We start from the raw sequence: 57,671 nt of genomic DNA on the forward strand, positions 1-57,671 counted from the left end.
AAACTGAACAAGCTGAGTAGTATCTTCTTCAAATTTCGTAAGATCAAACTTAAGCATGATTCCTACTGTTCCGCTTCTTTCTTCCTCATAATCTCCGCCGTCCTGCAGTACTTCGTTAAATTGCAGTTTAAGATATCCCGTATCCTTATCAAAGAGGAAGGTACCTATCACCGTATAGCCATCTGAGGCGATTAAATTACCGGATGCAGTTGCAATGGGCTTAAATACATCTGGAATCTTAACCTGGGCATAATCACCGCTTAGCAATTCCTTTTCATCTGGAATTTTCCAGTAAAACATTAATCCCACTTCAGTACTCTCCGTAATTTCCAACGGTTTATCCAGAGGCAGCAAATCCTCAGGATTGGCAGTCTTGGTCATTACCACCTGGGTAAATATATTTCCCAGATCCGGATTATGTTCTGCCTTTACGTTACCTAACCCAAATCCCTGAAGGGGTATATTGGATATAAGACTTAAAATCAAGATTACAACTAAAAAATTTCTTGATTTTCTGAAACATATTCTTCATTCATTTCCTCCCTTATTTCTTTGCTTTTTATAGTTTTGGAATTAAATTCTTTCTCATCACCTACTTTTTCTCTAAAGATTATTACCTTATGTATTGATGCTTAATTTCTTATCTCTTTTGGAATATGGTAAAAGTGTTATAACCTCCATCTTATGTAAAATAAATTATAACTTTTCATTCTGAACAAATTCTAATCGGGTAGGAGGTAGATAATTATTTTATCTACCGACCTCCCACACACCGTACGTACGTTCCGTATACGGCGGTTCTCTTTAGTTTTCATAAACTATCAGATAATAGTCAAGCATGGATGTATATCTAGGCTTGGCTATTATTTTATTAGAAAATATCTGGTTCAGCACTTGCGCCATGCGCCAGTACCCTTTTCTACTACAGGCAAGTTCTTTGGCTCTCCAATGCTCACATCCTATGGCTCTAAGCATTCTGTACTTTGTCTTGATTTTCTTCCACTGTTTCCAATAGACCGCTCGTATTCTGCGTCTAGCCCATTCATCTATGCCTTTTAGAAGATTCTTCATATCTGCGAGTTTAAAGTACTCTATCCATCCTCTCACAAACTGTTGGTATTTATCTTCTCTCGCTGTGTTGCTCATGCCATTGTTTCGGTCTGTCAGATTTCGTATTGCGTCTTTCATCTTTGTTACGGATTTCGGATGTACTCTAATCTGCATTTACCTCTATATCTATAGAATGTATATCCAAGATATTTAACTTTACTGATGTGCGCGACTTGCGTTTTCTTCCTATTCACTTTCAGAAATAGCCTTTTCTCAATGAATGGTATGATGTTTTCCAAGGTTCTTTCTGCACTCTTTTTGCTTTTACAGAAAATCATGCAATCATCTGCGTATCGGACAAACCTATGTCCTCTGCTTTCAAGTTCCTTGTCCAACTCATTTAGCATGATATTACTTAGCAATGGACTTAATGGTCCACCTTGTGGCATGCCGACCTCTGTTTTCTAAACACCCCTTTTGTTATCACTCCAGCATTGAGGTATTTATGTATCAAAGAGATAACTCTGCCATCTTTGATGGTTCTTCCCAATACCTCAATCAGCTTACTCTGGCATACGGTATCAAAGAACTTTCCAAATCCATATCAACCACATATACGTAGCCTTCGTTTACATTCTTTTGGCATTGTTTCAGTGCATCATGTGCACCTTTTTTCGGCTGAAAACCAAAACTGTTTTCTGAGAACTGCTCCTCGTAGATAGGCGTTAGTTCTTGTATGATTGCTTGTTGGATAACTCGGTCAACCACGGTTGGAACTCCAAGCTTTCTGAACTCACCTTTTGTTTCTTTTGGTATTTCTACCCTTCGAACTGGGTTTGGCTTAAATCTGCCTCCCTTTATCTCTTGAATTAAGGTGTCTTGGTTTTCCTTTAAGTAGGGCAGAAGTTCATCCACCTGCATTCCATCCGTTTCCACCTGCTCCTTTATTTGATTTCACTCGCTTATATGCCTTGTTGAGGTTATCTTTTCGCAAAATCAATTCCAAGAGATTATTCATCCAATAGTTTGTGATGATACCGCTCTTTTCAGTAATCTTCCCGTAGTCGAACACTTCTGCATCCTCTTTCTGTTCCGCAGATACCATTTGCAGATAGTCTTCCATATGAAGTTGTCTGTTCTTAAATCTACTATCAGTTACTTTCATTGCTTGTACCTCCTAAAGTTCAGTCCTTCCCATATCATTTGCAACTGAAATGGTACTATGACCTCGGCTGACTTTCTCGTCATTCGTTGTTACTACAAGTTTCATACTCTGTTTCACTTGCTGACGAGATCTCCCTGGGTACCACACGTTTCTTTCTCTCCATCCATCTGCCACATTTACTACAGTTAATTCCGAGTAGTTATTGGACTTTAACTTGTATTGCAGTCTTATCCTTAACTGTAGCCTGATGTGATTTCTGTTCGTCAGACCAGAGATTTGCCTCCACTTCCTTCAGATTCGCAGTCACCCACGACACCCTTGGTCTTGGCTGTGTCTTTCCCACTACTAGGCAGACTAGGGACTTTCACCCATTAGAAACGTGCGCCGCCAGGCGCACAACAAATAGTAATAGTAATCTATACTATTACTATTTTTCTTAGATTATAGCTGCTAAGAAAAATATAAATCCTCAGTCAATCACGTGTTTCATGAAATCGAGTAGGAGAAATTTCTCTTAACAGAGAAATTTCGACCTCTCACACCACCGTGCGTACCGTTCGGTACACGGCGGTTCAATCAACTTAACAAGTAACACACCTTTCGATGTAATAGTCCAACATTGAGATTAGTCCAAACTGGGCTAATCTCTCATTATTTATTGCTTGGCTTATATCTGAACTTCGACATACTCTTGCAAATCCCTTTGCATAAGAGGTTCGTCTTGCCGCCCATTTAGGTATTCCCAGTTTTATTAGATTCTTTGCTCTATTCTTTGGTGTTTTCCAGTGTTTCCATATGCACATGCGAAGCCTATATCTAATAGTTCCATCAAAATTCTTGCATAGTTTCTTCATACTACCGATTTTGAAGTAATTTATCCAACCTCGAATCAACTGATTTAGCTTCTCTATTTTGTGCTTATTGTTAACTCCCCAACTTCGGCAAGTAAATTTCTTCATTTTTGCCTTGAACTTTGCAACTGAACTAGCGTGTGGTTTAGCTTTATACTGTTTGGCAAATGTGTCATAGTAAAATCCAAATCCCAGATACTTTATTCCTTTTGGTTTATCCACCTTGCTCTTGCTAACATTTACCTTCAATCCAAGCTTCTCTTCTATGAACTTTGAAATGCTTTTCATTACTCTGCTAGCTGCCAGTTCGCTTCCGACCATAATAATACAGTCGTCTGCATATCTGACAAAATCCAATCCTCTTGATTCCATTTCCTTATCCAGTTCATTTAACATGATGTTTGCTAAAAGTGGTGAAATATTTCCACCTTGAGGTGTTCCTACAATAGAATCCTCGTATTCATCATCTATAATCACTCCGCTAACTAAGAACTTTCGAACTATCGAGATAACATCTCCATCTTTGATTGTTCTTCCTATTATTGTCATCAGCTTGTCATGATTTACTGTGTCAAAGAACTTTTCCAGGTCAATGTCCACTATCCAACTGTGCCCATCGTTCATCATTTCCAGCGCTGTAAGCACCGCCTGCTGGGCACAACGACTCGGTCTGAATCCGTAGCTGTGGTCATGAAACTGTTCCTCGAATATCGGAGTGAGTACCTGTGCTACTGCTTGTTGAACAAATCTGTCCGTTACTGTTGGTACTCCCAGTTTCCTGACTCCTCCTTCTGGTTTTGGTATCTCTACACGCCTTACTGGTTGCGGTTATACTTTCGTGTCCGCAATTGTTCTTTAATTGTTTCGCCATTCTTCAAAAGGTATTCACCAAGTTCTGTGTACTCCATTCCGTCCACACCCTCTGCTCCTTTGTTTCGTATGACTTGCAGATACGCCTTATTGAGATTATCTTTGGCTAATATCTGCTCCATTAGACTATTTGTGTCCATGCGTTGTTTCCTTTCTGTCCCGTTCGTTTCCACCATCTTTGACGTCATCGACAGATGTTGTGTTTACTACAAGTCGGAACCTACTTCAACTGATTGATTGTTCGTCCCTTTGCTCCGTTTCCATTACAGAAACTTCCTCGCTACTACGGACTATGCTGACTTCTCACAGTTCGTTGTTACTCGGCAAATGATACCGCTGTGAGACCTCCCCGATTAAGGTGCGAGCTCTTTCCTCTCATCTATCCGCCACATTTACTCCTACTTCCAGCAACTTTTGGACTTCATCTTCTTTTGCAAACTTATCCGTATTTCAGAGCCTTATATGTGATTTCTGTCCGTCGGACCAAGAGTTTGCCTACAACTTCCTTCAGATTCCACCTCACGGTGGACACCCTTGTTGTTCAGCTATGTGCTTCCACGTTGCCTAGGCGCACTTGGGACTTTCACCCATTAGAGCCCGCCCATGGCGGGCAAACAAAAAGAGCAAAATATGTATTTCTACATACTCTGCTCTTGTAAAGGTTGATTGGACTTCTTTCAACTATTATATTGTGCTATTTTATCCTCTTTTTATATAATGCTGATATATCTCTATTACTTGCCGCGACGGCATTATCCCCAGTTCCTCCCGGACGGTGTTACTATAATGCTCGTATGCCTCAATTAATCCTTTGGTATTACCTATGCCGCCATAGTAATTTATTAACAAAACAACAAACCTTTCGTTATAAGCATCCATCTGTACCAATTTCAGTAAACATTTTTCAATAATTCCATTCTGTGATCTGGCTATATTATTATTTGTATAGCTCTGAAGACAATCCAAATAAGTATTTCTTAAATTCTGCTGCTCATAAATGCACCAATTATACTCATCCTGCTCAAACAGATCACCTTCATATATGGTTAAAAGCCGTTTTATATCCTCGGTGGTGGGAGCCGTTTTTTCAAGCAGGTACTTTAATTCTTCCAGATCACTTTTAAAGGGCAGCGTCAATACATAATGATCATTTATGTATTGTATTCCTTCCTCAAACCCCATCTCTTTCAAGGTCTTTCTTAATTGATAGACTGTAGTATGCAAGAGCGCGGCTCCTTTATCAGGTGCAACCTCCGGCCAGAGTTCCTCCAGAAGACGATGTTTATAGACCGGCTGCTCATTATTCAGCCAGAGAAAGCAGAACATTTCCTTCACCTTTTTTGTACGCCAGCGTACTGTGGTATCTCCCTCGCCAGTCTGTATTTGAAATGTCCCCAAAGAGCGTATGTATATGTCAGTAGTTTTGTCGTTTATATGAACTTTCTTTATTTCTTTTATCTTCATACTGGCTTCTATTTTCTGAACAGCTTTTTTCAACCGTTCCAGGGTAACGGGCTTTAATAAATAGTCTAGGGCATCCACTTCAAAAGCATCCACCGCATATTGAGCATAAGCTGTTACAAATATAACTGCCGGCTGCAGTTTTTTCTGGAGCAGTTCATGGGCAAACTGAAGTCCATGTAACCCTCCCATCTCAAGATCCAGAAAAACAGCATCTGCCTCTATTACTGATAACTCTTCCAATGCCATAAAGGGATTCGTAAATTTTCCAACTACTTCGATTCCATCTATCTGCATTAATAATCTTTGTAAAACATCCAAAGCCAGTTCTTCATCATCTACCAATAATACTCTCATAGAATCTCCTGTACTAATCCAGCAATTTGTATTTTAATCCTTGTTAAAAACCTTATTTCAGATAAATGGTGATACAGGTGCCCGACTCCTCTGCACTTTTTATGGCTATATCAGCATCTTTCATCAGTTTTATCTTTCGTAAGACGTTTGATAAACCTATTCGGTTATTCTTATCTGCCAGCAGCTCTTCCAACTTTTCCTTACTTATTCCCGGCCCATTATCTCTGATTTCAATTACATTCAGACCGCCCGGTTCACGTCTTATATTGATTTCAACCGTAACTTTTCCGCTGCTATTCCTGATGCCATGGTGAACGGAATTTTCCACTAACGGCTGGAGGGTCAAGGCCGGCAGCATAATATTAACAGTTTCATCTACAGCATAAACAATTTCAAGACGTTCATTATACCTCATCTTTTCTATAGAGAGATAGGCTTTTACCAGTTCAAGTTCTCTTTCCAGGGATATCATGGAATTGTAGCTGTTAAAGTCCAACTTGGCACGAAAATAAGTAGACAGATGCTGCAAAGCCTCACAGGTCTTATCTGCATCCCGAAAGCTTAATCCTATTATGGTATTCAGGGTATTATATAAGAAATGGGGCATTATCTGGGCATGAAGGTTCTGCATTTCCTGATTGATTGCTTCTCTGGCAGACTTCTTAACCAGAAGCAGGGTTTGGATACGTGCCTCTAATTCTTCCCAGGAATAAGGTCTTTTAAGAAAGTCATTTACTCCTGAGGCAACTGCTTTTTGCATTTCTTTGGAAGGACTTTCCTCGGTCAGTAATATAATAGGAAGTTCTGTCATAGTGTGGCGATGCCTTATCCGTTTGCAGACATCAAGAGCTGCTACATCGGTTATACTTTGATCCAATATTAAAAGGTCTGCCTTTTCGTTTAAAGCATATTCCATAGCTTTTGTATGAGAATCAATTAATACCAAGGTATATTTAGAGACCTGGTTTAACCGCTTCAGCTCTCTAAGACTCTCCTGGTCCCTTACCGCCGCAAGAATTATCTCTTCCTTAAGGCCTTTGAAGCTTCCCCTTATATTCTGTTCACATGTACTCTTATGGTCTGGCGGGAGAGCCTGTTCTTTTCCATCTATGGACTCCATAGAAGACTTACTGTCTTTTACTATATGGTCAGCTTCACCAAGAGGAAGACTGAAGGTAAAACAGGCTCCTTTACCAGGTTCTGATATCACCCATATCTTACCTCCCTGCATTTCCACAAGATTTTTGGCAATACTCAGCCCAAGTCCAAGTCCGTTTAGGTTCTCATTGCCTTCTTTCTTTCCTTGGTAAAAGGGAATAAAAATAATGTCTTTTTGGTCTTTCTCAATTCCTGTTCCAGTATCTTTAACTGATAAAAAAGCGGCATTACCATGTACCACAGCTGTAACAGTAATTTCTCCTTCTTCTGTAAACTTAACGGCATTCTGCAGAAGATGATAGAATATCTGCCTCAGTTTCGTTTTGTCTGCTCTTAGGTTCGGTAAATCAATCGGTATTGTATGTATAAGCTTCAGATTCTTCTCATGCACCAGATATTCATAATCTTCAACAATACCGATAAGAACTTTATAGTCTATATCTTCTGTGTTAATTACAATTTCCTGGTTCTCCCCTGAAGCCTCCAAAAGCTCCTCCAGGATGGTGAAAATATGCTTCCCCTCTCTATTTATTTCCACAACTTTCTGTTGTTGATGCAGATTTAATACCCCTTTCTCACCCTCCAAAAGCATTTCAGTATTACTCACAATCTTATTTACAGGCTTTTGCAATTCCTTAGAGGTCTTAACCAGGAACTTATCCTTCATTTTATCATATACAAGAAGCTGGTTAGATAACTGCTCTACTTTTCCAAATGCCAATTTGGTACGGTAATTCATAAATAAGATCTGTGTTAATACAAGAATAAGCATCATAAAAGTCGGTATTTTACCAACTTCTAATTCAAACAGAAACTCAAGCACCATAGTAATCAGGTAACAGATAAACGCTGTTATTATAATAAACATATACTCAGCGGCCTCCACTCCACGGCGAAAAGCTTTCCCCATGACATAGAGTATATATCCGAAAGACATGATAATAATTGCAGCTATAATGATTTTATGCTGATATATCGATAAATTCATATTGAAAACCGAGTCCTCCGGCACCCAGTTGAGAAAAGAGCCTATCACAAGTATTAAGATACTGAGAAAAATAATAATCCCTCTCTTTGCATACTTATGAAAGAAATAATTAATTAACAATAATAAGAAAAAGAAAGATAAATACATAATCTGTATTTGAAAACTGTAAAAGACCATAGATACCCTTGGCATGGATATAATATCCGTTATGACCTTCTCGCCAATGGTTGATATATAAATACCCTGCATCAGAAGAAACATACCAAAATAGAATGAATTCTTAGAGCCTTTTCTCCAGCAGTAGAGAATAATAAGGCACAGCCCCAGAACAATACAGCTGGAAATCACAAAGAAATCAACAGCTCTGCCTAAATCACGAGCTCTAAGCAATTCATGGGCAGTTCCAAACTTCACAGTGTGCAGTATTCCTCCCATAGCCCCGGGATAATCCACAACCTGTATTACGATTTCCATCTGACGTGCCTCAGAATTTGTTATTCCTGTTATACTTTGACGGGAGGGTACCAGATATTCAAGCTCCTTTAGGGTCAGTCCACTGTCATATACCTTGGTTCCATTTAGATATACAGCCGCACAATATTGAATACTGTTACTTATTATTCCAAAACTTCCGTCCTCAGGAAGTTCTGCAACCAAACGAAAGGTACCTAAATGAAAGGGATTACTTGCATACTCCTCATAATCCCTCCAATCATCCGGTACCTTAACAAATCTTTTCAGATGGTTATATCGTTTAAATGTATCTTCCTCTTTGTTTGGTGTTATCAGTTCCCCCGGGTAGAATTCCCAGGTACCTCCGGCTGTTAACAGCCCTTTCTTGGAAGTATCCCAGTCTGCCAGTGATAACACTCCATTTTCAGCAGCTCTTAAATTATAAGAAGGAAATCTGTTAATGAGAACAAGTCCCAAAACATTTGCTATGATAATTAAACTGCATATAAGAACTGCGGTTCTTCTTCTCATCTCATCCCAATCCTCTCATCTTTTAGCATTACTGCCTATACATTGCTCCAGCGTCCCGAGGCTCCGCAGGGCAGCACCAATTTATTGGAGGTTACAGGTAATCCAATTTCTCCGGCTTCTATCTTTCCTCCGAATTTACTCTGAAGCTCGATTCCCAGCATATACGCAAGCACCGCAGGCTGAAGTCCTGTTGTATATGAATTTATCAGGAAAAACAGCGGATTCTTATTTAGCACCCCTGTACATAACTGAACAAAAGGGTGAATGCTTTCTTCAATCTTCCAGATTTCTCCCTTGGGTCCTCTTCCGTAAGATGGTGGGTCCATGATCACGGCATCATAAAAATTCCCTCTTCTGATTTCACGCTCTACATACTTACCGCAGTCATCAACAATATAACGTATAGGTGCATCAGAAAGTCCCGATAAGGCTGCATTCTCCTTCGCCCAGGTAACCATTCCCTTAGACGCATCAACATGAGTTACACTGGCACCTGCTTTGGCAGCTGCAATCGTAGCTCCTCCCGTATAGGCAAAAAGGTTAAGAACTTTAATCTCCTTCTCCGGATGTTTTGCTTTTTCTTTTCTTATAAGGTCCCCAAACCAGTCCCAATTGGTGGCCTGTTCCGGAAACAAGCCGGTATGCTTAAAATTAAAGGGCTGCAGATGGAATACCATATCTTTATAATTAATCTTCCACTCCTTGGGCAGATCAAAGAACTCCCACTCTCCGCCGCCTTTGCTGCTTCGGTGGTAATGGGCATTAGGTTTCCTCCAGCCTGCCGCCTTTTTCTCTGTATTCCACAAAACCTGAGGATCCGGGCGTACAAGGACATAATCCCCCCAGCGCTCCAGTTTCTCTCCGTCTGATGTATCTATAACTTCATAATCTTTCCAACTATCTGCTATCCACATATATTCTATCCTTCACATCATGTAGGGTTATTACCCTGTTTATTTAAAAAGCCGCTTCTACGGCACTAAGTAAAAATGTACTATAATTCTCTTCTAAATGCAAGTATTTGCGAGAAAAACGGCATAAAAATGATTCCAATTCTTCAAGGTTTAATTGATTTTCTGTCAATATCTCAATTAACTTAAGTATTTGGAATCATTCTGTCTTTATTCAATATTATTACTGCCAAAGAAATAGTTCTTCTTTAGGAGTTACCTTTTCTGATGGAGGATTCTCTAATCACCATCTCCGTGTTCACCGTTAATATTTCCTTCGGCAGATCCATGTTATCGATTCTCCAGATCAATTGCTGTACCAGTCTTCTCCCCATCCTCTGATTTCCGATATGAACAGATGTAAGGGACGGCGATAAGAGCTCAACCTCTTCCTTATCATCAAAACCGGTTACCGCTACTTCCTGAGGCACTTTTACTCCTTTTCTCTTGAGACAAAGCATGACATCTTTGGCAATATCATCATTGGCACATACAATAGCCTCCGGCAGTTCTTTTAATTTGCCAAGTTCCACGCTGACTTCTTCCTGTTTGTAATACTTATGTTCAACGTGGCGGTTGATCACAAACTGCTCCTCGGGTTTGATTCCATAGTCTGAAAGAGCTGCAAGATATCCTTCGTAACGATCCTTAATGGTTCTGCAATAAGTAATGTCTCCAATAAATGCAATCCGCCTGTTACCCTGGCTTAGCAAATGCTCCGTTATGCTTCTGGTGGAATGATAACCTTCAAACAATACAACATCGCCCATGGAGGTTATTTCATGAACATCGCTGGGTCCGTCTAAGAATACCACCGGCACATCTCTTTTTAATATCAGTTCCAGAAACCCTTTGTTAAATACATTCAAGATAATGATACCACTCATCTCTGTATCCATATCAAGCGGAGCTACATAATTTGCCTCATCTTCTTCACTTATAAAATTCAACTGCAGTTTGCAGTTATTCTTATTCAACTCATCTGAGATTCCCATTATGATCCGGTTCCAGAAGGTTGATAATTCTCTTCTTGCAAATACCACTACTGTCCTGACCTTTTCAAGTCTGTCCTTTATCTTAAACTCGTTCAGAACAGTGGGCGAAAGCTTTGAATACCCCATTTCATAAGCTTTCTTAATTACCACATACCTGGTTTCATATGCTACCGTGTCACTGTTATTCAGTGCTTTCGCAACAGTGTTACGGGACAGGTTAAGTTCCTTTGCCACATCCTGTATTGTTATCTTTCTCAACTTGTTACCTCCTGGTAAACATACTTATTCATTCGTTTAATACCAACTCCCATTACATGCCCCATCCGCTTTCAGATGCTGTATTGACGGAATTACCTGTCAGATACAATTACAGATACCAGGTAAAAATCCAGCCCGCTTGTCTCATCAGCCTCTGTAACCGTAATATCCACTGTATGTTTCTTCTTTTCTCCGCCTGTCAGCAGATTTTGAAGATACAGGCAATCACCCCAGTCCTCTTCAAAATTAGCATCTAATATAACCGGATTTTCTTTATTGCCATCAACGATAGCCACCGCAACAGGGGCTGTGCGTTTTATGGTTTTTCTATACTGAGCGGCAATATTTCTGCCTTCTACCTCAAAATGAATGGTGTCATTTACTTTTTCAGCAGTAAAACCGTTGCGGAAAAATTCTGTAATATTCTCCTGCACTGTAGTATCTTTTACAAATCCATTGGATACCGGCTCTGCGTTTTTGTTATTGATACGAAGGGAGTCCATATAACGGTTGGCAGTCAGAGGTTTCTCCGGTAAGAAAAATTCCTTCTCTGTACCCTCTTCCATAACCTTCTTATAGATTTCCTCCAGCATATTAATTACAACATCTGCTACCAGCCTGTGGCCTTTATCATTGGGATGGAGATCATCCGGTGTAATATCGGCAGCTGACAGTCTGCCTTCTTCTACTTCCTTATACACACTGTTCTTTATACTCACCATGGGAAGCTTATAATAAGCACCAACCTCATTATGAACCTCCTGGGCATTGGTGCCATCATTATAACATACATTATTAAGAATCAGCAGTCCGGGTTCGTTCTCATAGGTTAATATTCTTCTGACCAGTCCCTCATAGGTTTCCTGGAAAAAAAGATTGTTCGTATCATTTACACTGAATTCCGTGATGACAAAATCAGGTTTATGACACAGCAGATCTTCCTCCACCCTTGCAACACCAAATTGTGAAGTGGTTCCTCCGATTCCTCCATTTACATACTGAATATTGCTGTTCCTGAATTTATTTACCCACCACTCATATACCAGATAGGCATAACAGGTCTTTGGAGTACTGGAAAGAGACCCCTGTGTGATAGAGCCTCCTATCATTCCTATTGTTATATTCTCTCCTGCCTGTGCTTTCCTCATTACTTTACCGATACGGTATAAATTACCGAAATCAACGATTCCTCTATCTGCAATTACTTTTAACTCCATAATAACCCCTTTCTTGAATATCAAAGCTTTGATTTGATACACCTGAATTAGCAGCTGAAAACGCTTTTTTGTCTTTCATTCTAACCTCTTCCTGATATCTAATCCTGGTTGGATATTCCTGATCTATTGCTGAAAACTCTCTATTATTAAAATAATATGCATTTTTCACACTATAACCTGATTCAATTCATAAAGAGCTCCTTGCTTCCTATTCTTGCACTGCTTTTCAAACCCAAGCACAAATGCACTATAAAGCAATCATATGTTTTCCATTAGTTTTACATTAATCTTACATAAATAATGTACAACACCAAAGGATACCTGTCAACGTCCTTTTCATCCAAACATTGGTTTTTTTAATGTTTCTAATGTTTCCATTAGGTTTTTAACCATATTTTAACTTGACTAAAAGGGCAGAAAACGCTAAACTGATGATGCAAACAATAAATGGAAACCAACTGAACGGAGGGTTTATAATGGGTATTTTAACAAGATTCAGAGATATTATGTCCAGTAATATAAATGCACTTCTGGACAAAGCAGAAGATCCTGAGAAGATGATAGACCAGTGTTTAAGAAATTTAAACAGCGATTTAAATAAGGTAAAGGCTGAAACAGCAGCTATAATGGCAGAGGAACAAAGAGCAAAAAGAACTTTGGATGAATGCAAGGAAGAAATCGCAAAAATGCAGTCCTATGCCGTAAAGGCTCTGGAAGCAGACAATGAAGATGATGCAAGGAAGTTTTTAGAGCAGAAGGCTTCTCTTACCTCTAAATTAAATGGTTTACAGGAATCCTTTAATCTGGCAAATACCAATGCAGTTCATATGAGAGAAATGCATGATAAGCTGGTTTCTGATATCAATGAGCTGGAATCCAGAAAAGAAATGATCAAAGGAAAACTTGCCGTTGCAAAGACTCAGGAGCGTATAAATAAGATGACCTCCTCTGTATCTTCCGCTAACGATTCAATCGCAAGCTTTTCCAAATATGAAGAGATGGCCGACAAAGCATTAGATAAGGCAAATGCCATGGCTGAACTTAACCGCAGCGGCCCGGATGCCTCTATAAAGGATCTTACTAAGAAGTATAGTGAAGATGCAGCTGTTGAAGATGAATTAGCAGCACTAAAAGCAAGTCTTAACAAATAAAAAGAAATTACAACCGATAGTATATGAAAATGGAAGCTTATTACATCTCAGATTCCATTTTGCATCTGCTTGCAGATGTGGCACTGACGCAAATCAGATAAACACATGCATACCGCAGGAATAAACCCTTGCAGTACTGCCTAATAAGAAGTTTGAAATGTTCTTTATTTCACACTTACCGCATAATTGCGAAAAACAAATGAGAATAGCGGCTTTAAGCCGCTGTTTTCGCGTAAGGGAACTAATTATAGGATTTAGCCTGCTGCCTACCTTCTATGTATAACCTATTTCAGAAATTATTTCCATGGTATCTTCCCATGAAATTAGGACAGAAGGATTGGCAGCAAAGATTATTTGTAATATAATTAGTTAGGATGATTCAATTGGGAGGTATCATATGGTTGTGCAATATAAGTGCCCGAGCTGCGGTGCTGATATGGCCTTTGACAGCACTACAGGAAAGCTGCATTGCGACAGCTGCGGCACCAACATGAACATTGAGGAAATGTCTGGCAGTAAGAACGCCAAGGATTATAAACATACACATCAGGAGTCTGCTTCTAACAAAGAGGCTTTTGACCACGGAGCAGAGGTACATGAATATCATTGCAATAATTGCGGAGCTGTACTGATAACCGATCAGGATACCACAGCCACCACCTGCAGTTTCTGCGGTGCAGGAGTAGTTCTCTCAGACCGCCTCTCAGGAAGTTTCGCTCCCTCTCTGGTTATTCCTTTTACCATAAACAAAGAAGAGGCTCAGGCAGCTTTTAAAAAATGGTGCAAAAAGGGGTTATTAACTCCAAGCGGCTTTATGACAGCTGACAGAATCAAGAGTATTACCGGTATCTATGTCCCTTTCTGGCTTTATGATCTGAATGGGGTCGGTACTGCTGATGCTACCTGTACCAAAGTCAGAACTTATACCAGAGGAGATTATATCTATACGGAAACAGATTATTATCATGTATACCGTAAAGTGAACCTTAATTATCTCAAGGTTCCAACCGATGCCTCTGAGAAAATGAATGATAAGATGATGGATAAACTGGAACCTTATCATTATAAAGATTTAAAGACCTTTAACATGCCATATCTGGCAGGGTACCTGGCAGAGAAATATAATTATGATGCCGGTGAGATGTTCCCCCGGGTGGAATCCAGGGTTCAGGATTATGTGGACAGTTACCTAAGGCAGACCATAAGCGGTTATTCTTCCACCACGTATAATAACAAGGATATCCGTGTACACACCCAAAATGCCGAGTACGCCCTATTCCCCGTCTGGATGGTATGTTATGATTATAAAAAGTCAGAGCATACTTTTGCAATGAATGGACAGACAGGTAAGATTGTAGGCAAGCCCCCTTTAAGCGCTGCCAAAATTGCAGGCTGGTTCGCCGGTATCAGTGCGGCTTCCTTTGCTATTATTAAGATAATAGCACTACTGTCAGGAGGTCCCCTGCTATGATAGAAAACCATATTTTTAGATCACCTTATGTAAAAGGACTGCTGCTTATCTTTATAGCTGTACTGTCTGTGGCCTTGATAAGCCCTATGACCGTTATGGCTTCTAAAGCAGATAAGACCACAGAAGAATCGGCAGCCCCGGAGGAAGAAGTCGCTGCAGATGCTGAGGCAGCATCGGATGCACAAACTGAGACCGGAACAGAAAGCCAGAAGCAATATTTGTTTGATAATTATGGTCTCTTTACGGAGGAAGAAGCAGCTTCCTTAAAAGCTGCCTGTATAGAATACAGCGAAGAAGCCAAAGCAGACATAATAATGATAACCACAGCCACACTTGACGGAAAAACTGCCCAAAAATACATGGAGGATTTCTATGATGAGATGGGGTTTGGTTATGATAAAGAATATGGCGATACAGTAATGCTCCTTGTCAATATGGAGGAAAATAATCGCTGGGTAGAAATACAGGGTTACGGTCAGGCCGAATACTATGTTAACAACGACCGCATAGAATACATGCTCGACGATATCTCTGAAATATTAAAAAATGGTGAATATAAAGATGCCTTTATAGAATTTGCCAAGCAATCAGCATATTACATGAATGAAAGCAAAGGCGTTAAAGAGACTCCGGCTTCGGGTAATACTGGTTCCAACGGCAGCACCGGTTCCAACGGCAGCACTGGTTCCAACGGCAGCACTGGTTCCAACGGCAGCATCGATTCCAATGGCGGCACCGGTTCCGGAAATTACGGCGAATCCAGTTATAACGGACCAAGTAATTATTACGGAGAAAAAGAGGAGAATCCACTCTATAACACAGTTGTACAATTAGTTATTGCTCTTGTTATCGGCGGAATTTCCGTTGGGGTCATGGCGGCAAATTCTGGCGGCAGAATGACAGCTCAGGGCAGAACCTATCTGGATGAAGGCCGCTCCGGTCTGACAGATCACCGTGACGAATATCTTCGTACAACAACTACGAGAGTGAAAAAACCAACAAACAATGACAATAGCGGCGGCCGGAGCAGCGGTGGCGGTGGTGTATCCAGCGGCGGACATTCACACAGCGGCGGAGGCAGAAGCTTCTAATAACATAATAATACTTCATAACAAGAAAGGATGACAACTAATGGGTTTCTTTAAAGATCAATTATCCAATGTAGTGGAATGGGAAGAATTCAGAGAGGATATGATATTTTGGAAATGGAGCAACCGGGAAATCAAAAAAGGCAGTAAACTAATAATCCGCCCGGGTCAAGATGCCATATTCCTCTTTAACGGCAAGGTGGAAGGTATCTTTAAGGATGAAGGTGATTATGACATTGAGTCTCAGATTATTCCTTTTCTGTCAACCTTAAGCGGATTTAAATTCGGTTTTAACAGCGGCATGAGGGCTGAAGTCCTCTTTGTAAATACCAAAGAGTTCACTGTTAAATGGGGAACGAAAAATGCCATAAACATACCAGCACCTTCCCTGCCCGGCGGTATGCCCGTACGTGCCAACGGTACCTTCCAGTTCCGCGTAAACGATTATGTCAAGCTCATTGATAAGATTGCAGGCATAAGGGAAAGTTATCTGGTAGAGGATGTAAAGCTTCGTATAACCGCCCTCTTAGACCAGCTTCTGATGAAATGGATTGCAAAAGAAGGTAAGGACATGTTCAATCTGCAAAGCAATTCCTATGATATTGCAGCCGGTATTAAGACCGATCTGGATATGCAGCTCTTTGACACCGGCCTTACCGCATCGGGCTTTCAGATAATGAGCTTTACCTATCCGGAAGAAATACAGGCAATGATTAATAAGAATGCCTCTTATAATATGATTGGTGACATTAACCGCTATCAGCAGGTTAAAGTCACAGACGGCATGTTCTCCGGAGACAACAAAGGCGGCGGTATGGCTTCTGATATGGCCGGTATGATGATGGGTCTCAATATAGCAAATCAGGTATTTGAACAAATGAACAACAACCAGACTTTTAAGACCTCAAGCTCCAGTAACGGCACAAAACCTAACTTCTGTCCTAACTGCGGTGCGAAAACCACCGGTGCCAACTTCTGCGGAAACTGCGGACAGAAACTGTAAAAATCTCTGTAAAAATATAATTTGCTGCTATTCGTTAACTAAGTAATTATCATTTCCAGAAGAATTCATACAAACGGATTATAGGATTTTACTTATAGTATATTTGAATAATTCAGTATTTTTTCAGTTCTTTAAAATATTTCAGTACTTTCCAGTTCTTAAGAATAAACTACAAAATTTCTTATATAACAATAAAGCAATCCCCCTTTCCTTATGATTGGAAAAGGGAGATTGCTTTATTGTTTACTAATTATTATTTGCTTACAGTTTATTCTTTGCTTATAGTTTATTCTTTGTTTACAGTTTATTCTTTGTTTATAGTTTATTCTTTGCTTATAGTTTATTCTTAGTTATAGACATCAATGCCATGATTCAAGTACCAAAAACCCTTGTTTCCATATAGTTTCAGGCAAATCGTACAAAGCAGAAGAACGAATGCGCCTATGGAAAGGTATTAGAAGTCCTTTTCTCTGGATATTTTTTGCTATAATATAAAACCGATTGTCTGAGCGTAGCGAGTTATCGGTTTTATATTATGTCCAGCATAAAATATCCAGAGAATTAGGACTTCTTATACCTTGGAATTGAAGCATGAGTTTTTCTGCTTTGTGCGATTTGCCGTCCCCTTGTGAAAACCCACCTATCAGCACACTACTTCACACCCTTGAATTCCCTATAGCTATATCATCAGCCTACCGCAAATGCAGCATCCTTTACCAGTTTATCAAGCTTTTCAGCAGCATCAGAAAGACTGGTTCCCTTTACACCAAAATAGAACTTAATCTTAGGTTCGGTACCGGAGGGTCTAACTGCACACCAGGCATCCTCCTCCAGATCAAAATACAGTACATCGGATTTGGGCAGTCCTGTAGGTGTTACAGCACCTGTCGCAAGGTCAGTGATAGTATCCCTCTCATAATCTCTGAACTTTAATACCTTCAGTCCGCCAGCTTCTTTCACCGGATTCTTACGGTAGTTACCCATAATTTCCTTAATCTTTTCCATACCTTCAATACCCTTTAAGGTAACGGAAACAAGATCCTCTTTAAAATATCCGTATTTCTCGAATACATGGTTCATCTGCTCATAAAGGGTAATACCCTGAGATTTATAATATGCCGCTGCTTCGCATAAAGTCATAACCGCTACAACAGCATCCTTATCTCTGGAATGTGTACCAATCAGACAGCCATAGCTCTCTTCAAAGCCGAATACATATTCGTTAGAGCCGGTCTCTTCAAATAACTTAATCTGCTCTCCGATATATTTGAAACCGGTAAGTACTTCGATTAATTCAGCATTATAGTGAGCAGCAATTCTGTCAGCCATATTTCCGGTAACGATTGTCTTAATAAGTGCAGCATTTGCAGGAAGTGTATTATGGGCAGCTTTCTGTGAAAATACATATTCTGCAATCAGGGCACCTGACATATTTCCGGTAAGCAGTACGAATTCCCCGTCTGTTCCTCTTACCTGAACACCAAGTCTGTCAGCATCAGGATCTGTAGCAAGGATAATATCAGCACCTACTTCGTCTGCCAGTTTCTTTGCAAGGGTAAATACCTTGGGGTCCTCGGGATTAGGATAACCTACTGTGGAAAAATTACCATCGGGAAGTTCCTGCTCCGGTACTACATATACATTGGTAAAGCCAAGTTCCTTTAATATTCTTCTTACAGGAAGGTTACCGGTACCATGAAGAGGTGTGTATACGATCTTCATATCCTTACACTCTTCAGCAATAGGATTTACTACTAACTTCTTAAGCTCTTCCATATATCTGTCATCAATCTCTGCACCTATGGTATGATAGAGGCCTTTTGCCTTTGCTGTCTCTAAATCCATGGTCTTAACCGCAGAATAGTCTGTAATGGCATTAACTTCACTGATTATTTCTACATCTTTAGGATAAGTAATCTGCGCGCCATCCTCCCAGTACACCTTATAACCATTGTATTCCGGCGGGTTATGGCTGGCTGTTATTACGATACCTGAAATACAGCCTAATTCTCTAAGCGCAAAGGAAAGTTCCGGTGTCGGTCTTAAGGATTCAAATACATATGCTTTTATTCCGTTTGCATTAAGGCAAAGTGCCGCATCTGCTGCAAATTCCGGAGACATTCTTCTGGAATCGTAAGCAATGGCAACTCCCTTCTCCTGTCCACCCTGCTTTATGATAAAGTTGGCAAGACCCTGTGTTGCTTTTCTTACAGTATAGAGATTCATACGGTTGCTTCCAGCGCCTAATACTCCACGAAGTCCTCCTGTACCAAATTCAAGGTCTTTATAGAAGCGGTCTTTGATTTCACCGTCATTACCTTCAAGGGCCAAGAGCTCATTTCTGGTTTCCGCATCAAAGTACTCGTCCGTTGTCCACTGCTTATATTTCTCTAAATATCCCACTTTCTTGTCTCCTTTCACTGTTGCCTTTTTTCTTTCATTATTTTACTTAATTTCAAAACAAGTTGCAATGCATTTTGTTGACTGGTGCTATTATAGGATATTCTATTTATCCTGTCAATATTTTGTGCATTTATCGTTAATAATAGTGCTTAATCGTTTCATTAATGTTGCATCCGTTTTAGTAAACTTAAGAAAATTGCTATTATTAATGTTGCATGAAGTTTTTTATTCAAAAAATTATACCTGAGTAAAAGAGTTTTAGTGTTGACATATCCGGGTAATTGACATTAATCCAAGGTTAAGCGGTAATAGTATATATTTACATGTAAAAGTAACAGATGCCTAAATAAAAGGAGTGCCGCAATATTTCGCGAAATATTGCGGCACTCCCTTTTATTTAGAGATCAATTTATTACTCAAGTATCTTTATGTTTATACCTTTTAAAGGTATATAATTCAATAAATTAAGCTTTATTTACAGAACCGAAAAGTTCCATCTTCTCTTTAACAGTTGCTTTGATCGCTTCGAAACCGGGAGCTAAGAGCTTACGAGGGTCAAAACCTTTTCCGGAAAGGTCTTTGCCATCTTCAATGTACTTACGTGTTGCAGCAGCAAAAGTAAGCTGGCACTCTGTATTTACATTGATCTTAGCAACACCAAGAGAGATTGCTTTCTTGATCATTTCTTCAGGAATACCTGTACCACCATGAAGTACTAAAGGCATATCTCCTGTTAACTGCTGGATAGCATCTAAAGCGTCGAAGTTAAGACCAGCCCAGTTCTCAGGATATTTTCCATGAATGTTACCGATACCTGCTGCAAGCATTGTTACACCAAGGTCTGCAATGGATTTACACTCATTAGGATCTGCGATTTCACCAGCACCAACAACACCGTCTTCTTCACCGCCGATAGAACCAACTTCTGCTTCCAGTGAAAGTCCTTTCTCAGCGCAGATTTTAACTAATTCAGTTGTTTTCTCAATGTTCTCATTGATAGGATAGTGGGAACCATCGAACATGATGGAAGAGAATCCAGCTTCGATACATTTGAATGCACCTTCGTAGCTGCCGTGATCTAAGTGAAGAGCAACGGGAACAGTAATCTTTAATTCATCTATCATAGCTGATACCATACTTGCAACGGTCTTATATCCGCACATATATTTACCAGCACCTTCAGAAACGCCAAGGATTACAGGTGAATTTAATTCCTGAGCAGTTAAGAGAACTGCCTTTGTCCACTCTAAGTTATTAATATTGAACTGGCCTACTGCATAATGTCCGGCCTTTGCTTTAGTAAGCATTTCTTTTGCTGAAACTAGCATATCCATACCTCCATTTGTGTGAGTTTGTTTACTTGAAATAAAAACCTCTAGATATTATAACCTATTTGTCCGAAAAAGAAAATAAATTTTTCGGTATTCATTTTCATTTGTTATTTCATTGTCAAAGATCAGCAGACAGAATCCGTTTCCCGGTATTTACCCCGAATGCATGTTTGTGTTATAATAGTACAGTCTACTTATGAGAACATGAATGGAATAAAATAAAAAACTGAAGCTGTATTACATTTCAAATATAAAATCCCGGAGGAATGCAGAGCATTATGTATGATAAAATAATATTTCACATTGACGTTAATTCTGCCTTCTTAAGCTGGGAGGCTGTGCACCGGCTGGAGCAAGGAGATACTTTCGATATCCGTACGATTCCTTCTGCAATAGGTGGTGATCTATCAAAACGGCATGGCGTTATACTTGCCAAATCCCATCCTGCCAAAGCCTTCGGAATCAATACCGGTGAACCGGTCGTTCATGCCCTTAAGAAATGTCCTTCCCTTTATCTGGTGCCCCCTAATCACGGCCTTTACGAACAGTACTCCAAGTCCTTAAAGGATATATTAAATCAGTATACACCTGCCATTGAACCCTTTTCCATTGATGAAGCCTTTCTTGATATGACTGGAATCCCCGCTGCAAAAGACCCGCTGAAACTGGCAGAGGAAATTGCGAAAAGAGTTAGGGAAGAACTGAATTTCACCGTAAATATCGGTATCTCCTCCAATAAACTGCTGGCAAAAATGGCTTCTGATTTTGAAAAGCCAGATAAAATACACACTCTGTTTCCCCATGAAATTGAAAAGAAAATGTGGCCGCTTCCTTTGAATGAACTTTTCTTTGTTGGACGGTCTTCGGCCAGAATCTTAAGAAGTCTTGGGCTTAAGACCATCGGAGATATTGCCGCCACAGATCCAGCTATCATAAAAGCCCACTTAGGCAGGAAGCACGGAGAACTGATTTATGCTTATGCCAGGGGAATAGACACAAGAGCCGTGGAAAGCAGTCCGGCTGCCAGCAAAGGTTACGGTAACAGTATCACTCTGGCTGCTGATGTAACGGATATGGAAAGTGCCAAAGAAGTTCTGCTATCCTTAAGCGAGACCGTCGGCACCAGGCTTCGTAAGGATAATGTAAGAGCAGCCTGTATCACCGTCGAAATGAGAGACTGTGACTTTAATAACTCCTCTCATCAGGAAACTCTTCTCTCACCTGCCAATACCACGGATACAATATACCAAAGTGCCTGTAAGTTATTAAAGGAAGCCTGGAAAGGTGCACCCTTAAGACTGCTTGGCGTAAGAGCCAGCAAGCTGAAGGAGGAGGAAGACTATACCCAGCTTTCCCTCTTTGATTATCAGGAAGATGTTAAAAAGGAGAAACTTGATAAAGCCCTTGATACCATCCGTGAAAAGTTCGGCACCAATGCCGTCAAGCGTGGTACACTGCTTGATAAGAAATAACAATTAAATTATTCTAGTGGCAGCTGCAGCTATCGGATTCTTTGCAGCCGCAATCCTTTTGTTCCTTATGTTCTTCCTTATTACAGGAACAGACTGACTGACTTTCAGCCGAGGGATTACCGCTTTTATAACTTCCGTCCAGATAAGCTGCCGCTGCTACGTCAGCATCACCTGTTGCTCCCGGTACTACAAGAATACCGTTATTCATGAGGCCTTCCATGGCTTCCATACCGATACCGCCACAGAGCACCGTATTGATTTTCTCTCTTTTCATAAGCTCTACGGACTGTCCATGCCCCCCTCCGGCAGAGGTCAATAAAGTCTTTCCGGTCAGGGTACCATCTAAAATTTCATAAAGGGTGAATTCTGTAGCCTTTCCAAAATGACCAAATACATTATTACTTCCATCTGTAGGTACAGCTAAACGGATAAAAGAGGTATTCTCAACTTTCTTTTTCTCTGACAGAAGACCTTTTAAGGCACCTACGGCATCATTTAACCAGTCGCCTTTTAACTCTTCAATTTTTTCTCCATCTACAGATTCTGCTATAGCGGGATTGATCGGAATTCTTCCAAGTACGGGCAGCTTGAACTTCTCAGCAGTTTCATTCACATGGCTTTTTCCGAAAACGCTGATTCTTTCTCCGCAGTTTCCGCATTCTAAGTAACTGTAATTCTCCACCAACCCAAGAATTGGAACCTTCATTGCCTCTGCCATATTAACAGCTTTGGATACAATCATGGATACCAGCTCCTGAGGAGAAGTCACGATAATAATGCCGTCCACGGGCAGGGACTGAAACACTGTCAGAGGAACATCGCCGGTACCAGGGGGCATATCTACAAACATATAATCCACATCATCCCAGATAACATCTGACCAGAATTGCTTTACAGTTCCTGCAATAACCGGTCCTCTCCAGATAACAGGAGTATCTTCTGTCTCAAGAAGAAGATTAACAGACATGACTCTTACGCCGGTCTTACTAATGGATGGAAATATACCCATTTCATTTCCCTGGGCTTTACTGTGTATCCCGAAGGCTTTCGGAATTGACGGCCCTGTGATATCTGCATCCAGGATTGCTGTATTATATCCTTCTCTGTTAAGCAGTACACTTAAATAGGAAGTAACAAAGGACTTTCCCACTCCGCCTTTACCGCTTACGATTCCAATAACCTTTTTTACTTTGCTGTATGGATTCAGGGGTTCCTTTAAGTCCTGCTGTTCCCCTTTTCTGGAGGAGCAGGTAGCCTGACAGCTTGAACAGCTGTCTCCGCAGCTGCTTTGTGTCTCATATGTCTCACTCATTTTCTGTGACCTCTTTTCTGCATTTTTTACATCTCAGGCTGCATCTGCAGCCGGTAGAAACCTTATAGTTTCCGCCTGTTATAACAATACCCTTGTTTTCAATAAGGGCTTCGGTAACCTTATGCCTTGCAGAGTACAAAATACGCTGGAGAGTGCCTCTGGATACATTCATGCTGTGGGCTGCCATTTCCTGGTCCATCCCCTCAAAATCACATAGCCTTAATGCCTCCATCTCATCCATCTGCAGTTCTTTGTATTCCTTTCCTTCCGCTGCAGGCTCAATAGAGTTGTATTTATATTCTGCACATACAAATCTGCATTTCTCATTTCCCGGCAAGGAATGCTCCTTTCTGCGGATATCAGTAATTTCCCGCTTACAGAACAAATAAACCTTTTACTTCCATCGCTGCTTGACTGTTAATTCAAATTAATATGTGCATATGCACATTTCACATTATACTCCTTCCAGTACTGCTGTCAAGACCTTCCATCCTTTTTGTCACAGCAAAAGTATATTTGGTACAAAGAAACTAAATTGAAAAATTCGCGTCATCAGTAGCAAATTATAAATCCCGGAATATGATGTAATAATAGATCTTAAAGGAGCATTATCTTGGCTATTCGAATTTTTATAGATCAGGGCCATAATCCCCAGGGAATTAATGCAGGTGCAGAGGGTTTCGGATTAAGGGAACAGGATATTACCTATCAGGTAGGTATTTATCTGGCAAATATTTTAAATGGCGACCCCAGATTTGAAGCCCGCACCTCCAGAACCAGTCCGGAACAGGTGTTAGGTTACAGTAACACCTCCAGTCTTGCAGAACGGGTACGTCTTGCCAATACCTGGCCTGCTGATTATTTCTTAAGTATCCACTGTAATGCAAGTGACAATCCCGCCTTAAACGGAACAGAATGTTATGTTTACGAGAATTATTCCCAGTCATACTATCTGGCTGAACGTATCCTGCTGGCTATTGTAGACCGGCTGGATACTTACAACAACGGTGTGCGTATCAATCCCTCCCTCTATGTATTAAGAAGAACCAATATGCCTGCAGTACTGATAGAGCTTGCTTATATTACGAATTACAACGACGCTCAGAAATTAGCAAACAGACAGTATGACTTTGCTTATGCCATTTATCAGGGACTGCTCAATTATTTTGGGCTGCCGCCTATGTAACCCCGTGCGAACAGACCGAATATGTCAGCACTCCCTGCATACGCATCTGCTTACAGATGTTACACTGCCATTAATCAGGGTGTGAACTTAGTATTTGAATAATTCAACTTAACACCCATGTTTACCGCAAGATTTTGCGGTACTGCCCAAATAAGAAGTGTGAAATGTCCTTGAATTCATACTACCCATTCAACAAAGAAGGACAGCTGCGAATTCTGGCAGCTGTCCGTTAGTTGTAATTTTTGTTTGCTTCTATTGATTTACTACACATATCCATAAATCAGGGCGTGTTTGAAAACACATTTTCTCTTCGAAACACCCTGCTTGGCGGTTATCTGGGCTTAACTCCGGAAACGTAGTTAATAACTGTCTTGTACAGTTAACCAGTACTACTAGAAGTTATTACCGTTATAGCCCCAGTGGCTTACCTCTTCATACTTTACATAAATTTTACCTGGTTCGATACCAAGTTCTGCTTCTAAGATGTTCGTAATCTCGGAAGTAAGCTTGTTATAGGAATTACTGTCTGCTTTTCCGAAGAGTTTTACTTCAACAAAAGCAATGGGCTTATCATTTTTGCCCTGGAAATAGAGGCTTGCCTCTCCTTCAAAGGACAGCATAAGCCAGGTTTCGCTTTTCCCGGGTATAATACCGATTGCCTTACCGAGTTTTTCCTTTATGATAAGTTCTTTCTCTTTTGTTATTGCAATGTTGGTTTTTGTGCTAATATAGGGCATTGGGAATCCTCCTTTAAAAAATCGTATAATTAACTGGAAATTAATAACTTCAGCATAATTTATAAGGAATACCTTTGTCAAGTCGGTAAAGACTTTTAATCAATACTATTTTATAAAGATATAAATCAATACTACTAAAGTGGAATACTGACATTTTATTATTTAATGGATATTTTGATGACCTGTCACATATTTTATTCTAAAGATGTTTGGACATGATAATCTCTTGTACCTTTTTCGTGTTATTTCGGTTTTTGTGATAAAATTTATCTTTTCTTATCGGACAGCCTGTGCTATAATGATATTTGGTGGTAATTTCGTCCCATGAAACTTATTTACTAAATATTTTGCATGAAATGTCCCATGATTAATCATACTAGACTTGGGGCACTTAATTTTGTAAAGGGTTTCTTTTTTTATCGTATTGTGCAACAATGAGACCCATGGAGGAATATGATGAGCGAAGCAACACATAATTTTGAAGAAAGACTTAAAGAACTACTGTCCTATGCCAATGACAATAAAGGTGTAGTGGATGTAGGGAAGGTCAACGATTTTTTTAAAGAGATGAACCTTGATGTAAGGCAAATCGATAAAATATATGAGTATCTTGAGGCACATAACATTGTCATTTTAAATCCCATTGAAGAGGATGAACCTGATGATGAGATCATACTGGAGTTAGAAGACAGTGATGAAGCCGCGCTACTGGATTTTGATGATTTATCCATGATCGGCACCATGTCTGATGACCCGGTAAAACTGTACCTGAAGGAAATCGGTAGTTATCCCTTATTGTCCGTGGCAGAAGAAATTGAACTTGCCAAGAAAATTGAAGAGGGTGATGCCCATGCCAAGCAGGTCCTTGCTGAATCCAACTTAAGGCTTGTTGTCAGCATTGCAAAGCGTTATGTAGGCCGCGGTCTTTCTTTCCTTGATTTAATCCAGGAGGGTAACTTAGGTCTTATTAAAGCCGTTGATAAATTTGATTACAGTAAAGGTTATAAATTCAGTACTTATGCTACCTGGTGGATTCGTCAGGCTATCACAAGATCCATAGCCGATCAGTCCAGAACCATACGTATTCCGGTACATATGTCTGAAGTTATCAATAAGACATATCGTGTATCCAGAAGTCTTTTACAGAGCTTAGGCCGTGAACCCTCCGAGCAGGAAATTGCAGATGCAATGAAGCTGCCTATTGAAAAGGTAAGAGAAATCCTGAAGGTATCCGCAGATCCCATTTCCCTGGATACGCCTATCGGTGAAGAAGATGACAGCCATTTAGGTGATTTTATCAAGGATGATTCCATTATGGGGCCTGAAGATGCAGCTTCCTATTCCGTATTACAGGATCAGATCTCCAAGCTTTTAGAGACTCTTACAGAAAGAGAGCAGAGAGTGCTCATCCTTCGTTTCGGCTTAAAGGACGGCAGAACCAGAACACTTGAAGAAGTTGGTAAGGAATTTAACGTTACCCGTGAACGTATCCGCCAGATTGAAGCCAAAGCCTTAAGGAAATTAAGACATCCAAGCAGAGCCCGCATGTTAAAAGGCTATGATATCATGTAATTTAATACTGGCATGAAAAAGTTATAAGATAACTTGCAAATGTGCAAATATACAATTCTGCAATGCATGAATGCCAATTAAAATGCATTGCATTTTTCAAACTACTATTTCAGCAGTATCACAAGTCTTTTGTGCATACACGGATAATAGGTTGGAAGAAAAGATAGTTTCAACATCCTGATAGAATGTGTGCTCAGGCATACAGATGGAGGTTACTATGGAAAGAATCTTGTTAATGGTACTAAGGAGCATCTTTCAGCTGCCTTACTGGTTATATCTATTAAACAAATATAAGAAACATCCTGATAAATACAGTGAACAGACCCGTTATGCTTTTCTCCATCGGTTGACTGTTAAGGCCAACCGCCGAGGAGGGGTACATATAACCTGTACCGGGACAGAAAACCTCCCAAAAGAATCCGGTTATATCCTTTTCGGAAACCACCAGGGACTCTTTGATGCCCTTTTGCTTCTGGAGACTCACGATAAGCCCTTTGCAACTGTATCGAAAATAGAAATACAGAACATACCTTTCCTGCGGGATGTTTTCACTTTACTTGGTTCCAAATTTATTGTCAGAGAGGATGTAAGACAGTCCTTAAAGGTATTGAATGAGGTCACAGAAGAAGTGAAACAAGGGAAAAATTATCTTATCTTTCCCGAAGGTACCAGATCAAAAAACGGGAATCAGATCCAGGAATTTAAAGGAGGCAGCTTTAAATCTGCCATGAATGCCAAATGCCCTATTGTTCCTATTGCTATTCTGGATTCCTATAAGGTGTTCGATACCCATTCCATTAAAAAGACCAGTGTACAGATTCATTATTTGAAACCTTTGTATTATGATGATTACAAAGGAATGAAGTCCAACGACATCGCTGCTTATGTATCAGAAACCATTAAGAATAAAATAGCGGAATCTGAGGCTGCCCTGTAGTAAACTTGTCCTAGATATATAAATAATGTTATGAATACGGTTAATCGGATAACATTATTTATTTTTAATTAAAAGTATATATTAACAAAAAATTTCTACAATAAGATATGAAAAAAGCTGTACGTAATGTATCAGCTTTTTTCTTTTATATCTTATAATTCTTTTTCTTCGGTAACATCATCAACAACATGAATGATATCTTCTACGACTTCCTCTTCCTCTGCCACTTCTTCTTCAGCTACTTTGGCGCCGCAGCTGGAACAGTAGGCTGCCTCTTTTGAAAGCTCAACACCGCAGGTCTCGCATAATTTTGTTCCCTTTAAGCTCTGGATGTCCTTCTTTAACTGCGATATTTTATCCATGGAGACGGTTATCTCTCCACATAAGCCTTCATAATCATAATTCTCATCGGTTACATGTGCATTATAATAAGCACGGCCGATTTCAAGATAGTTTTTATTTATTTTATCTTTCTCACTGCTTACCTGATTGCTTAGCTTTGCAATATCTGCCAGCTCTTTGGCTTTCTTAGATAATTCTTTTCCTTTTTCTGTAATAGTGCCGCTAACTTTTTCAAAAAAATCCATTCTATTACCTCCTGTAATCCGCTTCTATCGGTTGTTATTTTGTCCGTATTGTCTGTCAACATTAGTATATGTCATATATAGTATCATAATTTGTAATAAATACAAGTATGTTTAGTGTTTTTTAATAATTCTAATTTATACTTAAAACTGCTGATTTAGCAGGTTTGTTCACGAGGAATATAAATAGTATTCAGCCTTTTATAGTATCTTATCCTTCAGGGTATTATATTGAAAAGGAAGGGAATAACCCTTCCTTAAAATCACTTGCTCCCTACCCTTCTTAATGACTTTCTTATTTGTCAAATGCCGGGTTGAAAGCATAGAAGTTCTTGGAATCCAGATTATCCTGAACGATTCTTAATGATTCACCGAATCGGGTAGTATCAAGTGGATTATAGCCCTATCAGCATTCATTACAACATATTTACTGTAAAATTCTTCATCTGCAGTACAAAGCACAATTAAATTTTCCAGGTTATATCTATCTGATTTCCCAAAATATAGATAGACTTTCCTCCTATCGATGTCAAAAAAGTTGAGCCTCAACTTTTTTGATTGGGTGAGTCTATTTATTATCTCAAATGAATAGGGCAAAATCTACACACCCACTATGGAGCGTTTACGATATAATAATAGGTGCTTCAAAAAATGATAGAATTAATATACAGCCACAGTTGGTATATATGCAATCGACATCTTTTGAAGTACTTACAAGTATATAATATTTATAATGTTGAAATATAAGGATTGGTAATCATTAAGTATTTTTATACTTTTTTAAGTAAATATAAATGAGGGTACTAAAAATAAATAATGTTTGAAAAAACGAAACTATGACTTTCATTATTTTCCCATAATCAGAAACCCATGAGTAATCATAATAATTATTATAAATTAAGTAAAGACTAATTAAACTTAATATTAATACGATACAACTTATAATAGAAATTGTTTTCCACAATTTAGTACTTCTCAATTAATATTCACCTCTTCAATTTAATTATTTGGGCAATGAACCATTTTGCATTGATACTGTGTTACTATGGTTTTTATCATAACTTCTATTAGAAGGAAGTCCCATTAAAGTATAATATACATCAAAATGCAATCCGATTGTAATATTGATGCTACCTCCGTTTGAAGCAATAGAATGCGTCGCCGAATTAAATTTTACAGTGCATGCATCAGCCCATGTATACAATTTAATTGGATCTTTGGCTCCTGAAATATAGATTATGGAAATAAGAGCATCTACTACTGCCTGTTTATCAGAAAATGAAGTTCATTTATCTGATTACTGAAGTTATTCCCCGATATTTTATGGATTTGCTCTCTGTTATCCCCAATTCAAATGTACCTATTGAGTTGGGATTTTTAAAAATTCAGTAATTTTCCCATTAACGATATTTTCAATAAACCTTCTAACCTCTGTACTATTACTTATTCTATAATAACCATCGAACAATATCCCAGTAGATATATATGACCAAACAAAAGTTTTCTCATTATCATAATAAATTGTTATAATAGGACTAAGGTCGCCCTGTATTGTTACATGTATAGTTTTGTTGGAAAACATCCTCTCCGGCTTTGCTGCACCTCGATAAAATTTCGATTTTTCAAGTATTTTAACCAGACTATTAATTTCTTGTTCATTCAATACATAGTAACAATTTATACCTTCTATTTCTTTATCTATTTGAATATAAACTTTTTCCTCGCCGTTAACATTAAATGATTGAGGCATGAAAAAATATCCTAATAATACTATAAGCAGTATTCCTATTACTATATATCGTTTCAAATTGTTCTTCAGATGTTTTAGCATATAATTATATCTCCTATATTTAAAGATAATGCCATATTATTAATCTAATATGGCATAAAGAAATATACGTTTTAGGAATTAGCCTAAAACGTATATCCTATTTTATTTTACTTTTGTGTTATAGTGAACCTTTAGTAGACAAATAATGTGCCATTTACTCTCATTGAAATATTGTTTTCTTGATGTAAGTATTTTACAATCTTAAATATAGCACCTGTTCCATTATATGTCAACTATTATATTAGTCATTTATGTCATGCCTTATATTCCATGTCACACCGTTATTCCAGCAATAAAAAAAGATATTGAACTTCATCTTTCAATACCTTTCAGCTCTTCTTATACATCGCTGATTCTTTTTTATACATTACTTTGTGGGCATTTATATACTTGATAGTACCCGTTGTGTTTTACCAATCGGGTACTATCAAGTATATTATATATAGTCTGCTTCGTTATATAACAAAAAAAGTAAACTTTATACTTTCCATATGATATCTATCTGGTTTCCAGAAATATAGATTACGGTAATCAGAGCATCTACGACTGCCTGTCTATCCGTAAAGGAAAGTTTCTCCCATTTATCAGCGGGGTTTACTATTATGAGCATATTCTTATCACAGGGAGTATTGTTCAATAGGTCAATTGTCTTCTTCAGCTCTGTTCTTTCTGCATCCAGAACTTCAATTTTCTCATTTATGTATTTCATCAAGACTTCATTTGCATTGTTTATTTTACTAACCAGCTCTTCTATTTCAGCCTCAAGCCTGCCCAGTTTAATTTTTCGTTCATTTAATTTATGATCCATGACGGGTTCATCTGTTGTAGTCAGAACATTTAATTCGCATAATTTATTCTTTACTGCTGTAAAGAGATACTGTTCCAGTATATCTGCATATATTGTCATACCTACACCTTCACAGGCCTTCATATTGAGACGGTTACTGCATACGAAATACCTTCCCCATTTTGTATTTGCTTTTGTAACCGTTAGTGCATAGCCGCACTTTCCGCATTTCACTTTTCCTATAAGCCATGAATTTTTTGCTTTCAGATTTGTCGCAGATTGCCTGTTCTCTAAACATTTATTCCTGCATTTGAGCCAGGTCTTAGATGTTATAAGCCCCTCATGAGGAGCTAATACTAAATCTTTATCAGTCAGATTAGAAAGCTTATTACTCTCATCCTTTGTCCCGCTATACAAATAACAGGCATTCTGTCCAGTAAAGTCTTCTATGGGGTTAATTATGTTAGTCCCCTGACTTTTATAGAAATTATACACATCTGCATCTGCCCTGACGTAAACAGGATTACGTATTAATTCAGACAATCTGGCTGTATTCCAGGGTACACCTCGCATATTTTCTATATGATTTTCTTTAAAGTACCGTATAATAGCTCCCAAAGAAGTACCTGCTTCTGCGTACATGGCGTATATTAGCTTAATATGTTCTGCTTCCTCAGTGATAGGTACGTATTTAGAAGTGTGAATACCGTCTATTGTGGTCTTTTCTAACCTAAAACCATAGGGTACCCGGCCGCCCATGTATAAACCCTTTTTACTTCTTGCATAATATGCATCTGCTATTCTTTTCTGGATAGTTTCTCTTTCCAGTTGCGCAAATACAATGCAAATGTTAAGCATCGCCCTTCCAATGGGGGTGGAAGTGTCAAATTTCTCAGTAGTTGAGATAAATTCCACCTCATATTTTTGAAAGACTTCCATCATATTAGAAAAATCTAAGATAGAACGGCTGATACGATCCAGCTTATATACAACAACACTGGAGATAAGTCTCTTTTCTATATCCGAGAGCATTTCTTCAAAGGCTGGCCGGTTAATATCTTTTCCGCTGTATCCCTTGTCTATATATATTTTATAAGGTTCCCCATGTGTTTCATATTTACAGTACTCAATCTGTGTTTCAACAGAAATACTGTCTTCTTTATAGAGTGATTGCCTTCCATATAATGCAATATATCTACCTTTCATTTAAACTAAGCTCCTCCGTTATATTTCCCATGAAAAATACGTTCTCACAAACTGTAGGTAACTTAATCAATTATGGACAACCACTATTCATATTTCTTAAATATTCTATAGAGTTCTTCTTTTACATTTTGCAGATCTGTAGCAGGCGGTTTACGATGGATTATAACAAATTGAACATTGTCCTGTTTGTATTCCTCCCTTTCAATGTTAAGAGATTTTTCAATTTGCTTTTTCATAATGCTTTTCCTTGTTTTTCTTAATTTTATGCATTCGGGTTCGTACAATATAATAAGAAAAAAAGAAGGTATTGCAAAATCAATTTAATACTGTAAGAAGTCCCCCTGTTTCCTGCAATGTGCTGCCTGAAAGGCCTGTTGCAATTTTTGTGTGCTAAAGCGAGCAATTATTGTACCTTTATATACATAAAATTGGTAATGTCTCTTGCAACAGTGTGTAGAGGAAAGTCGAGGGGGATAAAGCAATATTTATAATTACATCTTCAAATAACTGTTCTGAACCAGTGCTAATTTTAGGTCTTAAAATATAGGCTTAAAATATAGCTTAATTGCAGCTGCACCATTTAGTCATTTATATAGAGCATTCGTGTACAAAATTAGTTGAATAATAAAGCTAGGTGTTAAATTGATTGACCTCATTCACCTCTTAAGCTTTCAAAGGTACCATAAATATTTACCATACCATATCCCCATTCTTTGTTAGGATAAGTCAGATTGGATTTTCTGTTCACTCCTCGGATCAGATACTTCTTTATCTGGTATGTATCCATTGAGCGGTTATTTCCCATTACAATTCCCCATTCGAGCAGCATAGCCGTTACTCCGGTAAGCAATGCCGCTGCAATGCTCGTTCCAGAGGACAAGCCGTAATTACCACCTGGCAGTGGTGCATAGATATCCACACCTGGTGCAGCTAAGTCAGGTTTAATAATATTATTACGGGTAAATCCTTTACTGGCATTCAGATAAAGGCTTTCATTTGCTGGGTTATAGGCCGTAACAACAATAGCAAACATATTATTTCCTGGTTCTGTTAAAGTTGTATATGGGTTCGGATTTAGAAATCCTGTTCCTTCCGAAATTAATCCCCGCGCCGGTAGCCACATATGAAATCCGGAATTTATTTTAGAACCATACACCTTAAATTTCCATATACCGGGTGTAGGTTTTTGAAATCGAATCAGAATAAGTTCATCACCGCTTTTCCCCTCCACAATGACATAATCAATGAAAATAGTAGTGTTCTCAAAGATAAACCTTAGCCTCCTGAATTCACCAAGTCTTGCGGGAATACGCGGTATATATTCACCGGAAGGAGTCGTTATGTCTATAGAGTAAGTACCCGGTGTATTTCCCCATAATTCAATTGAGAAATCATTTTCCTTCTCTGCCACTCTTAATTCAACATTGGTAAAACCAGCTACACTGTCAATCTCACCATAATAATGATGTCCCGCATTTCCTTCGTTTCCTGCTGCAATTACAAGGGAAATTCCAGCCTGATTTGAATAGGAGGTTATTAAATCATTCAAAGGACCAAGACCTTCATGACTTCCCTGATTCGTTCCCAGTCCAATACATATAGCAATGGGACGATTGAGTTTTCTTGCAGTATTTACCAGATATGTTATAGCAAACATTATGTCCCCTTCCGAGTAGCAGATTACATTATCAGGTACCCCAAAATAATTTTTTGCATTTGCTTTCGCCGTTTTCAACTTAACAACTACAAACTCGCACCTTGTTGCAACACCGGAGAATTCAGAAGTAGCATTTGGCATTCCACCGGCAAGTCCGGCGAGACTTGTACCATGTCCTATCTCGTCGATACTGGGAACATGTTCTAATGGTGTCTCACTTTTAAGTGCTGCATTGATCTGATCCTTTGTATACTCTGTTCCAAAATAAAAAATATCAGCTGAAGCTTCCATATTTTCTATTGACTGATCCCATAAGGCTGCAATCTGGGTAGTTCCATCCGCATTTTGAAATATCGGATTTTGATAATCTATACCTGTATCTACAAATCCTAACAGAACTCCCTCTCCCTGAAGCGGTAAATTAGGTGTTTTTTGGAGCTTTATAACCCCCATATGCTCAAGGCTTGCTGTATCCTGTAAAGTATATAATTTCGGTATAACCGAATAAGCAATGGGGCCGATTAGTTGTTCCGGTACCCTATGCATCGGTACATAGACAACTGCATATTTTCCATTGATTATATTTATTGTCTCTCCCGCATATCTGGAGAACTCCTCCTGGCTGATGTTATAGTCTATAATTCCATCTGCATAGTCATTACTGATGATTTTACTTCGTTCTTCTATATTCATTTATAAAGCTCACATATAAATATGAATTAGTTTAATATATGCCATTTGCTGAAGCCGGATATACTTTCTATTCTAATTACTTTTTATATCTGGAAAATACAGTTAGTATATAAATCTATGGAGATATTTACAAACCTATTTACATACCAATTTACATATCAATATAATTCGATATAATAGAAGAAGGTAATATCGAAAGGAGAATTATATGCATTCAGCAGATTATTTTATACAGAATTTAAAAATGACAGCACATCCTGAAGGTGGCTTCTATAAAGAAATCTACGCCTCAGAGGAGAACATAACCTCCCAGGAATTAAAGGTTGATTTTGATGGTTCCCGTATTCTTTGGACAAGTATCTATTTCTTGCTTAGAGACGGGGAGGTATCTAATTTTCATAGATTAAAGTCTGATGAAATGTGGTATTATCACTCAGGTTCTCCTCTAACCATCTATATGATTAACCCAAAGGGAGAACTTACTACCGAACAGCTTGGACTTGATATTGCACATGGTGAAAAACCTCAAGTACTGGTGCCAAAGAATTATATATTTGGTTCTGCCATGAATCATGAGGGGTACGCTTTAGTTGGCTGCATGGTATCACCGGGATTTGAATTCAGGGATTTTGAGTTGTTTCATAGAAATGATTTGCTAGAGAAGTATCCTCAATATGAGGAGATAATAAAAAAACTGACAACCATTGAGTAATATAACCTTTTGAAATAACATAAAGTCCATTACTATACTTTTTCAGGAAACATAAAATCAAGAGTCTTAATTGGAAAGCCCAGAAACATGAATTATAGATATAATCGCTTAAAAAACTCAAAATATAATAATAGAGTGGGATTCCTAGATCCCACTCTATTTCTGCTATTATTTCTCTTTTTGGAAGACAATCTATATCACTAAAATCCAATATATTCTGCATTAATCTAAATATCCTTGAGTTACTTACATTATATACTAATTGAAATATTTTATTGAAATTCTTCATTTATTCTCATCAATTACATCGTATGGCTTTGCAGTAAAATAACGAACATCAACTCGCTTTAAGGTTAAATTACTCCACCCTTTTGGTGAATGAATGCTTAATTCTAGCTCTAAGCATTCTCTTGCCTCCATAATACCATCACCTTTATTTTCTTCCTTCAGAACCAAATGTGTATCGTGACTATTTTTAAATTCTACAGGTCCACCTAAGTAAAAATTTTCACCTTCTAATGTATAGGTAAATTCATCAATATAATCTTTTTCATCATTAAATCCTTTATATTTCATATAAAAGGAGTCATAATTTACTCCATTAACTTTAATTGATGTATACGTAGCAAACCAGTTTTCATCTTCACCCATGAATGCACAAACACCATCTTTCTCAGCATTATATTTCTTTACAATATTTACACCAATTAAAGTAAAGCATATTATTAGAATGAAACCAGATATAATAAAAATACCTTTCTTCATAATTCCTCCAAGTCTATCAATAGATACAGCAAATTAGTATCTGCATCTCAAACTGTAGTCAAAGAGGCTCTTAGATGTAATTCTTTGAGCCTTTTTTTCTATGTTTATTTAAAATCAAGTGTAATACTTACAAGTATTTCACTATAAGTTCCATCTTCTGCATCATCTTTATTTATTTAAAAGAAGATAGAACTAAAACCATTAGAAACTGCTAATATAATTAATTCTCTTTCCTTTCATCAATCACATCATATGGTCTTTCTTTAAAGTAACGAACATCTACTCTCTTTAAAGTTAGATCATGCCAACCATTTGGTGATTTAATTGATAAGTTAAGTTCCATACATTTTCTAACATCCGTAATTCCATCACCTTCATTTTCTTCTTTGAAAATCAGATGTAAATCTTGGCTGTTTCTAAATTCCATAAAACCTCTTACAGTAAACCAACCGTCTCCTCCCTCTAAGTCATAATTAAATTCATCTATATAATCTTTTTGGTCATTATAACCTATATATTTTAAATATAAATTATCGTAATTTGTCCCATTTACTTTTATCGAAGTATATGTCACAAGCCATTCATCATCAGCACCATAAAATGCACAGACTCCATCCTTTTGAGCATTATACTTTGTTACAAACTTTATACCGGCTATTATCAGGCATAACGTAACAGCAAATCCCAAAATAATTATGATACCTTTCTTCATTAATCCTCCCGTTATATTACTAGAATGCAGGCTATATTGGTAAACCTGCATTCTAATTTTTATAATTAATCTACAAAATATGCAAAGACATTTATTTGTTGGTTTGTCAGTACTGGTGTTACAGTATTAATATAAGCAATGTTAAAAGTGCAAAAATAGCGCACTACTCTAATTAATTTATTATACGTATAATATATCTATATTTTACATGCAACTATCACATTAGTCAACAAGACGTTTATATCCCAAATTAATACAAGTTAGTATTTAAATTAGCTTATCACCGAACAGCTTGGACTTGATATTGCACATGGTGAAAAACCTCAAGTACTGGTGCCAAAGAATTATATATTGGGTTCTGCCATGAATCATGAGGGGCACGCTTTAGTTGGCTGTATGGTATCACTGGGATTTGAATTCAGGGATTTTGAGTTGTTTCATAGAAATGATTTGTTAGAGAAGTATCCTCAATATGAGGAATTGATACACAAACTGACTGTAAGTGAATGAGAATTAGATGAAAATTATTATGATTATTACAAAGGAGTCACGCAGTATAAAGCTGCATGACTCCTTTTTTAATCTCTCTTACTAACTCAAACTTTAATAATTTTATAGTTCGAGGCTCTCCTTCTTTTGTGGTGATTTTTCCATCTTTAATTAAGTATTGAAGATGCATATTTACAGTCGAAGTAGACTTTACACCAACTCCGTCTGCAATTTCTCTAAAAGTTGGTGAATAACCATATTTTCATAATAGTACCTCAATACAATTTTATTACCCCATTATATACTAAACAAATGTTTGTATCAATTCATACACATATACTCATATAATATGCATATAAAGCTAGATAAGTCATATTTCTAAAAAAAAGGTTATAAAATGGATTATTATATTTATCATCAAGAACATGCAAATGAGTTAAATGCATTACCAAAACCATATCAGATTGAAATGGCTATAAATAACAACGATGTAGTAGTAAATCAATCTGATCCATTCAACAGTGAACGCTTTTATGAGTTTTTATCTAATGCAGAAAAAGGAATACCTGATAAAATTAGAATAACAAGATATGGTATTGATAATTCTGAAATGGCACTCAGGACTATTCTTCAATTTAATGGAACTTATTACATTTTTACTATCGCAGGTGATACTACTTCACCAAAATCATATTATGGAAATGAGCTTACTTTAAAACGTAGAGATATCGACAGACCATGGCAATACTTTCTTAAAACATATGAGGGAAATGAAGAACTAATCTTTACTTTATATTCCTTTCATGACTAATTAAAATAATATAGAAAATTAATGCTATGTAAGCACCAGCTCTTTTTTTATTACTAATTACTACTTTCCATCAACAAATACATCCAATAAAAAGGTGGGGTTTACAGACTTTTATATATAGAATATCCACTTAAAAGAATACCTGATCCCCCAAACATTGCAAGGATTACACCAAATATTCGAAAGTTCATTTCTGCTGTATCTATAATTTGATTAAATTTTTCTCCATCTATTGTCCCTCCATTATTATAAAGAGCTGAATTTGCTATGTTCTCACCCAAAATTCTTGAGTTAAAAATTAAAACTACTCCAATTATAAATATTATAACCATAGTAATAAGTACACTAACGGCAATTTTCTTTTTCATATTTATTTAATACTCCTTATATTTATTAATAATCTCATCTTGTAGATTAATTTTTAACATAGATATATCTTACATCATTTACCATTTTATTTCAATGTGAATTAATAATATTCTATCCATGGAACTGCAAATTATATGTAATTTAGGAGGATGGCAAAGAATCACCATCCTCCCAATTCTATCATTATTATTTTAGAGCAAGAGCAAAAATTCCATCTGTAAATCCATTACTTAATACTTTAGGACAAGTAGCATTAGCTAATATTTTCGTATCTGAAATAATCATACCACCTGCAACTACTACTTCTCTTACGTTTCCATATGTATAATTTAAATACGGTTGAAACATTACATACCCAGTTTTTCCTGCTGGAACTTGAAATGTTAAATTAAATGATGTATTTGAAGACGAAGATGTTACCCAAGAAAATGTTGCTCCGGCTTTAATTACCTTCTTAATTTCCCCTGTAAGGTTTGCACCATAGTTAAATGATTCACTAGTACCTATTGAATTACCATAAGATATATTAGCAGGGCCAACAACATCAGCAGTACATTTTTCAACACCACCTGTTGTCACAAATGCACTATTCTGAATATACTCTCTTACAGTAACTGGTAGATTTGATACATTCAATAAACTTTGTGATGGTGTATCTGTAAACTGATTATCTTTACTTATTGATGCACTTTGATTTAATTGTTGATGATTATTCAACATACTAGCGTATTCTACCAAATCTACTGAAATAATATTACCAGCTTCATCAAATCTAACCGCTTCTACTATTTTTTCACCAGTTTTTGAATTTTGTAAATATGTTTTATTATCACCATCTTTTTGTATAGTCCATAATTCATTTGAATTAGTAGCTGCATATGCACTTGAACCCGTACTTAAAATTAATACTACTGCACATAATAAAGACATAAATCTTTTAAACATATTTTGAACCTCCTTTAATTACTATTTAGTTTATTGGTATTTACAAGACTCTGCAGAATCCATTATATATTACCATTTTTTTACATAATTGCCAATCTATAATTTGGTATATTTTGTATTAATATCCCAGTTTGCAACATTCTTTTGCTGATACTGTTACTTCCCTTACTAACTTTAAATGGGTGAAATCATACCTTACTTATTACATCAATTTTACTCCAACTTACAGAACCAACCATGCACAAGCTATCTCTTTTTTGGTTCCTTTCAAACGTCCCTCATCAGGTGCATTATTATTTATCCCTATTATATGATTAGCCCAAAGGGAGAACTTACTACCGAACAGCTTGGACTTGATATTGCACATGGTGAAAAACCTCTAGTACTGGTGCCAAAGAATTATATATTTGGTTCTGCCATGAATAAGGAAGGATATGCATTGGCTGCATGGTATCACCGGGATTTGAATTCAGAAATTTTGAGTTGTTTAAGCGAACTGACTTGTTAGAAAAGTATCCTCAATATGAGGAATTGATACACAAACTGACTATAAATGAATGAGAATCAGATGAAAATTATTATGTTCATTAAAAAGGAGTCACGCAGTATAAAGCTGCCTGGCTCCTTTTTAATGTCTCTTTATTAACTCAAACTCTAATAATTTTATAGTTCGAGGCTCTCCTTCTTTTGTGGTGATTTTTCCATCTTTAATTAAGTATTGAAGATGCATATTTACAGTTGAAGTAGACTTTACACCAACTCCTTCTGCAATTTCTCTAAAAGTTGGCGAATAACCATTAATTTTGAAATAATTTATTATAAATTCATATACTGCTTGTCTTCTTTTCATAAAGTACCTCAATACAATTTTATTACCTAATTATAAAGCAAACAAATGTTCTTGTCAATTCATAGACAGCATATTTTGATTATATCGGCACGGAGGGATATTGTTCTCGGCCATGCCGATTATATTCTTACATTTTTATTCGCAGTCCTCGAACGGGCAGGATATCATTCTAAGCTTTGCCTGAAGCATCGCCTCAAGCCTTGTGATAGCGCCTATCAAGCGCATTGTGGAGCGGTTGACTGCTAGCATCTGCTCAGCTGTTACGCCTTCCATATTGATTATAGCCTGCATCTTTTCTCCCTCCTCATTAAGAATATGCGCAAGTGCGGTTTCCTGCAAAGCAACGGACTCAACCAGATCGATGACAGCCTGACATCTCGTAATCGGCGGACAGGGGGGACACGGCGGACAAGGGGGACAGGGCGGACAGGGGGCACAGTCGGCATCCACATAAACTCTTGGACGAGGAAAGACCTGGAAAACATCCCTGCCTGCTTGTGTCCAGTCTACCCGAGCTGTAATATTGGTCGGAATATCGGGATTTCCAACCGTATTGTCTGATCGCACACCCGGATTCGGATAAATCGTAAAAGTAATAAGCGCCCGGTAAAAGCGATCCGGTTCTTCCGCCGCTTCCCCCACAGACCAGAGCGTTCCCACGAAAAAGGCAATAATCGAGCGCGTGTCCTGGAGAACCAGCGCCACATTCTCACTGGTATCCAGATCGACCGGCTGAAAAACAATGGAATCCCCGGGTTGACGAACAAAAGCAATCCGGATAGAAGCGGGATCGACCGTAAAGCTGTCGTCATCCGCACAGGGAAGTATAGGATCGCGCCTTCTGATGCTGTCGGTAATCAGAAGGTTATTAACGGCAAATAAAACCGCTTCCGTAAATCCCACCATCTGGTCGCGCAGAACATCCTGAGAATCGTCAATATCCTGAGGAACGATATAAGCGACGCCAGAGGAAGCCACTTCGTCTAAATATTCCGGCAACAAAATGTTTGAGCCTATACCGATGGCGTTAATGACTATGCCATCCAAGCGTGCCTGCTGCGCTGCATCAATCATGAAGCGTTTTGCCTGATTGCTGGCATAGATGTTGCGGCTGGTCTGCTCGTAGTAATCGATCATGCGGGTCTCTTCCAACTTCTGATCGGTTGCAAAGATCATAAGCTCGGTCTGGGAGTTGTCAAAGACCACCGTTTCAAGCTGCTGACCGATTAGGCTCTGTGGCCAGAAGAGGTCGTTGTAAACAGGCTCCAGCGAAACGGGGTTGGGCGGCGTCTGGGAAAATTGCCAGATACCGTCTACCTTGGCAAAATAGGGGCTTCGCTCATAATAGTAGTAATTCGCAGCAAATCCGATATGGCCGTTCGACCAGTAATAGCCGTTGAGAGTGGAATCGACGAGCAGGTTGGGAATGAGCGGAACACGGGTGATACTACCAGCATTGATAATATCAAAATTGTGCCATTCTCCGGCAAAAGGATTTATCGTAAGACCGGAGGTGGCTTCCAAGAAAAATGCCTCGCTTCGGGCGAGGGCCCGCAGTTTCAATCCCACCGTCTGAAGAGGCGTAAAATCTCCGGGATCATAGTTGTTCGGATTGATGCCTTCCCGGACCAGATCCTCACTCGTTATGGATGCCAAAATAGAGTTGTAACGTGCGTAAAGCTGTCCATTTTGCTGGACGAGGGTGGCTGAATTGATCCGGTTCGGGATATCGGCTTCATTGTAATAGGCAAAAAAATTAGAGGATGCCGCGCTTTCGCCGTCCGTTACAAAGATCATCATTTTATTAGAGTCTGCGGGTACGCCGTTTAGCAAGCTGTGCGCAAGCAGGATACCCGATTGGGCGTTGGTGTTGCTGTATCGACTAATGTTATTTACCATCTCCAGCACTTCGGCTTCGGTCTGATAAAAGAACAGGGTTTTATCGGTCACGCTGTTGTAATTGTTCAAAGCCGTCACCGGCTGAGTGGTGCTCCACGCGTTGGCTCCGATATAGTAGTCGGTCACTGGATCTCCGGTCGGGGAGGTAGGCATCGGCGCGGGATTTACCAGTGCGCTGAAAGGACCCGTGCCGTCGGCCGCTGTCACATGTACCCGCGCCCCATTGCCGAAGGTTACGAGTGCGATGTGCTTTTCAAATTCGTCAAAGGGTGGACCGAATATGATGTTCAGGTATCCCTGAATGGCCTCGACCGCCACCTGAAAACGGGTGGCAGTATCGTTGTTCATATCCATAGTACCCATGGAAGACGTGGCGTCCACCACAAGGACGATATACAGTGGGGCGACTACCTCATGAGTTGCCCCCTCAACGGATAAGGTAACTGAGAAAGCGCAGGGGTCGAGGGGCGTCGCCTGCGCGGTCTTTTCTACATTCAAAACATCGAACACCTCAACGGCGTTCGGATTAATCATATCGGGATCAAAATATAGCATAATTTAATCATCTCCTATCTAGCAGGAAGCAGTTTATCCGGTAATCAACGGCTCAAGCTGATTCTTCCAAATCCATTCCGAGCTGTACCGTGCTCTTGTCATGGTTTTGGCAAAGAGCGACCTGTCTTCCCGCATCAGTTTATAAATCTCGGCCGCATGCTTCTCGTAATATGCTTTTTCCGACGGTACATAGGTCTCACTGGTCTGATAGCCGAAATTAACCGCGTCCCATTTCATAAAATACGCGTTTATGGATGTGCCGATTTCGTTTAAAGCAGGGACAGCTTGGTTGAGCACGATAAAATTGCCGCGGCTGGCGGCCTCAATCGCGGTAAGGGCGAATGTCTCCGAAAGTGAGGGACAAACAAACAGGTTGGATAAGGTGAACAGGTCGAGCACGCCCTGACGGGGAAAGCCCTGTGGATATCCATAGTCCGACGTAAAGATCATATTGTCGCCAGACAGCCCACATTGTTTTCCGATGGCGCGAACCGCCGCCTTATACACTTCCGGCTCAATGTCCGCGCTGGGGAAGTCGCATAAGACAACCTTGACCGTCCGTTCCGTCAGCTTGTGCATACAGCCCGCAAAGGCGGCCACCTTGTCAAATTTTTTTGCAAGCGTCAACCTACCTGGATAGACCATCAGCACATCGGGAGAGATTAGGTCCGTCCGGCTGTGGAGCTCCTGAACTTCCCTGCACAGGGAGCCTGTCAGGGGGATGGAGTTGTATACAACCCTGCACTGGCCTTCCGGCACGTCATACTGCCTGGCAAGCGCCGGGATTCCCGACGCGGTCGGATAAACAAACAGAGTATTGGGCATGGGAGAAAACCGTCCGCTCATCCCCTCTGGAATATTAAGCGGGCGGTACACAGGAAAGGAATGGCTGAACGCAAGAAATCGCACTTCACTCAAATTCTTCTGTGCTATGCGCAGAGCGATATTGTATACATAATTCCAACCGGTGTACAGGATATCATGCAGGATACAGACGTCCACGCCGGAAAGTGCCTTTTCAAAGGCCACCGCGGAAAACTCCGCTTCCTCGTAAAAGGAGTCATGGAGCTTCTCGTCAATCGTCTTATAATCAAAGAGCCGTATGGGACAACCATTTATTTCATTCGGGATCTTTACCCATTCTATTCGCTCGTCAAGAAAGATTCCGAATTTTTCAGAATCATCAAAATTCCCGTTCACGATCACCTTTACACCCATCCCGGATCTCAGCAGCATATATAATTGTTCCGCAACCACGTTGACGAGAGAGTAAGTAGTTGGCAGACTGCTGAACATGGTAAGAATTGCGACATTCATGGAACTTCCTCCCTTAAAGTACTGTAGTTGTCGTTGTAGTGGAGGTCGTAGAGGTCGTTGTTGTCGTGGAGGTTGTCGTCGTAGAAGTCAGATCAAACGAAAATAGTTCGAGTTTGGCTTGAAACATCATCTCAAGCCGTGTGATTGTGTTAACCATGAGCTCGACCGATTTATTTAGCTCAAGTAGTTGGTCAGGTGTCACGCCCTCACTTCCGATAATTGCCTGCATTTTCTCGCCTTCGGCGTTCATGATGTGAGACAGAGCAGTCTCCTGTAATGCGATGGATTGTATTAAATCCGTAATAGCCTGTTCCCTTGTTCCGTCGCCTGACGTTATAACGGGCATTCCCATAAATCTCATCTCCTTTTATATTTAGAAGCCTTAAAGCTTATTTGCCTCTATATTATATGTAGGAGCTCTTTAAATAGTTCATACTGCCCTGTTCCCAATATCCACACTGTGCATATAATAGAAGGGTATAAAATATTTGTGCGCCTATATCGAGGGGGGAGATAGGAATGAACACATTGGTACCGTGCGCTGTACATTCGCTTCCTACAGACTGCTGCATGAGTTACAAAGGGATGGCATTTGAAGGTTGTTTCTTTTATCTGACCATGCCGAAAAGCTGTACTATTCAAAAGCTTAATAAGGATTTCACGCCAGTCGGCTGCGTAAAGGTCTGCAGACCATACAGCACTATCTGTTATGACAGTACGGAAAATTGCTTTTGGGCATCCGTCAATAACAGCAGCCAGATATTTAAACTTGACCATTGCCTGAATGAGATTGATTACATACAGATTAACCTGTGTGAAGAAGAATGTTCCAAAATTGTGGGACTTTCCTACAATTGCGAAAACGATACCCTGCTCATCGTTTTTTCGTCCTTTATCGCAGAGGTCTCAAAGGACGGCTGCGTCGTTCGCAATCTGCAGACATCCTGTGAGGGACATTACACTGCTGTACTGTCGATTGCTCCATATTATGTTACTGTCCACCTATGCGAACACACACAGACCATATCATTTTTTTCCAACGACGGCTGCCTGATAAAGAGCTTTTGTTTTCCAATTGTATATGTTATAGAGAGTATTCTGCTTGATTCCTGCCAGAAAAAAGATAATAAGGAGCTTGCTTTTATCATTTTGGCAACGAAACATTGCCGGTATCCACGGCTGATACAATGTGAAATAGATGCCTGCGATATGGAACTGTGTTGCTGTAATTATGAAATTTGCTGCTTCCCCTGCGATGAAGAGGATGAAAAGGATAGATGCTCGTGCGATCTGATTGAATCCATCGCGCTGGTGGAAGCTGCCCTGTCCCATATTCTAAACGCGGAGGGGGAGAAGCTCCAAAGGGCTGTTGAACTCTCGTGCAATGTCTCCGACTTGCTGGAAATTAACAGGACTGTAAATAAGACCCTTATGAATGTCACCCAACTTGAGCATGTTCTCTACTCAAAGTTGGACACAATAAACTCTCTTTGCCCAAGAATTTGCGCACCAGATAGAGTCAATGAGAAAAAGGTAACGAGTGAATCATAAATATCCACTGCTTTTGTATGCTTTTTTATTACTTGATATCGCACGTTTTGTTTCACCAAATCTCTGGAAGTGAACAATTTCTCTTTCCCTTAAAAATCTGATGGGATCAATTACATCGGGGTCTTTGATCATACGAAGGATATTGTCATAGGTGGTTCTGGCTTTCTGCTCCGCTGCCATATCCTCATGAAGGTCTGTAATCGGATCACCCTTTGACTGGAATACGGTTGCGCTAAAAGGAGTTCCGCTTGCTGCCTGAGGCCAGAGTCCAACGGTGTGGTCAACGAAATAGGTATCAAAACCGGAAGCTTTGATTTCTTCTATGGTGAGATTTCTGGTCAGCTGGTGAACGATGGCACAGATAATTTCCATATGTGCCAGCTCTTCTGTTCCGATATCTGTTAATATTCCCTTTACTTCATTATAAGGCATTACATATCTCTGAGAGAGGTAACGCTGAGATGCTGCCAGCTCGCCGTCCGGACCGCCAAACTGCGTAATTATGAACTTTGCAGTTGAAGCATTAGGAGTTTTAATATTTACAGGGTATTGAAGTCTCTTTTCATAAGTCCACATAATCAGCACTCTCCTTCCCATGGCCATGGATCATTAATCCAAGTCCACATATTGGAGGGCGCTACATCATAGGCTGATATTGGACCATAACAGTCTCTGTATTCCTCCATGGCTTCTGTTCTAATCTGCCTATATATTTGAAAATATTCTAAAGCTTCTTTATCACAAGGGTGAGTATCCAGAAACAGCCTAGCATCATCAAGAGCAAAGCTGGCTTCAGTAATAATGCACATCAATTGATCTCTGCTTTTACTCGTCATGGTCTGCCACCTCTTCCTCCGCATTTATTACCTGCTGCAAGAAAAGGCAGATCCAATTCCTGAAAAATTGTACCAACCTGTAAAGCCATTCCTGTATCGTAGATATTTCTCCACTTCTGCATAGGAACATAGGACATTGCCAAAGGCAATTTGTCAAGACATTTATCAACACTGCCTATATTGTCACAACCGCCTTTTACAGCTTCCAAAACTGGTGTAACCCCGCAGCCACATTGCTGGTTCTGATTGTAGCCCATGTTTCTGCCACCGTGAGGGTACATCGGACGTCTGTAGTTATCCATCTGGTAAACTCCTTTATAAGATATATATTATCTTATGAAAGCTACCTGAGTTGGTGACATTTCTTTGTTATTTACAACACAAATATACCTGTTAAATTAAACTGGAATCTATCGGATTATTCATAACGAACCACAAGCAGCCCTTAGTTATCCTTCTCTTTAAGTTATAAAACAGACCACTTTAGAACTAAATGATAATGCTTAAATTTATATATTCAAAAAATATCTCCTTCCACCCTCTTTACAATTTTCGGATAACGTGATATTATGTCACCATAAAACAAGAATTGAAAGGATGGTTTTGATGTCGGTATTATTTGTAAGTGAGGTTCGTGCCAACTAGCACGTAACTGAATATTGGTAGAGCAAGGATTGATTATGAAACCGGAGCTTCCCTTAAAATATTAAAGAGCTCGGTTTATTTGTGTTACATGTTTCTTTATCTTTCAGTGCTTACCTTCATTACAGAATATACTCATCTGCCATCATTATATAAACAGGAACCATAACAGGTTCTTATCCTTGGTATGCCGCGGGAAATTCCGCCTTTTATACAGCCCTGATCAGGACTTTTATAAAAGTAACATATCCATAACTATATAAAGGCTGGCGTAGCAGTTTATTGCTACGCTTTTTTTATACCCACAGGGAGTTTTTCTGTTGCTGTGAGTTGAATTTTAGACTATAGAAGCTTAAATACTGTATTTTATGCAAGTATTTATTTACTCAAAGACTATTAATTCAATTTACGGGATTCCTGTGGGTATTTTTATATAATTATTAAACAGGGTTCTACTTCTTAAATAGGCATGGCAACTGCTGAACCGATATAACATAATTTATGCTTCCGGATAAAAGACAGATAGTAATATCTATTTGCAACTGTAAGCGCGGTAAATACCATACAGGCAAACAGTAAGGTTGTATGCTTGTCAATCAAAAAAAGGAAGCCCTGTACTCAGAAAGGATTATAACATGTTTGAAAAAACTTCTCATACTTTGGAATTTGATACAATAAAGACGATGCTGAGCGAAAGAGCCGTTTCCGATATTGGAAAACAAAAGCTGTTGGCTCTCACCCCTTACCTCTCACTCTCAGAGGTCAATGCTAAAATCAAAGAAACTACAGAGGCCAAAGCTATCCTTACGGCTCTTGGAACACCTCCCCTTCCCTCCATGAAGGATATCCCACAGCTTCTGGAACTGGCTGCTCTTGGCAGTATGCTGCTGCCGGAACAGTTACTATTTATCTCACAGTTTCTGACTGCAACCAAACGAGTGAAGACCTATCTGTTAAAGGCTGAATTCCTGCAGACAGAAATTGCCTATTACGGCAACTCCTTTGCAGATCTTTCTTCACTCACAGAGGAAATAAGCCGCTGCTTAAGAGGTACCAGGGTAGAAGACGATGCCTCCAAGGAACTAAAGGGAATCAGACGCAAAATGGAACAGATACAGACGGAAATCAGAACGAAGCTGGAAAATCTGCTTCGAAGCAAAAAAGACTGGTTCTCCGAAAATTATATATCCAATCGAAACGGACATTATGTACTTCCTGTGAAGAAGGAATACAAGAACCAGATAGGCGGCTCCACCCTGGATGTATCCTCCACCGGCGCCACCTGCTTTATCGTGCCGAATGCAGTGCTTAAACTGGAAGAGGAATTGTCCTTAAAGAAAATACTGGAGGATAACGAAATAAGACGTATCTTGTATGAACTCACCGGCATGGTAGCAGATGCCGCTGCTGAAATAAATCTGAATATGCAGGCAATAGAGACTCTGGACCTCCTGTTTGCCAAAGCAAAGTTAAGCGTGGATATGAAAGGTGTACCTGCACTTATGAACCATGAGAGAAGAATTTCTATTGTAAATGGGAGACACCCCTTACTCAATCCGAAGGACTGTGTACCATTAAATTTCTCAATAGGCAACCATATTCAGGGCATTGTAATAACAGGACCTAATACAGGCGGTAAGACCGTGTCCTTAAAAACCGTTGGGCTCTTGTCTCTAATGGCACAGAGCGGTCTTCATGTCCCTTGCGAGGAAGCAGAACTATGCATGAATAATGGAATTTTCTGCGATATCGGAGATGGCCAGAGTATTACGGAGAACCTCTCCACCTTCTCTTCTCATATTACGAATATCATTCAGATCCTCCGGCAGTCCGACAATGAAAGCCTGGTGCTTCTGGATGAACTGGGTTCCGGAACAGACCCCGCAGAAGGTATGGGTATTGCTATTGCAATTCTTGAGGAGCTGCGTGAGAAAAACTGCATCTTTGTTGCTACCACCCATTACCCGGAAGTAAAAGAGTATGCAGCAAGAACCAAAGGCCTGATAAACGCCAGAATGGCTTTTGACAAGGAAAGCTTAAAACCCTTATATAGACTGGAAATCGGAGAGGCCGGAGAGAGCTGCGCTCTATATATTGCAAGACGACTTGGACTGCCGGAAAAAATGCTGACAAGAGCTTACCAGGAGGCATATTCCACCTCTGTTTACGGTAAAGCCCAATCCTCCGGACACACAGAATACACAGGCTTTATAAATACCGCTGCAGGTGAATCAGGCACCACTAATCAATTACCTGACACACTGCCCGAAACAACTGCAGCTTCACCTGAAAGTACTGCATATACACCCCTTCCAAGGGTTCAGGGTCTGCCCAAAGAGACTTCCGTAAAGAAATCTCCTGCTTCATCGAAATTCACTTTAGGAGACAGTGTAATGGTTTATCCTCAGAAGAAAATAGGTATCGTGTTTAAGCCCTCCGACGAAAAAGGTTTTATTGGGGTCCAGCTGCAGAAAAAGAAGGAATTCATCAACCACAAAAGGCTCAAGCTCATCTCCCCTGCTTCTGAGATGTATCCGCCGGATTACGACTTTTCCATTGTATTTGATTCCGTTGCCAACAGAAAAGCCAGACATCAGATGGATAAGAAACACCAGCCGGGACTTGAGATACGGTATCCCTCTGATAAGGAAAGCAGGTAGCTCTAACCCTGAGGCAGTGTGATTGTAAATTCCGTACCTTCACCGTATTTACTGTTTACCATGATGCTGCCTCCATGGGCTTTAATAATCGCCTCTGTGATGGCAAGGCCTATTCCTGCACCGCCGGTATTTCTGTTTCTGGATTTATCCGCGCGGTAAAACCGCTCAAAGATATGGGGCAGATCAACCTCTGATATCCCCATTCCGGTATCTGTTACTCGTATAATTGCCTGTTTTTCTTCTTTTCCAAAGGTTATATTAATCTCTGCTCCTTTGTCGGAATATTTTACGGCATTGGAGAGGAGATTATTTAGCACCTGACAGATCTTATCCTTATCTGCATAGAGCATGTCATCTTTTACACCCTCAGAAGACATGGGTACATTCAATCGTATGGTCATATTCTTTTCAACAATATCATTCTCATAGTTATGAATCATTCTGCCTGCCAGCTTCTGAAATTCGAATTCCTCCAGATGCAGGATGATATTCTTATCTTCTATTACAGACAGATCTTCTATGCTGCCGATTAATTTTTTTATCCTGAGAATTTCTTCATAGCAGCTCTCAAGTCTTTCTGTACTGAGCTCCCAAACACCGTCCAGCATAGCCTCCATATGTCCCTGCACGGAAGTAAGGGGGGTACGCAGCTCATGGGCCACATCCTGGGTTAGCTGTTTTCGAAGCCTGTCCTTATCTGACAGGGCTTCTGATAATTGATTCATGGTATCTGCCAGTATCTTAATTTCTCTGGTATTTACCTCCTCCGTAATCCTTCCTCTGTATTCCCCCTTAGCGAGAGCCAGTGCCTTTTCCGATATTTTGATCAGTGGACTGCTTAATCTGGCGGACATGAATATTCCAAGAGCAAAAGCAAGCAGCAGTGATGCTGCTCCTGTAAATAACAGAATAGAATTCAAAGCCTTTATAAAGATCAGCTCTTCATCATTAAAATAATACGGACCCATAAAGCCTGTAGTAAGTACTCCAATCTCACTATTCTTTAGCTTTAGCGCATAGGTACGCTCTTCATATTTTCCATCCCATTTATTGGAATAGCTGGACATATTTATGGTCATGTTCTGTATCATTGCCTGACAGAGCCCGTTATTATGCTCATAAGCAGACCATACTGTTTTATTACTGTTGTCTTTTATAACTACTGTCATACCATTCTGCAAGGCGTTCATCCCAATGAGATCCAGATAGTGGCTGCTAAATCCACCCTCCTCCTCGTATTTCAACTGAATCAAATTAACAATTTCTGCAGTCTCTTTCTCCTGCTTCTGGATGGCATAACGCTTGAACTGATTTTTTATACCTACGTTGGCAAACAGGATGGCGAAACCGATACTTGCAATTACAATAATAATATAGGATACAGTCAACCTCTGTTTCAGGGAATATTTCAACTTCAGTCACCTCCAAATCTGTAGCCAACACCTCTTATTGTCAGAATATAATCCGGTTCCTTGGGATTAAGCTCAATCTTAGATCTCAGGTTTTTTATGTGTGAATCAATGGTTCGGTCAAACCCGGCATAATCTCCGTCAAAGGCTATCAGTATTAACTCCTCTCTGGTAAATACCTTGGTTGGTCGTTTGGCAAGGGTCGTAAGAAGCTTGAATTCGCTGGGCGTTAATACCACATCTTCTCCGTTTTTCTGTACTCTGTAATCCTTCTGATTGATTACCAGCCTGCCCTTACGAAAGACAAGGACTTCTTCCTCCTCCTTTAAACTTCTGCGAAACAGGGCATTTACCCTGGCAACCATCTGCCTTGGGCTGAAGGGTTTTGTGATATAATCATCTGCGCCTATCTCCAGTCCGTGAATCACATTCTCCTCACTGCTCTTAGCCGTTAATATAATTACAGGAATGGAAGAATTCCTTCTTAGCTCCTTAAGGATTGACTCACCACTTTTATCCGGAAGCATCAAATCAAGTAACAGCATGTCCGGTTTCTCGTCTTCAAGCTTCTCCTCTGCTTCTTTCCCTGAACAGGCTTTTATTACCTCGTAGCCGCTGGTTAAAAGGTAGGGTTCTATAAATTCCATGATTTTAGCTTCATCTTCAACCACTAATATCTTCTTTCTGCTCTCTTCCACAAGAATACTCCTTTTCTCAAATGTTCGCTGTGCATCCTCCTGTAAATAACCCGGAAGTGTGATTCGCCAGTGCGCTATATTAACATTTCTCTATGCAGTATACTCCATAATCTCTATCCAGAGCAAGTCTGTCTTATTCTATCTTACTATTGTGGATTTTCCGTGGAGACTGGTTCGTGGCTACCTTATGATTTTTCCTGAAAATCAATGCCTAAGATTATTGACTTTTTTAGCTTATGAAAATTTTTTGACCGGACTTATTTCCCACTTTTTCTAATTATTACTAATCTAATCAAATTTTAACTGTACTGTTTTTCCATTTCATAGTACAATTATTCTTCGAAGAATATTCTTAATGATATTAGAAAAAACTAGATTTAAACCATTTTAACATCCGCAGGCTTATGTCCTCCGCCTGAATAAACCTGATGGATAGAAAAAGAGAGGTGTTTTTATGTGGTTTTCAAAACCCCCAGAGGAAGCTCTGAAAGAGCTTAATGTAAACCCATCCCAAGGACTTAGTTCCGCGGAAGCAGGCAGCAGGCTGGAAAAATACGGTCCCAATAAGTTAAAAGGCAAACCTGGTAAGAGCCTGTTTGCCAAATTTCTGGCCCAGTTACAGGATATGCTTATTTACGTACTTTTAGGTGCTGCAGTAATCACTGTATTCATCAGGGAATATGCGGATGCTGTTATTATCTTACTGGTAGTTATTTTAAATGCCGTTATTGGTGTTGTACAGGAGTCAAAGGCCGAGAAAGCGGTGGAAGCCCTGCAGAAAATGACTACTCCCAAATCCCTTGTTCGCCGTGATGGTGAAGTGAAAGAAATAAACTCAGAAGACGTTGTCCCGGGTGATATTATTATTCTTGATGCCGGAAGATTCATTCCAGCCGATATAAGGCTCATTGAAAGCGCCAATCTGCAGATTGAAGAATCCGCTCTTACCGGGGAGTCCGTACCTGTTACAAAAGATTTCTCTGCTCTTTTTCCCGACCCCAAAACTCCTATCGGGGATAAAGCCAATATGGCCTTTATGTCAACCTTAGTTACCTACGGCCGAGGTGAAGGTGTTGTAGTGGAAACCGCTATGGAAACTGAAATTGGTAAGATTGCCAAGATTCTTGATGAAGATAACGACGAACTTACTCCTTTACAGAAACGTCTGGATGAACTGGGTAAAACCTTGGGATATATCGCAATCGGTATCTGTGTTCTGATATTTGCTATTGCACTTTTCCAGAAACGTGATTTATTTGAAATGTTCCTGACCGCCATCAGTCTAGCAGTTGCCGCCATTCCGGAAGGCCTTGCTGCCATCGTTGCAATCGTATTGGCTCTCGGTGTAACCAGGATGTCTAAAATCAATGCTATTGTTAAGAAGCTTCCGGCAGTTGAGACCTTAGGTTCTGTAAATATTATCTGTTCTGATAAGACTGGTACTTTAACCCAGAATAAGATGACAGTTGTTAAGACCCATACCTTAAGTAATCAAAAGGACCTTCCTGTGAATATGGGAACTTTATCCCCGGACGCAGATGAGAAAGAACTGGTTCGCTCATTTGTATTATGCTCCGATGCCACTTATGAGAACGGCACCGGCACCGGTGATCCTACGGAAGTTGCACTTGTTGTTATGGGTGAACGTTTTGGCCTGCCTAAGAACGTTCTCAACAATTCTCATAAACGAGTAGGTGAAAAACCCTTTGATTCTGACAGAAAGCTTATGTCAACCCTGAATGAAGAAAACGGCAAATACCGTGTTCATACCAAAGGTGCTATTGACAACCTGTTAAGACTTTCAACAAATGCGCTGGTAAACGGCCAGATTGTTCCAATAACAGAGGATATTAAGAAAAATTTATTAAATGCGGCAGAAGAAATGTCTGATGCTGCACTCCGTGTATTGGGTGTTGCTTTTAAGGACACAGATTCTGTCATAGATGCGGAGGAAATGGAGAAAGAGCTGACAATTGCAGGTATTGTCGGTATGATCGATCCTCCCAGACTGGAAGTAAAAGATTCCATCAAAGAGGCCAAAGCAGCCGGTATCACTCCTATTATGATAACCGGTGACCATAAGAATACAGCAGTTGCCATAGCAAAAGAACTTGGTATTGCGGAGTCCATTGATCAGAGCTTGACCGGTGCTGAAATCGATGAGATGTCCGATGAGGAATTTTCCAATAAGATTAATGATTACAGGGTATTTGCAAGGGTTTCACCCGAACATAAGGTTAAGATCGTAAGAGCCTTTAAGTCCCACGGAAATATCGTATCCATGACAGGTGACGGTGTAAACGATGCTCCTTCCTTAAAATATGCTGATATCGGTGTAGCTATGGGTATTACCGGAACAGATGTGGCAAAGGGTGCCAGTGATATGATTCTTACAGATGATAACTTTACCACCATCGTAAATGCCATAGAAGAAGGAAGAAACATCTATAATAACATTAAGAAGTCTGTTATCTTCCTCTTATCCTGTAACTTAGGTGAGGTAGTTGCCATCCTCTTTTCCATCCTGTTCTTCTGGCCGGTGCCTCTGGCAGCTACTCAGCTGTTATGGATTAACCTTATTACCGATTCCCTTCCTGCCATTGCCCTTGGTGTGGACCCTGGCGATAAGGATGTTATGAAACGCAAGCCCAGAAACCCGAAGCAGAGCTTCTTTGCAGAAGGCTCCGGCACACGTGCTATTATAGGTGGTCTTTTAATCGGTCTTCTGACCCTGGCTGCCTTTTATTATGGTATGTATGAGCATGGCTATAATATTTTTAGCGGTCTTGCTAAAGATATTACGGAATCTGCTGATTATAATACTGCTTTGATCTATGCAAGAACCATGGCCTTTGTCGTACTGGCAGCTTCTCAGCTGTTCTACTCTCTGTCCATGAGAAATCCTGAGAAAACTATTTTCCAGATTGGTTTCTTCAGTAATAAGTTCTTACTCGGTGCAATTGTTGTAGGCCTTCTTTTACAGGAACTTGTAATTTCAATTCCTTTTCTTGCAAAGGCTTTCGGCGTACACAACTTAAGCCTGATGGATTGGGGAATTGTGATTGTATTTGCACTTATACCTTTTGTCGTTAACGAATTAATCAAGGTATTTGGCAGAGCTGCGAGGAAAGCAAGTAATTAACTTTCATTATAGGATTATTGGATTATAAGAGCTCTCGTTATCCATTAAGGATAAATGATATTTATATCATAATACAAGCAGAAGCTGTAAGGTTTCTTATACATTTTCGTAAGGCAATGTATATCAGGAAACCAAACAGCTTCTTTTTTTTAAGCAAGGTAGTATTAGTTTATCCTCATATCCCCTTTGCCTGTTATTACAGATGCCAACACACTGATTGACAGTATCGCAAAGATTATACCCAGTGACAGCTCCGTGGGTATTTCCACATGGAAGGTTAAGGCAGCCAGCTTTATTCCTGTAAAAATGAGGATGAAAGCAACTCCATGTTTTACATACTTAAAGGTCTCGTGAAGCTTTCCAAGTACAAAATAGAAGCTTCTAAGTCCTAATATCGCAAAGATATTTGAGGTGTATACAATAAAAGGATCTGTAGTTATGGAAAATATGGCCGGGATAGAATCTATGGCGAATAAGATATCCGTAAATTCTATGATCAATAAAATTGCAAACAGGGGAGTCGCATGAAGTGCATTATTTTTCTTTACAAAGAAACGGTCTCCCTCTAGTGTGTCTGTAATCGGTATGATACCGCCAAGTACCTTTATAATCTTACTTTCTTTGAAATTATCCTTTTCTTCCTGTTTGTAAGCCATATTTATGCCACTTACAATTAATATACCGCCAAATATGTACAGAACCCATTCAAATTTGTTTACGATGGTCACTCCAAGTAATATGAACAGCAACCGTAATACAATTGCCCCAAAGATTCCGTAATTCAGTACACGCCTTTGTGAGGACTGTCTGATTCCGAAGCTGGAAAATACCATTAGAAACAGGAACAGGTTATCAATACTCAAGGTCTGTTCAATCACATAACCGCCCAGGAACTCCATTGCCTTTTCTTTTCCTAAAAAGATATAGATTCCCAAATTAAAACATAGTGATAAGCCAATCCAGAAAAGTACCCAGGACAGCGCCTTTTTCGTTGATATGATTTTATTGGGTACATTATCGTTATATCGTAACTGTTGTATTTGATTTTCTTTAATAGTCTACACGGCCTTTTTATTCTGTCTCTCTAAGAAAGTATGCGTATACCTTGCGTTTCATTCCTCACATAAGTTGCTGTACCAATAAAGATTACTTCATCTGCCATCAGGGTTTTCAGACTGTTTTATTTAAAAATGTTTTCCTCTGATCTTCCTTCCTGCTTCAATCTTTATACACACCCTGTTATAAGTGTTAATTGCCTGCTACAATATCATCCAGTACACCAAAGGTATAACCCATCTCTTCCCACTTTGTAAGCAGTTCATCCATAATAGCTCCGTTGGTTTTAGACGTACTATGCAGCAGAACAATTGCACCTGGATGGATTCTTCCAAGTAATTTCTTAAATGCCTCTTCCTTGGTGGGTTGTTTATCCTGATACCAGTCTACATAAGCAAGACTCCAAAAGAAGGTTTTGTAACCCATGTCTTTAGCCATTTCAAGATTCTTGGTGCTGTATTTCCCCTGAGGTGGCCTATAATATTTTGTCATCTTCTGACCGGTTACAGCTTCATATTCTGTCTCCAGACTGGTAATTTCCTTCTCGAAAGCTTCTTTGGAAGATATACTGGACATATTGGGATGATTATATGTATGATTTGCCACATGATGCCCCTCTTCCACCATCTGCTTAACAAGCTCCGGACTGGTCTTAATATAATTGCCTACTATAAAAAAGGTAGCATGGGCATTGTGTTTCTTAAGTGCTTCTAAAATAGCTGGTGTATTTCCGTTCTCATATCCCGCGTCAAAAGTCAGGTAAATTACTTTCTTCCCCGTATCCCCTATGTAATAGGTATCGTATTTTTTAAGCTCCTCTGATGTGACATTGCCGGTGGGGGGCTGACCTTCCGTATGAAATCCCAGTCCCCAGTTAGCTTCTTCTTTTACTGCATTCTTTCCGGCAGCCTGAACCAGCATGGCTATACCGCCGCCGAAGAAGTAAGCACCGATTAAGAATACTGCTATAATAATTATTTTTTTGTATGAAATATTTCTCAAGACAAACTCCTGAACCCTTTTTATACAATATATAACAAGACAAACTTGCCCATTCCATTATAAATTGTCCTTTTTTGCTTTTTATACTATCTTAATAATTAATTGGTTAATTTGAGCTCCAATTAAGTCTATCGTATATCTGCTTCTGCATAAATAATAAGCCATCCAATTATCTCTCAATTCTTATTTAATATTTTTTTCTCTATTTCTCTTTTTACTTTCCGTCAGATAATAGATAAACCCTATTACCGGCAATACCAGACCTATGATAGATGCCAGCTTCCAGCTTCCTTGCGCATATGCCCAGCCGCCAAGAGCAGAACCGAGAGCACCTCCAAGAAAGAATACTGCCATAAAGATACCGTTTACTCTGCCCCTTATCTCATCTCCCAGGGCATAAACTTCCTGCTGACCGAGTACAAGATTTCCAGAAACGGACATATCTAATAACACTGCTGATATACAGAAGATTACAAGTGAAACCATGTGATTTCCATTCTCAAGCACGTGGGTAAAAGCAAAGGCA

At 39.3% G+C, this 57,671-nt stretch carries 52 protein-coding genes and 3 pseudogenes (1 of these 55 running past the window's edge); 15 read left to right on the forward strand and 40 right to left on the reverse strand.

Translation table 11 applies throughout. From position 1 onward, the window contains the following. The 13 genes from BR73_RS0100070 to BR73_RS0100120 all read right to left on the reverse strand — a co-directional run. Positions 1-486 (reverse strand): Ig-like domain-containing protein (locus BR73_RS0100070; protein WP_033163893.1); only part of this gene is annotated, 486 nt, incomplete at its 3' end. A gap of 318 nt (positions 487-804) precedes the next feature. Then, entirely contained in the window at positions 805-1,224 is a 420-nt protein-coding gene (locus BR73_RS29725; RefSeq protein WP_033163894.1) for a group II intron maturase-specific domain-containing protein, read from the reverse strand. After that, complete coding sequence (locus BR73_RS29730; protein ID WP_033163895.1) at positions 1,194-1,499, reverse strand: reverse transcriptase domain-containing protein; 306 nt, start codon at positions 1,497-1,499, stop codon at positions 1,194-1,196. Before BR73_RS29730 ends, BR73_RS29725 begins: the two co-directional genes overlap by 31 nt. 109 nt (positions 1,500-1,608) lie before the next feature. Next, positions 1,609-1,986, reverse strand: coding sequence for a reverse transcriptase domain-containing protein (locus tag BR73_RS29735; protein ID WP_347462963.1), 378 nt, complete (start codon positions 1,984-1,986; stop codon positions 1,609-1,611). Continuing rightward, the gene (locus BR73_RS29740) at positions 1,958-2,215 is read right to left on the reverse strand and encodes a hypothetical protein (protein WP_347462965.1); all 258 of its coding nucleotides are present in this window, start codon (positions 2,213-2,215) and stop codon (positions 1,958-1,960) included. Before BR73_RS29740 ends, BR73_RS29735 begins: the two co-directional genes overlap by 29 nt. A gap of 581 nt (positions 2,216-2,796) precedes the next feature. Beyond that, a complete protein-coding gene (ltrA, locus tag BR73_RS26635) occupies positions 2,797-3,870 on the reverse strand; it encodes a group II intron reverse transcriptase/maturase (protein ID WP_347463456.1) in 1,074 nt (357 codons plus the stop codon). Between the two features lie 11 nt (positions 3,871-3,881). Beyond that, entirely contained in the window at positions 3,882-4,076 is a 195-nt protein-coding gene (locus tag BR73_RS29745; protein ID WP_347462967.1) for a hypothetical protein, read from the reverse strand. 559 nt (positions 4,077-4,635) lie between these two features. Further along, entirely contained in the window at positions 4,636-5,754 is a 1,119-nt protein-coding gene (locus BR73_RS0100095) for a response regulator (protein WP_033163896.1), read from the reverse strand. Positions 5,755-5,806: 52 nt separating this feature from the next. Next, positions 5,807-8,884, reverse strand: coding sequence for an ATP-binding protein (locus BR73_RS0100100; protein ID WP_033163897.1), 3,078 nt, complete (start codon positions 8,882-8,884; stop codon positions 5,807-5,809). 35 nt (positions 8,885-8,919) lie between these two features. Next, on the reverse strand, positions 8,920-9,798 hold the full coding sequence (locus BR73_RS0100105) for a class I SAM-dependent methyltransferase (RefSeq protein WP_033163898.1): 879 nt from the start codon (positions 9,796-9,798) through the stop codon (positions 8,920-8,922). 245 nt (positions 9,799-10,043) lie between these two features. Next, entirely contained in the window at positions 10,044-11,087 is a 1,044-nt protein-coding gene (locus tag BR73_RS0100110) for a LacI family DNA-binding transcriptional regulator (RefSeq protein ID WP_033163899.1), read from the reverse strand. Between the two features lie 92 nt (positions 11,088-11,179). Next, positions 11,180-12,304 carry an SGNH/GDSL hydrolase family protein gene (locus BR73_RS0100115; protein WP_033163900.1) on the reverse strand — a complete coding sequence of 375 codons (1,125 nt, stop codon included), beginning with the start codon at positions 12,302-12,304 and terminating at the stop codon, positions 11,180-11,182. Continuing rightward, positions 12,279-12,473, reverse strand: a complete 195-nt coding sequence (locus BR73_RS0100120) for a hypothetical protein (protein ID WP_033163901.1) — start codon at positions 12,471-12,473, stop codon at positions 12,279-12,281. The genes BR73_RS0100115 and BR73_RS0100120 overlap by 26 nt, the downstream gene beginning before the upstream one ends. A gap of 307 nt (positions 12,474-12,780) precedes the next feature. Between BR73_RS0100120 and BR73_RS0100125 the strand changes: the two genes are divergently transcribed. From BR73_RS0100125 to BR73_RS0100140, 4 genes are all read left to right on the forward strand, one after another. Next, the gene (locus BR73_RS0100125; protein WP_033163902.1) at positions 12,781-13,455 is read left to right on the forward strand and encodes a PspA/IM30 family protein; all 675 of its coding nucleotides are present in this window, start codon (positions 12,781-12,783) and stop codon (positions 13,453-13,455) included. Positions 13,456-13,852: 397 nt separating this feature from the next. Then, entirely contained in the window at positions 13,853-14,926 is a 1,074-nt protein-coding gene (locus BR73_RS0100130; protein WP_033163903.1) for a hypothetical protein, read from the forward strand. Next, entirely contained in the window at positions 14,923-16,017 is a 1,095-nt protein-coding gene (locus BR73_RS0100135) for a TPM domain-containing protein (RefSeq protein WP_051684856.1), read from the forward strand. The genes BR73_RS0100130 and BR73_RS0100135 overlap by 4 nt, the downstream gene beginning before the upstream one ends. 40 nt (positions 16,018-16,057) lie before the next feature. Next, positions 16,058-17,017: an SPFH domain-containing protein gene (locus BR73_RS0100140; RefSeq protein WP_033163904.1), complete on the forward strand. Its 960-nt coding sequence runs from the start codon at positions 16,058-16,060 to the stop codon at positions 17,015-17,017. Between the two features lie 687 nt (positions 17,018-17,704). Here BR73_RS0100140 and BR73_RS0100145 read toward each other — a convergent pair. Together BR73_RS0100145 and fba are read right to left on the reverse strand one after the other, a co-directional pair. Further along, positions 17,705-19,420 (reverse strand): phospho-sugar mutase, encoded by a 1,716-nt coding sequence (locus BR73_RS0100145; RefSeq protein WP_033166915.1) that lies wholly within the window; start codon positions 19,418-19,420, stop codon positions 17,705-17,707. A gap of 464 nt (positions 19,421-19,884) precedes the next feature. After that, on the reverse strand, positions 19,885-20,748 hold the full coding sequence (gene fba, locus BR73_RS0100150) for a class II fructose-1,6-bisphosphate aldolase (protein ID WP_033163905.1): 864 nt from the start codon (positions 20,746-20,748) through the stop codon (positions 19,885-19,887). A gap of 281 nt (positions 20,749-21,029) precedes the next feature. Here fba and BR73_RS0100155 point away from each other — a divergent pair, with 281 nt between their 5' ends. Then, complete coding sequence (locus BR73_RS0100155) at positions 21,030-22,223, forward strand: DNA polymerase IV (RefSeq protein ID WP_033163906.1); 1,194 nt, start codon at positions 21,030-21,032, stop codon at positions 22,221-22,223. Positions 22,224-22,236: 13 nt separating this feature from the next. On the opposite strand, the gene BR73_RS0100160 is transcribed toward BR73_RS0100155, so the two are convergent. Further along, complete coding sequence (locus BR73_RS0100160) at positions 22,237-23,535, reverse strand: P-loop NTPase (protein WP_033163907.1); 1,299 nt, start codon at positions 23,533-23,535, stop codon at positions 22,237-22,239. Continuing rightward, on the reverse strand, positions 23,528-23,920 hold the full coding sequence (locus BR73_RS26955; RefSeq protein ID WP_051684857.1) for a DUF134 domain-containing protein: 393 nt from the start codon (positions 23,918-23,920) through the stop codon (positions 23,528-23,530). Before BR73_RS26955 ends, BR73_RS0100160 begins: the two co-directional genes overlap by 8 nt. Before the next feature lie 228 nt (positions 23,921-24,148). On the opposite strand from BR73_RS26955, the gene BR73_RS0100170 reads away from it, so the two are divergent. Further along, positions 24,149-24,721, forward strand: coding sequence for an N-acetylmuramoyl-L-alanine amidase (locus tag BR73_RS0100170; RefSeq protein WP_033163908.1), 573 nt, complete (start codon positions 24,149-24,151; stop codon positions 24,719-24,721). Between the two features lie 392 nt (positions 24,722-25,113). On the opposite strand, the gene BR73_RS0100175 is transcribed toward BR73_RS0100170, so the two are convergent. Continuing rightward, positions 25,114-25,458: a phenylpyruvate tautomerase MIF-related protein gene (locus BR73_RS0100175; RefSeq protein ID WP_033163909.1), complete on the reverse strand. Its 345-nt coding sequence runs from the start codon at positions 25,456-25,458 to the stop codon at positions 25,114-25,116. A 456-nt stretch (positions 25,459-25,914) separates the two neighbouring features. Between BR73_RS0100175 and rpoD the strand changes: the two genes are divergently transcribed. Together rpoD and BR73_RS0100185 are read left to right on the forward strand one after the other, a co-directional pair. Beyond that, positions 25,915-27,030, forward strand: coding sequence for an RNA polymerase sigma factor RpoD (rpoD, locus tag BR73_RS0100180; RefSeq protein WP_033163910.1), 1,116 nt, complete (start codon positions 25,915-25,917; stop codon positions 27,028-27,030). Between the two features lie 217 nt (positions 27,031-27,247). Next, on the forward strand, positions 27,248-27,967 hold the full coding sequence (locus BR73_RS0100185) for a lysophospholipid acyltransferase family protein (RefSeq protein WP_033163911.1): 720 nt from the start codon (positions 27,248-27,250) through the stop codon (positions 27,965-27,967). A 152-nt stretch (positions 27,968-28,119) separates the two neighbouring features. On the opposite strand, the gene BR73_RS0100190 is transcribed toward BR73_RS0100185, so the two are convergent. The 6 genes and pseudogenes from BR73_RS0100190 to BR73_RS0100205 all read right to left on the reverse strand — a co-directional run bounded on the left by BR73_RS0100190 (position 28,120) and on the right by BR73_RS0100205 (position 34,725). Next, positions 28,120-28,554, reverse strand: a complete 435-nt coding sequence (locus BR73_RS0100190; protein WP_051684858.1) for a hypothetical protein — start codon at positions 28,552-28,554, stop codon at positions 28,120-28,122. A 292-nt stretch (positions 28,555-28,846) separates the two neighbouring features. Then, positions 28,847-28,930: pseudogene (locus tag BR73_RS29240) on the reverse strand (manganese catalase family protein); the annotation flags it as partial. 981 nt (positions 28,931-29,911) lie between these two features. Beyond that, positions 29,912-30,382, reverse strand: a complete 471-nt coding sequence (locus BR73_RS0100195; RefSeq protein ID WP_033163912.1) for a hypothetical protein — start codon at positions 30,380-30,382, stop codon at positions 29,912-29,914. Positions 30,383-30,860: 478 nt separating this feature from the next. Next, positions 30,861-32,375 carry a recombinase family protein gene (locus tag BR73_RS0100200; protein ID WP_033163913.1) on the reverse strand — a complete coding sequence of 505 codons (1,515 nt, stop codon included), beginning with the start codon at positions 32,373-32,375 and terminating at the stop codon, positions 30,861-30,863. A gap of 83 nt (positions 32,376-32,458) precedes the next feature. Continuing rightward, the gene (locus tag BR73_RS28570; RefSeq protein ID WP_156034555.1) at positions 32,459-32,611 is read right to left on the reverse strand and encodes a hypothetical protein; all 153 of its coding nucleotides are present in this window, start codon (positions 32,609-32,611) and stop codon (positions 32,459-32,461) included. A gap of 416 nt (positions 32,612-33,027) precedes the next feature. Beyond that, complete coding sequence (locus tag BR73_RS0100205; protein ID WP_033163914.1) at positions 33,028-34,725, reverse strand: S8 family peptidase; 1,698 nt, start codon at positions 34,723-34,725, stop codon at positions 33,028-33,030. Between the two features lie 208 nt (positions 34,726-34,933). Between BR73_RS0100205 and BR73_RS0100210 the strand changes: the two genes are divergently transcribed. Continuing rightward, positions 34,934-35,437, forward strand: coding sequence for a cupin domain-containing protein (locus BR73_RS0100210; RefSeq protein WP_033163915.1), 504 nt, complete (start codon positions 34,934-34,936; stop codon positions 35,435-35,437). Between the two features lie 285 nt (positions 35,438-35,722). On the opposite strand, the gene BR73_RS0100215 is transcribed toward BR73_RS0100210, so the two are convergent. Next, positions 35,723-36,202 (reverse strand): hypothetical protein, encoded by a 480-nt coding sequence (locus BR73_RS0100215; protein ID WP_033163916.1) that lies wholly within the window; start codon positions 36,200-36,202, stop codon positions 35,723-35,725. A 220-nt stretch (positions 36,203-36,422) separates the two neighbouring features. Continuing rightward, positions 36,423-36,914, reverse strand: coding sequence for a hypothetical protein (locus BR73_RS0100220; protein WP_033163917.1), 492 nt, complete (start codon positions 36,912-36,914; stop codon positions 36,423-36,425). A 276-nt stretch (positions 36,915-37,190) separates the two neighbouring features. Between BR73_RS0100220 and BR73_RS28070 the strand changes: the two are divergent. Both BR73_RS28070 and BR73_RS0100225 read left to right on the forward strand, forming a co-directional pair. Continuing rightward, positions 37,191-37,424 (forward strand): annotated as a pseudogene (locus BR73_RS28070) (cupin domain-containing protein); the annotation flags it as partial. 376 nt (positions 37,425-37,800) lie between these two features. Next, entirely contained in the window at positions 37,801-38,214 is a 414-nt protein-coding gene (locus BR73_RS0100225) for a hypothetical protein (RefSeq protein WP_033163918.1), read from the forward strand. Positions 38,215-38,315: 101 nt separating this feature from the next. Here the strand turns inward: BR73_RS0100225 and BR73_RS0100230 are convergent, their stop codons facing one another. After that, a complete protein-coding gene (locus BR73_RS0100230) occupies positions 38,316-38,582 on the reverse strand; it encodes a hypothetical protein (RefSeq protein WP_051684859.1) in 267 nt (88 codons plus the stop codon). 187 nt (positions 38,583-38,769) lie between these two features. Then, positions 38,770-39,528, reverse strand: a complete 759-nt coding sequence (locus tag BR73_RS0100235; RefSeq protein ID WP_033163919.1) for a hypothetical protein — start codon at positions 39,526-39,528, stop codon at positions 38,770-38,772. Between the two features lie 307 nt (positions 39,529-39,835). Here BR73_RS0100235 and BR73_RS28080 point away from each other — a divergent pair. Further along, positions 39,836-40,089: pseudogene (locus BR73_RS28080) on the forward strand (cupin domain-containing protein); the annotation flags it as partial. A gap of 67 nt (positions 40,090-40,156) precedes the next feature. Here BR73_RS28080 and BR73_RS0100240 read toward each other — a convergent pair. The 4 genes from BR73_RS0100240 to BR73_RS0100255 form a co-directional block, all read right to left on the reverse strand. Beyond that, complete coding sequence (locus BR73_RS0100240) at positions 40,157-40,378, reverse strand: hypothetical protein (protein ID WP_033163920.1); 222 nt, start codon at positions 40,376-40,378, stop codon at positions 40,157-40,159. Between the two features lie 135 nt (positions 40,379-40,513). Continuing rightward, positions 40,514-42,832: a vWA domain-containing protein gene (locus BR73_RS29245; RefSeq protein WP_242860590.1), complete on the reverse strand. Its 2,319-nt coding sequence runs from the start codon at positions 42,830-42,832 to the stop codon at positions 40,514-40,516. A gap of 33 nt (positions 42,833-42,865) precedes the next feature. Further along, positions 42,866-44,149 carry a glycosyl transferase gene (locus BR73_RS0100250; RefSeq protein WP_033163921.1) on the reverse strand — a complete coding sequence of 428 codons (1,284 nt, stop codon included), beginning with the start codon at positions 44,147-44,149 and terminating at the stop codon, positions 42,866-42,868. Between the two features lie 13 nt (positions 44,150-44,162). Further along, positions 44,163-44,501, reverse strand: coding sequence for a hypothetical protein (locus tag BR73_RS0100255; RefSeq protein WP_242860591.1), 339 nt, complete (start codon positions 44,499-44,501; stop codon positions 44,163-44,165). A gap of 167 nt (positions 44,502-44,668) precedes the next feature. Here BR73_RS0100255 and BR73_RS29250 point away from each other — a divergent pair, with 167 nt between their 5' ends. Then, on the forward strand, positions 44,669-45,700 hold the full coding sequence (locus BR73_RS29250) for a hypothetical protein (protein WP_242860592.1): 1,032 nt from the start codon (positions 44,669-44,671) through the stop codon (positions 45,698-45,700). On the opposite strand, the gene BR73_RS0100265 is transcribed toward BR73_RS29250, so the two are convergent. From BR73_RS0100265 to BR73_RS0100275, 3 genes are read right to left on the reverse strand one after another with little or no spacing between them, the layout of a single operon-like run. Beyond that, positions 45,695-46,276 (reverse strand): manganese catalase family protein, encoded by a 582-nt coding sequence (locus tag BR73_RS0100265; protein WP_033163922.1) that lies wholly within the window; start codon positions 46,274-46,276, stop codon positions 45,695-45,697. The two genes, BR73_RS29250 and BR73_RS0100265, sit on opposite strands and share 6 nt — an antisense overlap. Before the next feature lie 2 nt (positions 46,277-46,278). Continuing rightward, on the reverse strand, positions 46,279-46,536 hold the full coding sequence (locus tag BR73_RS0100270; RefSeq protein WP_033163923.1) for a spore coat protein CotJB: 258 nt from the start codon (positions 46,534-46,536) through the stop codon (positions 46,279-46,281). Further along, positions 46,533-46,838 (reverse strand): spore coat associated protein CotJA, encoded by a 306-nt coding sequence (locus tag BR73_RS0100275; RefSeq protein ID WP_033163924.1) that lies wholly within the window; start codon positions 46,836-46,838, stop codon positions 46,533-46,535. The genes BR73_RS0100270 and BR73_RS0100275 overlap by 4 nt, the downstream gene beginning before the upstream one ends. Positions 46,839-47,813: 975 nt before the next feature. Here BR73_RS0100275 and BR73_RS0100280 point away from each other — a divergent pair. After that, positions 47,814-49,838, forward strand: a complete 2,025-nt coding sequence (locus tag BR73_RS0100280; RefSeq protein ID WP_033163925.1) for a DNA mismatch repair protein MutS — start codon at positions 47,814-47,816, stop codon at positions 49,836-49,838. 2 nt (positions 49,839-49,840) lie between these two features. Here BR73_RS0100280 and BR73_RS0100285 read toward each other — a convergent pair whose 3' ends face one another. Together BR73_RS0100285 and BR73_RS0100290 are read right to left on the reverse strand one after the other, a co-directional pair. Continuing rightward, complete coding sequence (locus BR73_RS0100285) at positions 49,841-51,250, reverse strand: HAMP domain-containing sensor histidine kinase (RefSeq protein WP_033163926.1); 1,410 nt, start codon at positions 51,248-51,250, stop codon at positions 49,841-49,843. Positions 51,251-51,252: 2 nt separating this feature from the next. After that, positions 51,253-51,945, reverse strand: coding sequence for a response regulator transcription factor (locus BR73_RS0100290; RefSeq protein ID WP_033163927.1), 693 nt, complete (start codon positions 51,943-51,945; stop codon positions 51,253-51,255). A gap of 454 nt (positions 51,946-52,399) precedes the next feature. On the opposite strand from BR73_RS0100290, the gene BR73_RS0100295 reads away from it, so the two are divergent. Then, positions 52,400-55,087: a cation-translocating P-type ATPase gene (locus tag BR73_RS0100295; protein WP_033163928.1), complete on the forward strand. Its 2,688-nt coding sequence runs from the start codon at positions 52,400-52,402 to the stop codon at positions 55,085-55,087. Positions 55,088-55,251: 164 nt separating this feature from the next. On the opposite strand, the gene BR73_RS0100300 is transcribed toward BR73_RS0100295, so the two are convergent. The 3 genes from BR73_RS0100300 to BR73_RS0100310 all read right to left on the reverse strand — a co-directional run. Beyond that, entirely contained in the window at positions 55,252-56,085 is an 834-nt protein-coding gene (locus BR73_RS0100300; protein WP_081848479.1) for a TerC/Alx family metal homeostasis membrane protein, read from the reverse strand. Between the two features lie 250 nt (positions 56,086-56,335). Continuing rightward, on the reverse strand, positions 56,336-57,145 hold the full coding sequence (locus BR73_RS0100305; protein ID WP_033163929.1) for a polysaccharide deacetylase family protein: 810 nt from the start codon (positions 57,143-57,145) through the stop codon (positions 56,336-56,338). 183 nt (positions 57,146-57,328) lie between these two features. Beyond that, positions 57,329-57,671, reverse strand: partial view of an MFS transporter gene (locus tag BR73_RS0100310; protein ID WP_033163930.1) — the final stretch only. It continues 872 nt past the right edge of the window; 343 of the gene's 1,215 nt are visible here — the last part of the coding sequence; its start codon lies beyond the right edge, outside the window; it ends in the stop codon at positions 57,329-57,331.

The sequence above is a fragment of the Clostridium sp. KNHs205 genome (assembly GCF_000702945.1).
In the GTDB taxonomy this organism is placed as follows: domain Bacteria; phylum Bacillota; class Clostridia; order Lachnospirales; family Lachnospiraceae; genus Anaerocolumna.

What these genes read in the sequence shown, in the direction of transcription:
- BR73_RS0100125 (WP_033163902.1), top strand. Translation starts at nt 12,781, where the DNA reads ATGGGTATTTTAACAAGATTCAGAGATATTATGTCCAGTAATATAAAT.
- BR73_RS0100190 (WP_051684858.1), bottom strand. Translation starts at nt 28,554, where the DNA reads ATGGATTTTTTTGAAAAAGTTAGCGGCACTATTACAGAAAAAGGAAAA.
- BR73_RS0100265 (WP_033163922.1), bottom strand. Translation starts at nt 46,276, where the DNA reads ATGTGGACTTATGAAAAGAGACTTCAATACCCTGTAAATATTAAAACT.
- BR73_RS0100160 (WP_033163907.1), bottom strand. Translation starts at nt 23,535, where the DNA reads ATGAGTGAGACATATGAGACACAAAGCAGCTGCGGAGACAGCTGTTCA.
- BR73_RS0100215 (WP_033163916.1), bottom strand. Translation starts at nt 36,202, where the DNA reads ATGAAGAAAGGTATTTTTATTATATCTGGTTTCATTCTAATAATATGC.
- BR73_RS29730 (WP_033163895.1), bottom strand. Translation starts at nt 1,499, where the DNA reads ATGCCACAAGGTGGACCATTAAGTCCATTGCTAAGTAATATCATGCTA.
- BR73_RS29250 (WP_242860592.1), top strand. Translation starts at nt 44,669, where the DNA reads ATGAACACATTGGTACCGTGCGCTGTACATTCGCTTCCTACAGACTGC.
- fba (WP_033163905.1), bottom strand. Translation starts at nt 20,748, where the DNA reads ATGCTAGTTTCAGCAAAAGAAATGCTTACTAAAGCAAAGGCCGGACAT.
- BR73_RS0100100 (WP_033163897.1), bottom strand. Translation starts at nt 8,884, where the DNA reads ATGAGAAGAAGAACCGCAGTTCTTATATGCAGTTTAATTATCATAGCA.
- BR73_RS0100115 (WP_033163900.1), bottom strand. Translation starts at nt 12,304, where the DNA reads ATGGAGTTAAAAGTAATTGCAGATAGAGGAATCGTTGATTTCGGTAAT.
- BR73_RS0100185 (WP_033163911.1), top strand. Translation starts at nt 27,248, where the DNA reads ATGGAAAGAATCTTGTTAATGGTACTAAGGAGCATCTTTCAGCTGCCT.
- BR73_RS0100155 (WP_033163906.1), top strand. Translation starts at nt 21,030, where the DNA reads ATGTATGATAAAATAATATTTCACATTGACGTTAATTCTGCCTTCTTA.
- BR73_RS0100270 (WP_033163923.1), bottom strand. Translation starts at nt 46,536, where the DNA reads ATGACGAGTAAAAGCAGAGATCAATTGATGTGCATTATTACTGAAGCC.
- BR73_RS0100280 (WP_033163925.1), top strand. Translation starts at nt 47,814, where the DNA reads ATGTTTGAAAAAACTTCTCATACTTTGGAATTTGATACAATAAAGACG.
- BR73_RS29245 (WP_242860590.1), bottom strand. Translation starts at nt 42,832, where the DNA reads ATGCTATATTTTGATCCCGATATGATTAATCCGAACGCCGTTGAGGTG.
- BR73_RS0100135 (WP_051684856.1), top strand. Translation starts at nt 14,923, where the DNA reads ATGATAGAAAACCATATTTTTAGATCACCTTATGTAAAAGGACTGCTG.
- BR73_RS0100175 (WP_033163909.1), bottom strand. Translation starts at nt 25,458, where the DNA reads ATGCCCTATATTAGCACAAAAACCAACATTGCAATAACAAAAGAGAAA.
- BR73_RS0100105 (WP_033163898.1), bottom strand. Translation starts at nt 9,798, where the DNA reads ATGTGGATAGCAGATAGTTGGAAAGATTATGAAGTTATAGATACATCA.
- rpoD (WP_033163910.1), top strand. Translation starts at nt 25,915, where the DNA reads ATGAGCGAAGCAACACATAATTTTGAAGAAAGACTTAAAGAACTACTG.
- BR73_RS0100220 (WP_033163917.1), bottom strand. Translation starts at nt 36,914, where the DNA reads ATGAAGAAAGGTATCATAATTATTTTGGGATTTGCTGTTACGTTATGC.
- BR73_RS29745 (WP_347462967.1), bottom strand. Translation starts at nt 4,076, where the DNA reads ATGGACACAAATAGTCTAATGGAGCAGATATTAGCCAAAGATAATCTC.
- BR73_RS0100195 (WP_033163912.1), bottom strand. Translation starts at nt 30,382, where the DNA reads ATGCTAAAACATCTGAAGAACAATTTGAAACGATATATAGTAATAGGA.
- BR73_RS0100295 (WP_033163928.1), top strand. Translation starts at nt 52,400, where the DNA reads ATGTGGTTTTCAAAACCCCCAGAGGAAGCTCTGAAAGAGCTTAATGTA.
- BR73_RS0100225 (WP_033163918.1), top strand. Translation starts at nt 37,801, where the DNA reads ATGGATTATTATATTTATCATCAAGAACATGCAAATGAGTTAAATGCA.
- BR73_RS29740 (WP_347462965.1), bottom strand. Translation starts at nt 2,215, where the DNA reads ATGAAAGTAACTGATAGTAGATTTAAGAACAGACAACTTCATATGGAA.
- BR73_RS29725 (WP_033163894.1), bottom strand. Translation starts at nt 1,224, where the DNA reads ATGCAGATTAGAGTACATCCGAAATCCGTAACAAAGATGAAAGACGCA.
- BR73_RS0100095 (WP_033163896.1), bottom strand. Translation starts at nt 5,754, where the DNA reads ATGAGAGTATTATTGGTAGATGATGAAGAACTGGCTTTGGATGTTTTA.
- BR73_RS0100140 (WP_033163904.1), top strand. Translation starts at nt 16,058, where the DNA reads ATGGGTTTCTTTAAAGATCAATTATCCAATGTAGTGGAATGGGAAGAA.
- BR73_RS0100200 (WP_033163913.1), bottom strand. Translation starts at nt 32,375, where the DNA reads ATGAAAGGTAGATATATTGCATTATATGGAAGGCAATCACTCTATAAA.
- BR73_RS0100205 (WP_033163914.1), bottom strand. Translation starts at nt 34,725, where the DNA reads ATGAATATAGAAGAACGAAGTAAAATCATCAGTAATGACTATGCAGAT.
- BR73_RS0100250 (WP_033163921.1), bottom strand. Translation starts at nt 44,149, where the DNA reads ATGAATGTCGCAATTCTTACCATGTTCAGCAGTCTGCCAACTACTTAC.
- BR73_RS0100130 (WP_033163903.1), top strand. Translation starts at nt 13,853, where the DNA reads ATGGTTGTGCAATATAAGTGCCCGAGCTGCGGTGCTGATATGGCCTTT.
- BR73_RS0100235 (WP_033163919.1), bottom strand. Translation starts at nt 39,528, where the DNA reads ATGTTTAAAAGATTTATGTCTTTATTATGTGCAGTAGTATTAATTTTA.
- BR73_RS0100275 (WP_033163924.1), bottom strand. Translation starts at nt 46,838, where the DNA reads ATGGATAACTACAGACGTCCGATGTACCCTCACGGTGGCAGAAACATG.
- BR73_RS0100240 (WP_033163920.1), bottom strand. Translation starts at nt 40,378, where the DNA reads ATGAAAAGAAGACAAGCAGTATATGAATTTATAATAAATTATTTCAAA.
- BR73_RS0100210 (WP_033163915.1), top strand. Translation starts at nt 34,934, where the DNA reads ATGCATTCAGCAGATTATTTTATACAGAATTTAAAAATGACAGCACAT.
- BR73_RS28570 (WP_156034555.1), bottom strand. Translation starts at nt 32,611, where the DNA reads ATGAAAAAGCAAATTGAAAAATCTCTTAACATTGAAAGGGAGGAATAC.
- BR73_RS0100255 (WP_242860591.1), bottom strand. Translation starts at nt 44,501, where the DNA reads ATGGGAATGCCCGTTATAACGTCAGGCGACGGAACAAGGGAACAGGCT.
- BR73_RS0100230 (WP_051684859.1), bottom strand. Translation starts at nt 38,582, where the DNA reads ATGAAAAAGAAAATTGCCGTTAGTGTACTTATTACTATGGTTATAATA.